Here is a 56,533-nt window from a genome sequence, read left to right on the forward strand (position 1 = left end):
TCGCTGATCCTGCTGTTGAGCGCGCTCGCCTATAACAGGCTGGTCGGACGCCGCTATCCGCATCGCGCCCGGCCGACTTTGCCGCCGGAGCCGCCCGGCTTTGCCGACCGCGCCGCCTTTCAGCGCCAAGACCTCGAAGACGTGCTGAAGGACAATGATGCCTTTCTCGACATCGACCGCGACGATCTCGAAGACATTCTGCGCCGCACCGAGTTGCGCGCCTATCGCCGCCGCTCGAGCCACGCAACATGCGGCCAGATCATGGTACCCGGCATAACAGCGCTATCGCCCGATACCAGCCTCAGCGAAGCACTGCACCGGCTGCGTCAAAGCCGGGTGAAGGCATTACCCGTCACCGCCGAAGACGCGACCATTCTCGGCATCGTCACCCAGACGGATCTGATCGACAAGGCAAGCTGGATGCGCGGCAAGCCGACAATCGGCTTTGGCCGCCGCCTGGCACTTGCCCTGCAAGGAGCGAGTGCGCCAAATGGCACCGTCAAGGATATCATGACCACGCCGGTCAAATCGGTGACACCGGACGCTCCGCTTGCCGATGCGATCGTCACCTTCGCCGAGGCCGGTTTGCATCACCTGCCGGTCATCAACGCCCAGCACAAACTGGTCGGCATGATTGCCCAGACAGATGTGTTGGTGGCTATGGTTCACGCAGCGGATCAGAAAGTGTAAAGCGCTTTCTGGGATATCCGCTGCGCAAAACAAAGCCAGCGGATCAGAAAGTGTGAAACGGGCTGTGGCGTCAGGGCCGTAGCAGCAGCGTCACGGTCCAGATGACAAAGGCCACCACCGCAAGCTTCCAGAAATCACGGCGCCTGCGCAGACCGGGCAGACCGAGCGGCCGGATCAGTTGCACGAGCATGACCAGCATCAGAAAGGCGGAAATGGCTTTGCTCATGGTGTATCGCTCGGTTGGTGGCAGGTCTCTTCCAAGGCATTTCGGCGGTCTGTAGGATGGTTGAGCGAGAAAGCAAAGCCCACTTCCGACGCCGCACATCCCATCTCGGCAAAACAGCCTTGGAAATCGCCAGGAAATCCTATTCTGTAACGTCGCAGTAACGGCAGCGTGAGAAAATCCATAAATCGACCCCATTCGCGAAAATAATGAGGCACGTTACCGCCTTCCGCCCAGTCCGGCCCCTGTCCGCTCCATCTCGAAGTGATTGCGCATGACCCGAAATCTCTTTCCCGTTCTCTCGCTGCTGCTCGGTACGCTGTTTCTGTTTCTCGGCAACGGGCTGCACGGCCTGCTTCTGCCGGTGCGCGGCTCGGCGGAGGGCTATTCCAACGAAGTGCTTGGCCTGCTCGGCACCGCCTGGGCCAGCGGCTTCGTTCTCGGCTGTTTCTTCGCACCGAAGCTGGTCATGCGGGTTGGCCATGTCAGGGCCTTTTCCAGCTTTATCGCGGTCATCGCCATCATCTCCTTGATAACAGGCCTGGTAGTCGAAGAATATTCCTGGGTGGGATTGCGAGCGCTGACCGGCTTCTGCACCGCCGGCACCTCGATGATCATCGAAAGCTGGCTGAATGAGCGGGCCAGCAACGAGAGCCGCGGCTCGATCTTCTCCTTCTATATTTCAGTGACCCTGCTTGGCGTTGTCGGCGGCCAGATGATGGTTGCTTTCGGCAATGTCCACACCACGACGCTGTTCATGATCTGCGGCATTCTCTATTGCCTGGCCATGCTGCCCACCACCATGTCCAACGCCGCCTCGCCGCAGCCGCTGAAATCGGTGAAGCTCGACCTGCCGAAACTGTATCGCAATTCGCCGGTCTCCTTCGTCGGCATTCTGCTGATCGGTATCGCCAATGGCGCCTATGGCACGCTGGTGGCGGTATTTGGCGCCCGCGTCGGCCTGCCCGACGCAATGATCGCCACCATGCTCAGCATCACCATCTTCTCCGGCGCCGCCGCGCAGTTTCCGGCCGGGCGCCTGTCCGATCACACCGACCGTCGCTATGTTCTGGCCGGCATTGCCTGCGTGGCGCTGTTTGCAGCCCTGCTGCTGCTGGTGCTGCGACCGCAGACGGCACTGTTCCTGATCCCGCTCGTCGCCCTCTACGGCGCGGCCGCCAATGCGCTCTATCCGATCGCCGTCGCCCATGCCAACGACTTTGCCGACAGCGGCGATTTCGTCAAAGTCTCCGGCGGCCTTCTGCTGCTGTTTGGCATCGGCACAATCATCGGCCCAACGATCGGTGGCCCGGTGATGACCTGGTTCGGTCCCCATGCGCTGTTTGCAGTTACCGCTACCGCCCATGGCCTGCTCGTTGCCTATGCCATCATTCGCAGCCGGGCGCGGCCGACCTTGAAGACTGAAGATAAGGAAACCTTCTCCGGCACCGGACCGGTCTCTACCTTGATGGCCACCCCGCAATCGGTCACCCTTGACCCCAGGGCCGAACGGGACGAAATCAATGCGGAGGACACCGCAACCAAGGAGATCGAGCCATGATCGAAGACCCGGATCGCCCGCGCAAACCGGCAGAACACGAGATCGGTTGCGACCTTTCGCTGCTCTCCGCAGGCGAAATCGACGCGCGAATCACCCTTCTGAAACAAGAAATTAACCGTCTCGAATCGGCAAAAGAAGGCAAGCTCGCCGGCAAAATGGCGGCGGAATCGCTGTTTCGCACTTCAAAGTAGCACGCTTTGGATCAAAATATTACAGGTGTCGCGGGAGGTAACAGGTCACCAATGACCAGGCCCAGACCATCGAAACCAAGGCAGAACTGATCTATCCCGATGCAGTATTAAGCAAATATTAAGCATTTTATGCGAATGTAAAACCTGTCCGGTTCTTCTGGATTCAGACAGTTTCACCTGATGGCGATTTGGTCTGATTTTTCTCCCTGTTTTACCTTGAGAGCCGCTTTTGCGGCTCTTTTTTTGCGCTTGTCGACTTTACCTAAAACTGTGGGAATTAACCCTTTCTTAAGAAACGGCTTGCGCATTTCGGGTATTGGTAGCATCGTTCACCCATGGAATTGGCGCTGGACTTCGTTAACCGCCGCGCTATCTCAAAAAGTGATGCGTAAGACAGGGAAAATGTCGATGTCGGAACTTGGATTGAATACGGTCAGCTTTGCCGGGCGCGCTGCTTCGTCGTCGCAGTTCAAGGCTACCTACGCTGAAGGCATGGGACTGGTCGAAGAAACAGCAGCCTATCTGGATGGACCTGGCCGGTCTGCCGCAAAGGTGCTGCCGCGCATGGCTTCCGTGCTTTATGCTGCCGAGTCGATGCGTCTCACCACCCGTCTGATGCAGATGGCATCCTGGCTGCTTCTGCAGCGCGCCGTGAACAATGGCGAAATGTCGCGCGATCAGGTTATCTCGGAAAAGAGCAAGGTTCGCCTCGACGGCTTCAACGTCGACCGCAATGCGCCCGGCTGGAACGATCTGCCGGAATCCTTCCGCGATCTGATCGAGCGTTCGCTGCGCCTGCAGAACCGTATCGCCCTGCTCGACCGCGAAATCTACCGTCCGAACGACACCTCGATGGTGCCGGACAATGAAAACAGCGTCCAGGCTCAGCTCAACCTGCTGCGCACGGCCTTCAACGCCAACTGAGCACTGTCAAAGTTTCAGCGTCAATGACGCAAGCAAGATGCAGAAAAGGCGGGTTTAACCCGCCTTTTTCTATTTTCGGGCATTTTCTGAAAATCTATCAGCGGCAATTGAGGCAAAGTTTTCGCGGCTTCGCCCCCTCATCCGCCCATTTCTATACTAAAAGAGGGCGCTACCTTCTCCCCGCTGGGGAGAACAGGTATGAAGCAGCGTCATGCGCCTGATTTACTGCATAGTCCCTTCAATCGGGATGACCTTCAGGTCGATCGCCTTGCTCTCTTCTCCCCAGCGGGGAGAAGTCCCCGGCAGGGGGATGAGGGGGTGCGAAGCCACCAAACCGATAGATAGTTGTCCTACCTGCCCCTGCGCTTCACGATTGGCAGCATGCGGTGCAACGTGGCATCCCTGCGCACAGCGTGATGCCAGAATGCCGCCGTCACATGCAGCAGCACCAGGCCCGCAGCCGTATAGGCCAGCGTCGCATGCACTTCAGTCCAGAAGGCCTCGGCCTGATCGGATATTGTCATCGGCAAGCCGGGGATGACGACGAGATCAAACACATAGCTCGGGATCTGCAACGGTGACGTCGAGGCGACGGCCCAGCCGGCCAGCGGCACCGCCACAGTCAGCAACAACAGTGCGAGATGCGCGCCACGGCCTGCAAACCGTTCCAGCCGGCTGCCGCCGATCGGCTTCGGCCTTGTGCCGACCAGCGACCAGACGACGCGGGGAACGGCAAGCGCCAACACGGTAAAGCCAAAGGACTTGTGCCACTGGAACAGGTTGAATTGCAGCGCTGGATCGATATCGGGACGCGACATCAGATAGCCGAGGACGATCTGTCCGATGAACAGCAGCGCAATCGTCCAGTGGAAGGCAATGGAAAGCCAGCCATAGGTCTGCCGCGCCGGATCCGGCGCCGGCTCGGCAGCGAAACGCAAGGGGTCTTCCATGGCCATGATCAGCTCAACTGTTTGTAGCTTGCATTGGCAAGCACCTGCATGCGGTCCTTCGGCAGATCGCCGATCAGCGCGCAGCGGATGGTCTCATCATTCCAGAACAGCGCCTGCAGCCCGCCTGCCCCAGCCTTCATGCTTGTCCAACGGATCGCGGTTTCCTGTTCATCGCGGGAGGGGACGATATAGAGCGTCACCCGCTGGCCGCTTTCATCCTGATACATCAACTGCGCCGCAGGGCCATCGGTGCTCGGCAGCAGCCGGCCGCCGACCAGCGAAAAGCCCTCGGCCGTGAGATCGGGAATGGCAAGCGGCCGGTCGAGCCGCTTCGACAGCCATGTCTTCAGCTGCGGTGCCTCTCCGGCCCGGACTTCGACGGGATGAATGACTTCGCTGGCATAGAGACGATGCGCCTGGGTCGCTTCCGCCACCAGCGGATCGGGGGCAGCAGGACCCGATATCAACAAACCCCGGCCAAACCAGCCGCCTGTGATACCGACCGCGAGGATCACCACGGCGGCGGCGGCAAAATTGCGCCAGGCCGTCCGCTCCTCGCGAAGGCGGCGGTCGATGGCGTGCACGTCGAGGCGGGTCGGCAGCGGCTCCTTGGGGACCGCGCCATAAAGCGCCTGCAGGGCAGCATTCTGCTGGCGCCATAGCTCCACCTTCTGCGCCTCGTCAGGATGGGCGGCAAGATAATCGGCCACGGCCTTGTGTTCGGCATCGCCGAGCCGTCCGTCGGCAAAGGCGATGAGGTCGCTTTCTGTCATGCCTGGCTCGCCATGTCTCATTTGATCACCCTCAACTTCGGCTCGTCGCCCTCGGTCAGCCGGCTCAAGGCGGCACGCGCCCGGCCAAGCCGCGACATCAGCGTACCCAGGGGAATGCCGAGCACATCGGCCGCCTCGCTGTAGCTCATGCCCTCGACGACGACGAGAAGCAGCGCTTCCCGCTGCTCCGGCGATAGCTGGTCGATTGCCCGTGCCATCTCGGCCAAGGCCAGCCGGCCGCCTTGAGCGGCGGGCACCGACAATTCACCTGCCACATCCTCGATCGGCACGGCAACAGGCCGGCGGCGGCGATCGCGCAGATTGTTGCGATAGATGTTAAGCAGCACCCGGGTGAGCCAGGGCCGCAGCGGTCCTTGCGGACGCCACAGCCCCTTCTTGCGGATCGCCCGCTCAAGGCAGTCCTGAACGAGATCGTCGGCCACGTCGCGGTCATGCGTCAAGGCATGGGCATAGCGCCGAAGCCCCGGAACACAGCCTGCGATTTCGTCCAGAAAGTCGGGCATATCTGAGCCTATTCCTTGGCGGTGTGCCAGACGCCGCCGACACCGTCGCCGGTCATGTCGCCAGCCTTCTTGTCCATCTGCCAGCGGTAGAGCGGCTTGCCGTCATGCGACCACTGCATCGTGCCGTCCTTGCGGGTGATCGGCTTGTAATCGCCCTCGGCCTTGTCACCCTTCTTGGCTTCAAGCGGCGGCCATTTCTTGGCGCAGTCGTCGTAGCAGGCCGATGCACTGCTGCTGTCCTTGTCGAAAGTGTAGAGCGTCATGCCCTTGGCATCCGTCAGGATCGTGCCCTTGGCGGTTTTCGTCTCAACGACGGCGCCGCCGGCATAGGGCTCGGCAAAGGCTGCCGCCCCCGAGATAGCAAGGATAACGCCAGTCAGAAGCAGGTGATGTGGGCGCATGATATCGTCCTTTTCAAAGTAGGATACGAGGAAGAGGTGAACGGTTCGGACATCTTGCCCGATATGTGAGAAACACCTGGGCAGAGCGTTTAATCCCGGTCGCCCATTGTTTTTTTGAAACCCGCCTCAGCGAATGCCCTTCAGATCCATGTCGAAGGCAACGGTGTTGGAATAGAGCGGCACGCCGATGCCCATGCCGTAGGGCACACGGAAGATATTGCCGGTGACATGGAAGGTAACCGTTCCCGCTTGCTGCTCGACGAAGGTCGCGTGAAAGGTCTCGGGCCTTGATACACCTTTGGCCGTCAAAGTGCCCTCGACCAAGGCGCTACGCGGTCCATCCTGCACCACGCGGCTGGAGCGGAAGGTGATCTGCGGATAGTCGGCGACACCGAAAACGGCGCTGGAGCGCAGGAAGTTTTCGACCCGCTCCTGCCCGGTCTTGACGCTGGCGGGATTGAGCGTGATTTCCACATAGGACTGCGCCGGGTGATCCGCATCGATATCAAACCGGCCGGATATGCCGGGAAACGTGCCGTTAATGCCAGGACCCGCGACCTGGGCAATGGAAAAGCCGATCCGGGAGGCCGGATCGATGCGGTAGCGGCCGGCGGCCGACGAAAATTGCGCCGCCGATGCAGCACCCGACCCCAAGGCCAGAGTTGAGGCCAGGGTTGAGGCGACGGCCGAGACGAGCGCGAGGCGCCCAAGCGAAAGACGATGGTTCAAGACGCATTCTCCTCTTATTAGGACGATGATGGTCCTGAGGAGAAGAACACCGCGACACGCGGTTTAATCCCGGCGCGCAAAAAGAAAAGTCACGGGATAACAAAGTCGCTTAGCCAACAAAAAAGCCCGATCTCACGACCGGGCTTTTTCGAAGACATATGCAAGCGAAGATTAGAGGCCGAGGCCGCCGAAACGCTTGTTGAACTTGGAGAGACGGCCGCCACGGTCCATGAGCTGCTGGTTGCCGCCGGTCCAGGCCGGGTGCGACTTGGAATCGATTTCCAGGTTCATGACCTGACCTTCCGAACCCCAGGTCGAAAAGGTTTCGTATTCGGTGCCGTCAGTCATGACGACCTTGATCTTGTGGTACTCGGGATGAATGTTAGCCTTCATGACGGTCTTCCTGCTTGCCGGGGGGTCTTTTTGCCGCAATTGCATCGGCGGACCCAATTCAATACATGAAGCCGGAGACAGGTTGTGTCACGGCTTCCCAATTTGATGGGCTGCCTATACATGAAGGTCGCAAGGATAACAAGGCCCCCGGCGCTTGAAGCTGGATGGTCGGGGTGGAGAGTGAACGGTGTCGGAAAATCAAGAGCAAAAGGCCAAATCGAGCCGCAGTCTGAAACCGCTGGCACGATTGAACCCCTATCTGATGCGCTATCGCCGCATGGCGCTTGCCGCCCTGCTTTTCCTGGCGCTGGCTGCGGTCACCACGCTCGCCCTGCCGCTTGCCGTGCGCCGGATGATCGACCACGGCATGGCGTCTGCCGATGCCGGCTTCATCAACAAGTATTTCGCCATGCTGATCGTGCTGGCGGCCATCATGGCAATCTCGAGCGCGCTGCGCTATTACTACGTCATTACCATCGGCGAGCGGATCGTCTCAGATATCCGCCGCGAGGTGTTCGACCATGTCAGCCGGCTGTCGCCCGCCTTTTTCGACGTCAACCAGTCGGGTGAAATCGTCTCGCGGCTGACAGCTGATGCCACCCAGATCAAGTCGGCCGTCGGCGCCAGTGCCTCGGTGGCCCTGCGCAACATCATCATGTGTTTCGGCGCCATGGGCATGATGATCTATACCAGCCCGAAACTCTCGGTGATGGTGCTTGCCGCCATTCCCGTCATCGTCTTCCCGTTGATCGGCTTTGGCCGCTCGGTGCGCCGCCGCTCGCGCGCTGCCCAAGACAAGTTGGCCGAAGCCGCCGCCTTTGCCGGCGAGAGCATCGGTGCTGCCCGCACCGTTCAGGCCTTCAATGGCGAGCCGGCGGCCAGCGCCCGCTATGGCGCGGCTGTGGAGCAGGCCTTCGACGCCGCACGCGTCGCCACGCGCGCCCGCGCCATCCTGACCGGCGTCGCCATCACGCTGGTGTTCGGCAGCATTGTCGGCGTGCTCTGGTATGGCGCGCAAAGCGTGCTGGCCGGCACGCTGTCGGCGGGCACGCTCGGCCAGTTCCTGCTCTATTCCGTGATCGCCGCCTCCTCGCTCGGGCAATTGTCGGAGGTCTGGGGCGAGCTGATGCAGGCCGGCGGTGCCGCTGAACGGCTGACGGAGCTACTGGCCGAAATCTCCGCCGTCCGCTCGCCAGACCACCCGAAGCCACTGCCCGCACCGGTGCGTGGCGAAGTCTGGTTCGAGGGCGTGGAATTTGCCTATCCCAGCCGCCTGGAGCGCACGGCCTTGAAAGGCCTCAGCTTTGCGGTGGATGCCGGCGAGACGGTCGCCATCGTCGGCCCATCAGGCGCTGGCAAGAGCACGATCTTTTCGCTGATCCTGCGCTTCTACGATCCTACCTCCGGCCGCATCTGTCTTGATGGCACCGACCTGCGCGATGTGGCGCTGGAGGGCCTGCGCGAGCAGATCGCCATCGTGCCGCAGGACGTGACGATCTTTTCCGGCACGATCCACGACAACATCGCTTTCAGCCGCCCGGGCGCCAGCCGCGAGGCGGTCATTTCAGCCGCCCGCGCCGCCCAGGCCGCCGAATTCATCGACCGGCTGGAGCACGGCTATGACACCCAGGTTGGCGAGCGCGGCATCACGCTATCAGGCGGCCAGCGCCAGCGCGTGGCCATTGCCCGCGCCATCCTGAAGGATGCGCCGGTGCTGTTGCTCGACGAAGCGACCTCGGCGCTCGATGCAGAAAGCGAAACGCTGGTGCAGAAGGCCCTGGACGAGTTGATGAAATCGCGCACGACAATCGTCATCGCCCACCGCCTCGCCACCGTGCTGAAGGCCGACCGCATCCTCGTGGTCGACGATGGCAAGGTGGTTGAACAAGGCACCCACCAGAGCCTGATCCAGCAGGGCGGCATCTACGCCCGCCTCGCCCGCTTGCAATTCCAAACCGGCGCCCAGGATTTTCTAGCCGAGGCGAAGTAGAGTTTTGCGCATTTAACGACTGTGTAGACAGCGCAAACGGCTGTCGGCTCCGCCCCCCTCATCCGCCTGCCGGCACCTTCTCCCCGATGGGGAGAAGAGATATGCGGCAAGCTTTCCGGCCTAATCTCTTCTTCCGACATTGAACGGAGGCAAGGCGCTATCGTCCTTGCCTCTTCTCCCCGGCGGGGAGAAGTACCCGGCAGGGTGATGAGGGGGGGCGAAGCCGAAAGGAAAATGGTGTGGTAGCCGTGATTTCACGGAAACATAACCGACACTAGAACCCGTCAACCCGACCGCTACGCCAGCACGTTGCGCCCCGCCACCCGGCCGGAAAACAGGCAGCCGCCGAGAAACGTACCTTCCAGCGCCTTATAGCCATGCATGCCGCCACCGCCAAAGCCGCTGGCTTCGCCTGCCGCATAAAGGCCCGGCACCGGTTCGCCGGATAGTTCCAGCACCCGGCCTTGCAGATCGGTCTGCAAGCCGCCCAGCGTCTTGCGGGTCAGAATATGCAGGCGCACGGCGATCAGCGGGCCCTTGGCGGGATCGAGCAGCTGATGCGGCGCGGCGGTGCGCATCAGCTTGTCGCCGAGATAGTGACGCGCGCCCCTGATCGCGGTGACCTGCGCATCCTTGCTGAAGCGATTGTCGATTTCCCGGTCACGGGCCTCGATCTGCTGGCGAATGCGGAGCGGGTCGAGCCGGCCTTCGCCGCTGATCGCATTCATCTTCTCGACGAGATTTTCGAGATCGGTGCTGACGGCAAAATCCTCGCCGCGCTCCATGAAGGCCAGAACCGGGCCGGTCGGCCGCTTGCCGAGCCGTTTCAAGAGCAGCCGGATATTGCGGCCGGTCAGATCAGGGTTCTGCTCCGAGCCTGACAGCGCGAATTCCTTCTTGATGATCGCTTCCGTCAGAATGAACCAGCTGTAATCGCTACCCCGGTGCCGCAGGATCTTTAGGGTTTCCAGCGTGTCGAAACCGGGCATGGCTGGCATGGGCAGCCGATTACCATCGGCATCGCACCAGAAGGATGACGGCCCGGGAAGAATGCGAATGCCATGACCGGGCCAGATCGGATCGTGATTCTTCACCCCCTCGGTATAATGCCACATGCGGTCGCGATTGATGACGCTGCCGCCCGCCTGCTCGGTAATGCCGATCATCCGCCCATCGACATGGGCGGGCACGCCGCAGACCATGTTTGCCGGCGGCGTGCCCAGCCGCTCCACCGGCCAGTTCTTACGCACCAGTTCGTGATTGCCGCCAATGCCGCCGGAAGCAACGATGACAGCGCCCGCCGCAATCGAAAAATCGCCGATCGCATCGCGATTGCTGCTTTCGCCACGAAGCGCTGAGTCTGCAGCCAGAACCACGCCGGATATACCCGTCACCCGCCCATTCTGCCGCTCCAGCGCATCGACGCGATGGCGAAACAGGAAGGTGATGCGCCCGGCCTCTTCCAGCGCCTTGGCTGCCTTTAAGAAAGGCTCCAGCACGCCAGGTCCGGTGCCCCAGGTGACGTGAAAGCGCGGCACGGAATTGCCGTGGCCATCGGCCAGCTGCCCACCGCGCTCGGCCCAGCCAACCACCGGAAACCAGCGCATGCCCATCTGGTGCAGCCAGGCCCGTTTTTCGCCGGCGGCAAAGTCGAGATAGGCCTTGGCCCACAGCCGCGGCCAGTAATCTTCAGGCCGATCAAAACCGGCAGAACCAAACCAGTCCTGCTCGGCCAGCGCCAGGCTATCGCGCACCCGCATCCGCCGCTGCTCCGGACTATCGATAAAGAACAAACCACCCAGCGACCAGAAGGCCTGCCCGCCGAAATTCTGCTCGCCTTCCTGATCCACGACGCAGACCCTCAGCCCCCGTCCCGCCGCCTCTGTCGCCGCCACCAGCCCAGCCAGACCGGCACCGACCACGATCACGTCGAATTCCTGCATGCTTCCCCTCCTCGTGTCCCACCCTGCTTCGGCAGACCAGCCAACCGCCTACACACCCTCCAGATGCTGATATTACTTTTACGAGAACGTCAAAGTTTGGCAAGCACGAAGCCGCGTGCAGTTTTCATTGCCAAACCGCGAAACGTGTAATTCTGCCGCTGCTCAAAAACGGGGATCGGGAGCAGAAGCCGCAAGCGCCGAACCAACTGGAGCGTCAGGGAAGATGAGTCACGCTGACAATGGCGATAGGCTTTGCTCTCGAACAGGATGGCACGGACGGGATATTCCTATCACAATCATGCTTCAAATAAAGAAAACCCGCACGGGCTGGACAGCAACGTGCGGGTTCAACTTTTTACCTAAGCGAAAGCCCCTCTGGCAGTGACAGCCGTCAGATGAGCTCCTCGAATATACACCGTCATTACAGACGCCGGACATTCCGCCGCCTCACCGCTCCGTCAGCTTCAATTCGATCCGCCGGTTCTGGGCGCGGGCTTCCAGCGTGTCGCCGGGGGCGATCGGCTGGAACTCACCGAAACCGGCGGCGGCCAGACGGTCGGCGGGGACGCCCTTGGAGATCAGGAACTTGACCACGGAGACGGCACGGGCTGCCGAGAGCGACCAGTTGTCGGGATAGCGGCCATTGCCGGACAGTTGCACATTGTCGGTATGACCGTCGACGCGCAGCACCCAATTGATGTCGGGCGGAATTTCCTTGGCGAGATCGATCAGCGCCAGCGCGAGCTTGGCCATTTCATCCTGACCCGCCGGGTTCATGTCGGCGCCACCTGATGGGAACAGCACTTCCGACTGGAACACGAAGCGGTCGCCGACGATGCGGATATTCTGCCGGTCGGACAGGATTTCGCGTAAACGACCGAAGAAATCGGAGCGATAGCGGTTAAGTTCCTGAACCTTCTGGGCCAGCGCCACATTCAGGCGGCGACCGAGATCGGCAATCTTTGCCTGCGAGGATTGGTCCTTGGCTTCCGAGGCCTGCAAGGCCTGTTCGACGGCGGCGATCTGGGCGCGCAGCGCGGCGATCTGCTGGTTGAGCAGGTCGATCTGGCTCATGGCGCGGGCGCTGACCTGCTGCTGCTCGTCAAGCTTGCCGGAGAGTTCGCCAATCTTGGCCTGGGCCTGAGCGGAACTGCCGGAGCCGGCATCGAGCAGCGATTGCAGCCGGCTGCGCTCCTTCTCGGACGTATCCAGCGAGGATTGGAGATTGGCGAGAGCATCTTCCAGATCGGCCTTGCCGCCCTTTTCCAAGGCCAGCATCTGCGTCAGTTCGGCAATCTGGTTGTTCAGCCGGTTCAGCACCTCGTCCTTGCCTGATATTTCGCGGCTGAGCACGAATTGCGCAACCACGAATACCGTCAGCAGAAACATGATGGCGATCAGCAGGGTCGAGAGCGCATCGACGAAGCCCGGCCAGTAATCGGCACCGCGTTCCCGTCGGCGATTGCGCGCGAGAGCCATGGCTTACTTGCTCCCGAGCTTATCGTTCAGCCGCTCCAGCGCCTTGCGCATTGCGCGAGCATCTTCCTGCTGGGCTTCGATCCAGTCGCGCAGCATCTGCTGCTCGTTGCGCATGTTCTTGACCAGCCCCTGGATGCCTTCCGACAAGCCGCTGAGCGCTGCGGTAGACTTATCAGAGGCGCCTGACGGTTGTTGAGCAATCTTCTTCATCTGCTCCAGCAAGCGGTCGATATCCTCGCTGGAAATGCCTGATGCAACCGGGTGATCGGCGCCGATATCGGTGACCGAAGACAGCCAGTTTTCAAGCTCCGTGTAAAAGCGGTTCTGGGCGCGGCCGGCCTGCAGGTCGAGAAAGCCGAGGATCAGCGAGCCGGAAAGGCCGAGCAGTGATGAGGAAAACGCGGTGCCCATGCCAGCGAGCGGCGCCGAAAGGCCGTTTTTCAGGGTTTGCAGCACATCGCTGCCCTGCCCGCCGGACCCGGCATCCAGCGTCTGGATAACATTGCTGATCGAGCCGATCGTGCCGATCAAGCCCCAGAAGGTGCCGAGCAGACCGAGAAACACCAGAAGGCCGATGAGATAGCGCGAGGTATCGCGCGACTCGTCCAGCCGCGTGGCGATGGAATCGAGGATGGAGCGCAGCAGCGTCGCCGACAGCGCCACGGAGCGGCGATTGCCCAAAAGCGAGCGCATTGGCGCCAGAAGCTTCGGGTCCCTGCCAAGCTTGCTGGCATCGCCCATCATCTGGAAATGGTTGAACCAGCGCACTTCCGAAATCAGCCCGATCAGATGGGCAAAGATAAGGATAATGCCGACGGCGAGCACACCGAGGATCAGGCCGTTCAGACCCGGATTGGTATAAAAGGCCTGCTCTGCCTGACGAAACAGGATCGCCGCAATGAAACCGACGAGGATCAGAAAGATCAGCATCGTCAGAATAATGGGCGCCGGGCTCGACAGTTTCGAACTGTAACGGGCCAGTTCGGCGTCCGGGGCGTCCACATCCACATCCGTCATTGGCAGCAGGTCTCCATTACAATCGAAACAGGGCGGTGCGTGTTAACGCGAACATAGGCGGAAGCGTTGCAGCCGGTGTTGAAAAAGCTAAAACAGTCCAACGTTTTTCACGCCTTCGGCCAACGGGCCGGAGGCTAGTTCAAAATCATGACGAATTGAAGCGAAAACCCGTGCTTTTTCAAAAGTGCTGAAAAACGGCGGCAGGAGATCAGGCCTTCGGCAGCGGCCGATTGACCACTTCCAACAGGGCCTTCTGGATATATTCGTTGCCGGCAACGATATCACCACGGGTGAGGCTGTCATTGCCGCCAGACATGTCGCTGACGAAACCGCCAGCCTCGCGGATCAAGAGCAGGCCGGCCGCGATGTCCCAGGCGTTGAGCCCGGTTTCCCAGAAGCCGTCGAAGCGGCCGCAGGCGACATAGGCGAGGTCCAGGGCCGCAGCTCCCATGCGGCGCAGGCCGACCACTTCGCCCATGACGTGGCGCAGCTCGATCAGTGCCTTGCCGTGGTTTCCGCGGCCCAAATGCGGCACGGCGCAGGCAATCACGCAATCGGACAGCACCTTGCGGGCCGCGACCCGAATGCGGCGGTCGTTGAGGAAGGCGCCGCCGCCCTTTTCGGTCGTGTAAAGCTCGTCGGTGGCCGGATTGAAAATCACGCCGGCGACGATCTCGCCATTGCGCTCGAGCGCGATGGAGACTGCAAACTGCGGAATGCCGTGCAGAAAATTGGTGGTGCCATCGAGCGGATCGACGATCCAGCGATGCGCGCCGTCGGTGCCCTTGATCTCTTCGCCTTCCTCACCCAGGAAACCATAAGTCGGCCGCGCCTTCAGCAAGTCCTCGCGCACCAGCTTTTCGGCCTTCATATCCGCCTGAGAGACGAAATCGCCCGGTCCCTTGACCGAGACCTGCAGGTTCTGCACTTCGCCGAAGTCGCGCGACAGAGACTTACCGGCCTTGACGGCCGCCTGAACCATGACATTGAGAAGGGCTGAGCGAGCCATAGCGATTTCCTTAAACTTGATAACTGAGCGTCCGGACCATGCCATCGCGCGATGACATCCGGGCAAGGCCGTGTGGCGGCTTGCAGAGAGTTGAGCGGTTCAAGACCACAAAAACGGCCGCAATTCAAGGGGCCGCAGCCAGCGGATGCGTCGCATCACCCTCAGGCAACGATTCAGCAAGCGGCGCACTGAAGGGTTAGGTCGTCAATCGACCCTCCGTCAGCCCGGATCCTCGTCGTCGCCCTGCGGTGCCTGCGGCTGAGCGCCAGGTGGTGGCACAGTCACACCGGGAAGCGCGGTCGGATCGGCCGGAGGTTCGTCTGGCTTGGCCACGATCTTTTGTTCACCGCCAGCACCAGTCTGCTCGGCTGCCCCGCCGACTGGCGCCGGCTTGCCGCCATTGCCGACCCGTGGCGGGGAGCGGCCGAGCTTGCGCTGACCGGTCCGGTATTTGTTCGCCGCATCAATCGCCTGCTTCTGCTGGCTGTCGGGCAGGCCGAGGTAGAAATCCTCGAGCGCCGGATCGGTAAGGCCGGCGCGGCGCGACAGCACATACCATTTCGCCGCCTCGACGGGGTCGGGTCTGGTGCCGAGTGCACCGACATAGGCGTGAGAAAGCCGGTTCTGCGCGGCGACATTGCCGCGATTGGCAGCAATCCGCAGCCACTTGAAGCCTTGTTCCAGATCCTGTGGTCCAGCGATGCCGTTGATCAGCCAGATGCCGATATCGAGTTGCGCCGTATCGAAGCCAGCGCGGGCCGCCCGCACAAGATATTCGCGCGCCAGCTGCCGCTTTTCGGCCGGCACGTCAGCCACTTTGCGATAGATCTGCGCCACGGCATATTGCGCATCGGCGATGCCCTGGTCGGCCGATCGCTCGTAGAAGGGCAGCGCCAGCAGCAGGCCTTTCTTGCCGGGATTTTCCGAGACCAGCAATTGCGCCCAATTGAACTCGGCAGACGCATTGCCCGCTTCAGCGGCACGGCGCATGTAATCGTCGGCAAGCTTGCGGTCCGGCGTCACGTAACGGCCTTCGAGCAGCATCAACCCGTATTTGAACATCGCGGCCGGATCACCACCGGCTGCAGCCTTTGCATACCAGAAGGCCGCACCTTTGAGATCGCGCTTGACCGCTAGGCCTCGGGTCATCAGTTCGGCGATCAGCGTCTGCGAGGCCGGATCGCCTTTTTCCGCCTTGGGCAAGGCATAATCGAAGGCCGTGCCAAACAGGCCGCGCTGGAAGGCGCCATAGGCAGGGTCGACTTTGCCGTTATAAGGCTTTTCCGGCGGAAGATCCGGCAGCGGAATGCCCATCCGCTCCATCAGCGTAATACCACCTGCCGGACTGGCGTCCTTTACCCCGGGCCGCTGCATCTTGCCGGCATCCTCGCCAGAGACCGGACCGGAGATGGGACCCGGCGCGGAGTCGGGCTGGGGCTTGGTCTCAGGAGTGGCCTGCGGGGGAGATTGCGGATTGGTTTGCAGGCTTCCTTGCGCAGCCGAGCCAGGGGCCGGCGATGCATCTAAATTGCTGAAGCCATCGGGCTGGTTCGCAGCGCCTGCACTGCCCGGCTTCTCAGCCGGCGCACCCGCTGCGCCATCTGCCTGGCCTTCGCTGGAGCCATCTGTGTTAGCGTCGGTGCCCGGCTTGCCGCCACGCGCCCCCTCGCCGGATTTTTCCGCCGGTTTTGCCCCATCAGCCGCAGCAGGCGCAACAGCATTGCTGTCCTGCGCAAAGGCTTTACCGCCCGAGATCAACGGAGCCGCCAGAGCGATTGCTACCAAACCAGCGGCAGCCAAACCAGCGTCAGGCCAAGGCAAGCGACCGAAAGCCGTCGCGCCCCGTAAAAAACGGAGCGAGTTCGGGATCAGCGACAAGGAGCGGGGCGGCGAAGCGGTCATTGAGGCGTTCAACCCTCAAACCGTGGCGCTTTTTCGTCAAGAAGAGCATTTACCTGCGCCACCACGGTGGCCGCTGCTGCCGGGTCATCAAACACGGCCCGAGACAGGGCGACGAATTCCGCACCGGTCTCCGCGCCAGCCAGTGCCGACTGCGGATCATTGCCTGCCATGACGATGCAGGGAATCTCGATCATAGACGACCACCACTCGGCAAGATCAAGATTCTTCGAATGCGCCTCGGGCTTGATGTCGCCATCGAAACGACCGAAGAACATGTAGTCGGGATCGGCATCGCCGGCTTCCAGCGCCTGATGGCGATCCTTGGCCCCGCCGCAACCAACGATCATCTTCGGGGTGAATTTTTCCACCGCTTCGGCCAGCGCATCGACATTGCCTGTTACATGCAGGCCATCGGCCTTGGCCCGGCCGGCGACGCGGCTGTTGTCGGCGACGATGGCAGCGGCCCCTGCGGCCTGCACCAGCGGCACCACCGCCTCGGCCTGCGCCTGGAACGCATCGTCATCAAAACCGTATTGCGGTATGATGACCGAGGCGACATCGCCGCCCTTCAGGGCATCGCCAACTACGGTGGCGAGCGTTGCCGCATCGGCGATCTGCGGCGTGATCAGCACCAGCCGGCAGCGATTTTCTGGCTTAGTCATGGCAAATTCCGTCTTCTTCCTGGCGAGATCGGGTTGACCCGTTGCACTACGACATCCTGCATCTATCAACGCACGACGCTGTAGTACTTTAAATTTGCTGCATAATTTACGCCTTGGATCGATTCCGATTTAAGGCTTACGCAGTAGCGTCCGTTCGGGAAAACCGGGGCCCGCTTTTCCCTCGGCAAACTCTATATGGTAAACGCGAGGCGCTGTAGCACATTTTGCTGAACGCATTCACCTCTATAAATCGATTTCGCCTTAAGGAACTGTGCAACGCATGTTGAATCTGCGCCGACCGCGGCATCGCGGCAGGTGGTTCGATAGAGCGGACCTTACAGCAGCAGCAGCTGGCGGAGCAAAAAACATCGACTGAAACGATTCCGGTCCGGTGATTTATGCGCTAGCTTGGGTATAGAGCATCCCCTGCTCAGGACCACGCACCATCATTCCCGCCACCCTCCGGACATCGCCATGCTGCCAGACCTGACCTTTCTGCTTGCCGCCATTCCCGCCGTCGCGCTCGTCGGGCTCTCGAAGGGCGGCCTTGGCGGCGCGTTCAGCCTGCTTGGCGTGCCGATCCTGGCGCTGGTCGTGCCGCCGATGGCGGCGGCAGCGATCTTCCTGCCGATTCTGCTGGTCTCGGATCTGGTCGCCCTCTATGCATGGCGCGGCCATGGCGACTGGCGCACGTTTTTAGCTCTCCTGCCCGGCGCTCTTGCTGGCATCGTTTTTGGCTGGGCCACCTCGGCACTGGTTCCCGCCGATGCAATGCGGCTGGTGCTGGGCACGATCACCGTGCTCTTTGCGGGGCGGTATTTTGTGCGACGGCTACGCGGAGAACGAGAAGGCAGCCGCCCGGCCCGGGCGCAGAACACCATCGCCGCCACCGCCTGGGGCGGCCTCGCCGGCTATGGCAGCTTCATCGCCCATGCCGGCGGCCCACCATTTGAAATTTATGCCCTGCCGCTGAAACTCGACCCCCGCACCTATACCGGCACCAGCGTGCGGTTCTTCGCGTGTCTCAATGCCATCAAGGTCATTCCCTATGTGGCACTCGGCCAGCTCGACGTCAGCAATCTCACGCTGTCGCTGACGCTGTTACCCGTGGTTTTGGTATCGACGATGGCTGGCGCATGGGTCGTCCGGCGTATGCGCGCCGAGACCTTTTATCCCCTGATCTACGGCATGACGCTGATAGCGGGAATGAAACTGCTTTGGGACGGGCTGTCGGTGATATAATGCCTTTTGCGCCAATAAGTTGTCGCAAAATTGATATCCGTCGAAATCCCGAAAAAATTGTATTTTCGCGTCGCACAATTGCGCTTGCCGGGAGCGTTTCTGTGTCATAGCGTGCAGATATGACAACCATCGACCCGTTCTCGGCGATCGCCGACCCAAACCGACGCTACCTGCTTGAAGAGCTGCGCCGCGCACCGCGCACGGTCAATGATTTGGCCCAGGGCCTGCCGATCAGCCGGCCAGCCGTGTCGCAGCATTTGAAGGCGCTCCTGGACTGCAACCTGGTCACCGTCACCAGCCAGGGCACCAAGCGCATCTACTCCGTCAACAATCCGGGCTTCGTCAGGCTCAATCTCTGGCTGGACCAGTTTTGGAACTGACGGAACGGCTTGAGCCGGCGCGTTCGCAGTGATTTTCACAGCTCCAGAAACAGAAGGCCCCGAAGGCGAAGAGCGCTCCGGGGCCATTATTTACTGTGCAAGTCCATTCGTCTTGCAGAAACTGTATCGGCCTTAGAAACGCGTTACGCAATCGGGGCCGGTGAGCGAAACCTGGTCAATGTCTAGTCGACTTCAGGCGCTCCATTTCATCCTTGAGGCGCAGTTTGAGGCGCTTGAGTTCCAGAATTTCTTTGTCGTCGGTCGAGGGTGAGGAAAGGGCGGCATGTAGTTTCTCCTCCAAAACTCCATGCTTCTTGGCAAGCGATTCAAGATGAGCCTGAATGGTCATTTGATTCTATCCTTCCTTTTCAACCTCCAGCTTCCATCGCTGGAGCTTTTTTGGTTTACGACAGGAGTGTGACACGATCTTTTCCCGATGTCTAAGGCGAAAAACTGATTTATCTGCGACAATTTCGTGGTGGCACAGGTGACGTTTTTCACCTCGCGTCACCCCATTGCCGTAGGTCACTCATATGGTGGAAGAATTTCAGAAATACCCGAGGGGGTTGGCGAGATGAAAAATATGCAGAAGGGCTAACTTCCCGTTACCGACGTTTGGTGATAGGAGCTTGCGCCATTCCACCATGCATCAGAAATAGATACAGACATCGACAGAATGGGGACTTAGGATGCCGGATCAGGACCACGCGGATACAAGGCTTCAGCTCGCAAGGCTTCGTCAGGAACACGAGGATTACGACGCCGCGATCAACGCCATGGTTCAGGTCGGGTGCGATGCCTTGCGGATCCAGCGCATGAAGAAGAAGAAGCTTGCCATCAAGGACAGGCTCACCAAGCTGGAAGACCAGTTGATCCCCGACATCATCGCCTGAGAAAGGGTGCCGCCGATGCAGGACGAAAGACCGCCCGTTGCCATCATCATGGGTAGCCAGTCCGACTGGGAAACCATGAAGAATGCCGCCGATACCCTGGACGCGCTTGGCGTCAGCTACGAGGCGCGCATCGTCTCGGCCCACCGCACACCCGATCGTATGGTCGCCTTCGCCAAGGGCGCGCGCGACGAAGGCTTCCAGGTGATCATCGCCGGTGCCGGCGGTGCTGCCCACCTGCCAGGCATGGTCGCATCGCTGACGCCGCTGCCGGTCTTTGGCGTGCCGGTGCAGTCGAAAACCATGTCCGGGCTCGACAGCCTCTATTCCATCGTGCAGATGCCGGCCGGCATTCCCGTGGGTACGCTTGCCATCGGCCGCGCCGGCGCTGTCAATGCCGCCCTGCTCGCCTCCCGCGTGCTGGCCCTGCAGGACGGCGACCTCGCCGACCGGCTGGACGACTGGATCGACAACCAGTCCGCCGCCGTCGCCGATTATCCCACCGACGAAGCCCCTTGAGATCGGCGACCAGGACTGGCCGCAAAGACCAATAATCGTGAACGGATCACCAGCGTGAAGACCATTGGTATTATCGGCGGCGGCCAGCTTGGCCGCATGCTCTGCATGGCTGCAGCCCGGCTGGGCTATAACACCGTCGTACTCGAACCCCAGGAAGGCTGTCCGGCCGCCCAGGTCGCCGTCAGGCAGATCGTGGCCGATTATGCCGATCCGAAAGCGCTCGCGGAACTCGCGGCCCTCTGCGATGTCGTGACCTACGAATTCGAAAACGTGCCTGTTTCGGCTGCCGAGGCCCTGCAGCAAAGCGTGCCGGTCTATCCGCCGGCGCGCGCGCTTGCCGTCTCGCAGGACCGGCTCAGCGAAAAGCGCTTCTTGAACGACAGTGGCATTGCCACCGCCCCCTTCCGCGCCGTCGACAGCCAGGAGGATCTGGAGCGGGCGCTCAACGAATTCGGCGGCGAAGGCGTGCTGAAGACCCGCCGCTTCGGCTATGATGGCAAGGGCCAGCGCGTTTACCGCAAGGGCGACGATGCAAGCGGCGGCTACGAGGCACTGGGCGCCGTGCCGCTGATTCTCGAGGGCTTCGTGGCCTTCGAGCGCGAAATCTCGATCATCGCCGCCCGCGGCATCGACGGCGCGATCGCCTGTTACGACCCCGCCGAAAACATCCACCGTGACGGTATCCTGCATACCTCGACCGTTCCGGCCTCGATCTCACCCGAGACGGCTGAGGCCGCCCGATCGGCGGCGGAAAAGCTCCTGACAGGCCTCGACTATGTCGGCGTGGTCGGGCTTGAACTGTTCCTGATGGCCGATGGCAGCCTGATTGCCAATGAAATGGCGCCACGCGTGCACAATTCCGGCCACTGGACAGAAGCCGCCTGCCTGATCTCGCAATTCGAGCAGCATATCCGCGCCGTTGCCGGCCTGCCGCTCGGCTCGACTGCCCGCCACAGCGACTGCGTGATGACCAACCTGATCGGCGACGACATCGACGCCCTGCCCGCCTGGCTGGGACAAAAGAACGTGCTGGTGCATATGTATGGCAAGGCCGACGCACGGCCCGGCCGCAAGATGGGCCATGTCACCGCGCTGACGTCAGCGCGCTCCTGAACTGGCTCCTGAACCGGGAATAACCTGCCGGATCGGGGGAAAATGCCCGGTTTTGCGGTTGACAGGCCGGGTTCTCACGGGGTATGTGCCTGCAACCCTGAAACAGCGCGCCCCGCGGTGCGTTTTTCTTTGATATTACATCCCGGTGGAACCGCTTGGTTCCCTGGCAACCATGCGGATCTAAAAATGAAGATCAAGAATTCGCTGAAAGCGCTCAAGGCACGTCACCGCGACAACCGTCTGGTTCGCCGCAAGGGCCGCGTTTACATCATCAACAAGCAGAACCCGCGTTTCAAGGCCCGTCAGGGCTGATCGACTTCGGTCGGTCGCCTCGCCTCCCCAGGGGGCGGCATCACCCCGGCGTGATGCGCCCTTTATGATAGGGTGAGGCCAGCATAAATGCAGAATTCGGTTTGAAACAAAGCGCATGCGCGATAGATTATCGGCATGCGCTTTGTTCGTTTGTCCCTTCGTTCGATTCTTCTCACCTGCTTGACAGCCACTGTCGGTAGCATGGTGCCGGCCTTTCAGGCCGCCCAGGCGCATCCCCTTGCCGATCTCGTGGCAAACGGAGCGCCCACCAAGCCGGATCAAGGGCCGTCAGCTTCGCCCTTCATGCCGCAGGACAAGACACCGCTCCAGCCGCCAGCGCAAAGCATGCCGCCCGCCCTGCCCTTCACCCCCGATGACAAAAACGGCCCGCCGCTTGCCGATCAGCAGGACGAACCCGGCCAGAACGGCCCGGGAAAACCAGGGCAAGATCAAAACCAGTCGGATAAGGGCCTGAACGACGACAACGACCAAGGCAAGAAGAAGAACGACCAGCAGCAATCCGCCCCAGTCGAACGCCTGGAAGACCGCAGCAGCACGCTAGCGCTTGCCGGCAAGCCCGCCGATGAATTGCTGACCCAGTTGAAGCGCGAGCGTCAGCCCGAGGCAGCGAAAGCCATTGCCGCAGCCATCATGGCAGACTGGTCCGATTCCGGCAGCCCGACCGTCAATCTACTGATGCAATGGGCGGACAAGGCCATCAAGGACAAGAAGAACGCGGCCGCCTTCGATTTTCTCGATCAGGCCGTGGTACTGAAGCCTGACTATGCCAATGGCTGGGGCCGGCGCGCCAGCCTGCATTACGAGATGGGCAATTACCGCAAGGCGATGTCCGATCTCAATCATGTGCTGGCCCTGGAGCCACGCCATTTCGGCGCGCTCGAAATGCTCGGCAATATCCTCGGCGAAACCGGCAGCGACGCCAAGGCGCTTGAAACGTGGCAGCGCTATCTGGACATTTATCCTGCCGACCGCGCGGCCCAGAAGACCGTCACGGATCTCTCGGAAAAACTGGCGGGCGCACGCACATAGCATGATCCGCTTCAGCCCGCCCAAGAGCAATGGAAACCGCCCCTTCACAACCCGCCGGCCTACCAATCCTGAGAGGACGCGCGCATGCTGACGGCTGCCCTGACAATCGTTGCCGCTCTTGCCTTACTCTTGGTTGTGCTCCTAGTGTTTTCCACAGTCAAAATAGCACAGATCACTGAAACCCATCCAAATTTAGGGCAACTAATCCCTATAAGGGACGGCCATCTCAATCTTTTGCACCTTCCGCCCGGACCAGATGCCGACCTGCCGCCGCTGGTGTTCATTCACGGCGCGAGCGGCAATCTGCGCGATCAGGCGGAGGCGTTTCGGCCCGCTCTCGAAGGCCGTGCCGAGCTTGTTTTTGTCGACCGTCCCGGCCATGGCTATTCTCCGCGCGGTGGATCGCGCAACGACACGCCTGATGGCCAGGCAGACGCCATTGTCGAAGCGCTGGATGCACTTGGTATTAGCAGCGCCATCATCATTGGCCATTCCTTCGGTGGCGCCATTGTCGCAAGCCTTGCCCTGCGGCATCCCGGCAAGGTGGCGGGGCTTCTTTTCCTCGCTCCTGCCACGCATCCCTGGCCGGGCGGGGTCGACTGGCATTATAACCTGACGGCAATGCCGATCATCGGCCCTCTCTTTGCCCGCACGATTGCACCACTGGCCGGTCTCGCGCGAATGGACGCAGCAACCCGCGGCGTTTTTGCGCCCAATGCAAGACCTGAGGGCTATGTCGAGCGGACCGGGCCGAGCCTGGTGCTACGGCCACGCACCTTCCGCAGCAACGCTATCGATGTGAGCGGGCTTCACGCCTATGTCACCCGCACGGCGCCCCGCTACCGGGAGATCAAGGCACCGACCGTGATCATCACCGGCGACAGCGACCCGATCGTGCTCGCACACATCCATTCGGACGGCCTCGCCCGCGACATCGACGGTGCCAGATTGCTTTGGGTGAGAAACCTCGGCCACAAGCCCGATTACTGCGCCACCGACCTTGCGGTCGCCGCTATAGAGACGCTTGCCGGACGTAATCACGATTTAGAGAGCTTGGCCGAGATGCGAAGCCGCGCTTTGGAATTGTCAACAAACTGATAACTAAGCGCGTTATTTAATAGGCCAGTAACCAGTGGCCGACAGCGCAACACAACCATTGGTTAGATGGAATTGACAGCACAATCATATTTTGCAAAACTCAATTCATAAGAACTAAGCAGTTCCTACATTAATTTTATCAAAGACGAAATTAAATTACTCTAATATACAAACAAAAAATACATTAAACATGAGTAATAAAGCCGCCCCTCCCAGGCGGCTTTATTATGTTGAGCGGCACACAAAACCTGTGACGGCGTCCCCCAGTTACACGTTTATTTGGAAGCGGCACGGTCGACCGCACTGCCAGCAAAACCATCGCTACAAGCCACGCCACCTTCGTTACTGGACGTCCACAAACGAAAACGCCGCCCATCCTGGCGGAGGGCGGCGCAGAAAAATAGGATCAACAAAGATCACATCGGCGCTGGTAGGCGCCGAAGGTTTCAGACCATCAAACGCCGGAGAGACCGTCCGGGCCGATATAGGCAATGCGCAGCATGTTCGTGGCGCCGGGGGTGCCGAGCGGCACGCCAGCCGAGATGATGACGCGGTCGCCAGGCTTGCCAAACTCTTCCGAGACGACAATACGGCATGCACGGTTGACCATGTCGTCCAGGTCGGTCGGCTCTTCCGAGACGACGCAGTGCAGGCCCCAGACCACCGACAGGCGGCGAGCCGTCTGGATGACCGGCGACAGCGCCAGGATCGGCACTTCCGGCCGCTCACGCGACGCGCGCAGGCCGGTATTGCCCGAAGATGTGTAGCAGACGATCGCGGTCAGCTTCAGCGTTTCGGCGATCTGGCGGGCTGCGAGCGAAATCGCATCGGCGCCAGTTGCTTCCGGCTGCGGGCGCTGCGCATAGATGATGCCGGGATAGTGCGGGTCAAGCTCGACCGTGTGAGCAATCGAGGCCATGGTTGCGACCGCTTCAACCGGATACTGGCCGGACGCCGATTCGGCAGACAGCATGATCGCATCGGCGCCTTCGAACACGGCGGTTGCCACGTCGGACACTTCGGCGCGGGTCGGGACCGGCGCGGAAATCATTGATTCCAGCATCTGGGTGGCGACGACAACAGGCTTGCCTTCGCGGCGGCAGGCGCGGATCAACTGCTTCTGGATACCGGGAACCGCTTCAAGCGGCATTTCGACACCGAGGTCGCCACGGGCCACCATCAGCGCGTCGGACAATTCAATGATTTCGTCGATGCGTTCGATGGCCTGCGGCTTTTCAATCTTCGACATCAGGCCGACGCGGCCACGGGCGATCTTGCGCACTTCGGCCAGATCTTCCGGACGCTGGATGAAGGACAATGCCACCCAGTCGACATCGTTGGTGGCGAGAACCGCATCCAGGTCGGCGCGGTCCTTGTCGGTCAGCACGCCGGTGGCGAGAATGGTATCGGGCAGGCTAACGCCCTTGCGGTCGGAAATCTTGGTGCCAGAGACGACCGTACAGACAATGGTCTTGCCGTCGCACTTTTCGGCACGCAGATGCAGCTTGCCGTCATCGATCAGCAGGCGATGGCCAACCTTGACCGCTTCCAGGATTTCCGGATGCGGCAGATAGACCCGGTGCTCGTCGCCAGGGGCTTCGTTGCTGTCGAGGGTAAAGGTCTGGCCGGGCTTCAGCTCGACGGTCGTATTGGCAAATTTGCCGACGCGCAGCTTCGGACCCTGCAAGTCGGCGAGAATGCCGATCGGGCGACCGCAGGCGGCCTCCACGTTACGGATGCGCTGGATCAGCGTGCGCATCACATCGTGGCTGGCATGGCTCATATTGATTCGGAAAAGATCGGCGCCAGCCTCATGCAGCTTGCGGATCATGGCTTCGTCCTGCGAAGCCGGTCCGAGCGTTGCGAGAATCTTGACTTTGCGGTTGCGCTTCATTGCTTCTGGCCTTCCTGAGTCCCTGGCGTATCGGACAGCTGAACCATCCAGCTCCCCTGGCGGCCCGTGTCATATTCCTTGAATCCCATCTGCTGGTAACCGCGCTTGAAACAATCCCCGACCCCGACGATCTTGAACTCGTTTTCCGCCACGCACATGTTCACATTACCGGTCCAGCGACCGCCGCGCGCGGCGTCTTCGGCATAGAGGTAATAGTAGCGCGACTTCAGCTCACCTTCGATCAGTGTGGCGCAGGTGGAGGCAGGCACCTGCCACCAGCCCTCGCTAATCCAGCCTTCCGCCGCCCGGTAACCGATGGCGACGCCGACGAGATTGGCCGAACCGTTGCAGACGCGAAAATCGGCACGCGCCGCCGTGGCAAAGGCAAAAGGTGAAAAAACGATGCTCAATAACAGGCTGAGGCGCCAGAGGCGGCCCGGTCCTGTTACGAAAGAGAGTGTGTTGGAATGAGGCACGGCTTCCGACGAAACTCCATATTTCTGTGTTGCCTTCTTGCGATTATGGACCAAGAAAGTCAACGCAACTCTAATCGATTGTATTCCCCATGCAGATGATGAGGGGTGAGTTTGACTGAATGGTGACAAGGCGCGCCTCCTGTGCCTGCATGGGAGCAGAGCCAACGAGTTTGCCGCGCCATGATGCGAAGCGAGACCTGCTTCTATCATAAGACCGGCGACAAGAGGTTAAACCGGTTCACCCATCCTGTACTATCGGAACGGGCGGAAAAGCTGGTGATAATTGCAGGCACACGGCGTTCCGCCTCGTAAACGTTGTGACCAGGTGGCATCTCCATTGCAGCCCCGAGTCTGTGAATCAACATTATTCGACCTGTGATAAAAAATGGGTGTAAAGATGTAATTGCCTGTGAAAACTCTTGAAACACCAGAGTTTTTAACCGGCATCGTCACTGATTTAACCCGGATGCCGTAGCCGATCGACATTTTATCGACTATTTGTCGCAATTCGACCCAGGAGGCAATTTATGCCGACGGGAGGGCTGCAGGGGTTGCTGCCGCCCATCAGGGCCTCCCAATCACATAAATGTGTCAGTCATGAATGCGTTCAATCCCTTCGAGATCATCTCCGGCGATACCAGCCGAGGCTTGGTGCTGCTTGCCGACCACGCCATGAACCGGCTGCCGCCGGACTATGGCCGGCTCGGCCTGCCCGACAGCGCCTTCGAGCGGCACATTGCCTATGACATCGGCGTGGAGGGACTGACCCGCCACCTCGCCGCGCGGCTTGGCGTGCCGGCCGCAATGACCTGCTTTTCACGGCTGCTGATCGACCCCAACAGAGGCGAGGACGATCCGACGCTGATCATGAAGATTTCCGATGGCGCAATCGTGCCCGGCAATCACCCGATCACGGCGGAGCAGTGGCAGCATCGCATCGAGACCTTCCACCGCCCCTACCACCAGGCGGTCTCGCAGCTGCTGGCCGATGTTGCCGCTGAGAGCGGCAAGGCACCGCTGGTGCTTTCACTTCATTCCTATACGCCAGCCTGGAAGGGCGTGCCCAGGCCCTGGCACGCCGCTGTGCTCTGGGACACCGATCACCGCGCCGTGTATCCGCTGATCGAGGCTCTGCGCGCGCCCGGCGACATCCTTGTCGGCGACAACGAACCCTATGACGGGGCCTTGAAAGGCGATACAATGTATCGCCATTGCATGATAACGGGTATGCCGCATGCGCTGCTTGAGGTGCGCCAGGACCTGATCGGCGACGAGGCCGGCATCCTCGCCTGGGCGGACCGGCTAGAGCCGATCTTCAGCACCCTCAACGCCAACCCTGCCCTGCATGAATGGCAACAATTTCCCTCCCGCACCGGACCCTATCCGGTCGCAACGGCGTGACCGGAGATCAAGTGATGAGCAAGATGACCAGGGAACAGCAGACAGAACTGGAAGCGACGGCGTTCCGCAGGCTTCTCCAGCATCTGCGCGAGCGCGACGACGTGCAGAATATCGACCTGATGAACCTCGCCGGCTTTTGCCGCAATTGCCTGTCCAACTGGTATCAGGACGCCGCCGATGCCAAGGGTCTGGAGATCACCCGCGACGAGGCCCGCCATCACGTCTATGGCATGCCCTACGAGCAGTGGAAGGCGCAGCATCAGAAGGAAGCGAGCGAGGCCCAGAAGGCCGCCTTCGAAGAGTCGCGCCCGAAAGACGAGACCGATTGAGACACAACCAAGAGCCGTCTCGGCTGCGGCACCCACCCCATTCACCGACCTGCCAGCCAAGACATTCACGCTGAAATGCGTGAAATGGCTTGACGTAACGCCCCGTTCACGGCAGGTCACGCCCACCTGATTGAACATCCCCAGCAAGGAGATCCCCATGTCTGATGCTCATGGCGTCGCCCGTGACCAACTTCGCGCCTTTGTCGAGCGCATCGAACGTCTGGAAGAAGAAAAGAAGACCATCGCCGACGACATCAAGGATGTCTACGGCGAGGCCAAGGGCATGGGCTTCGACACCAAGATCCTGAAAAAAGTCATCGCGCTTCGCAAGAAGGATGAGCAGGAACGCATGGAAGAAGATCTGATCCTCGACACATACCTGCACGCGCTCGGCATGATCGAAAACCCGCCGGAAGGCTAAAGTCTGCCGGGAAAATTGAAAACCAGTTTTCCCGAAGACGAAGCATCTTGTGGTCTGTCTCGTTCAATCTGAACCTGTCAGGCTATAAGGCTCCTAAGCACCAAGGCTCCAGCAAACACGAAAAAACCCGCCGAGGCGGGTTTTTTTATGCCGTTTTTAAACTTGATCAGTCTGTGTTCGCGGCACCATCCACGAAATCTTATCGCACAGCTCCGAAGCGACCGGGATCGATCGCCTGGGCGCCAGGCGTGAAACCGGACTGAGCCGCCTCGACCGGAGTGGTGATCGCCTTGGTGACGACACGGCCACCGCGGCCAGCTTTGCCAGGAACCGGCCCTGCAACCGGGTTGGAGCCGGGCTCAAGCTTGTTCTTGTTCATGGCCCATTGCGAAATCATCGTCCGCGTCAGCTCGGTGCCACCGCTCAGACCACGGCTCGCAGCATCGGCTTCACTTGGACCGGGCCTCGCGCCCTTGACTGGCAGCGCCGGCTCTCCGGCATGGGCCGTTGCCTTGGGCTGGTCGAAGACATCGCCGAACTGGCCAGCGCTAGGCTTGACCCGCGATGGCGGCGTGAGGGCGGCAACCTGCTGAGCCTGACGATCAGGCTTAGCCTGCACCGGAGCCTGGGCCTGCACCGGAGCCTGGCTTGGCAACGGACCCTGGGTCAATACGGCAACCCCTCTTGGCTCTGGCGCGGCAGACTGCGGACGCTCGGCCGGGGCCACTGGCCGGATCTCAGCCGTGGTTGTCTCAGGCCGGTCACGCGGGATAACGACGGTCTTCATCGGCGCGCCGTCCTGGCTCTGCTGCAGCGCTTCTGCAGCAGCAGGCGAGAGCATGGCTTCCTCTACGGTCTTCGGCTCGTCATTATCCTGCGAGGCCATCTGCGGACGTTGCTGCGGCAAGGTCGCGGCCATCGCATCGGCCAATGCCGGACGTGCGGCAGGAACCGGAATATGCGCGTCGGACGAACCATCGTCGGTGGCGTTAAGCGACGCGGTCATCAACGGCTCGGCATCACCCTTCATGCCGCGCTGACCAAGCAAGGTCGGCACCGGAATCTTGTAGGAGCCGAGATCCTCGAAGCCATTTTGCTGCTGAGGGTTAGGGTTACTTCCAGGCGAGTTGCTGGCAACCTTCTGCAGGGCATCCTCGGCGGCATTGCGGCCACCCGGCGAATAAAGCGCAACGGCAAGGCTTTCATCACCCGGACGGAACGACGGACGCGACTGCGGCACGGGCGCTGCGATATCAGGTGCGGCGGAGGCCACGGCAACAGGTGTCGGGCTGGTCGGCGTCGGGTTGGTCAGCTCAGCTGGCCTTTGAGTGGCAGGAGGCGCGGATGCGCGAACCGGTGCGGCTGGCGCCGAATCTTCGTCGCCCTCGTCTTCGTCACCGCCACCAAACAGCATCGCCATCAGGTTTCGAGGTCGCCCTCGCGATGAAGGTTTGGCATCCGCCATTAATATCTGCTCGGACCCCAGTCGTTGTTTATATTCCGCGAGCGCCAATTGGTATCCGGGCAACGGTTTGCCATCGGCTGGTATGTGCAAGGTCTTGCCGTCAGGGAACATGCGCACCAATTCGTCGCGCGGAACACGCGGCCAGGAGCGTACACCCGCAACGTCCATATGCACGAAAGGCGACCCGGAATTGGGGTAGTAGCCAACGCCGCCCGCCTGGAATTTCATGCCGATATCACGCAGGTTCTTCAGCGGCACGCCGGGAATGAAGAAGTCCATGGCCGTGCCATGCATATGCTGGCTTTCCTTGGCGACGCCTGAGGAGCGCGAGCGCAGCATGGCATTGGTGGCCGGCGAGCGATAACCGGAGACGACATAGATATAGCCGCTGGCTCCAGCCTTCTGATAGACCGACCAGACCAGATCGAACAGGCGCGGATCCATCTTGGTGGCTTCGTTACGCCGCCAGTCGCGCAGAATATTGTTGAGCTGCTGCAGACCCTTGGGATCGTAGCGTCCATTGCGCTTGAAGGTGATTTCCTGCTTTTCGCCGGTGTGAACGAACAGGATTTTCAGCGAACGGGTTTCGGCGGCAGCGGAACTTGCCGTTGCCGAAAGCGCTGAGAAGGCGACCATCATAAATACGAGAGCCGTCAGGACCAGCTTGGATATGTTCGCCCAAAGCGTGGCCGCGCGGTCAAACCGCCCGGGCCCACAGGGCGATACAAATACACCAGAAATCCGCAAAATCCGTCCCCGTCAGAAGTCTATTCGCACCTTTATCACATGACTGTGAAATACGGTATCTACATGGCAAATTTGCCACATCGGTCGGATTGATTCATATATGGTGAACCAAATGATAACAACCCATTGACAACCAGTAATCAATCATCCTTACCCGGGGGTTAACACTTAAACGTCCGATGGACGATTTGTTAGCTTCCGAGCACGAACCAATTCAGCCTTTTTTGGCTAAAACCCAGCTCCTTATAGCCCCAAATGGCAACGCCGCCCACCCTTTCGGGTGCGCGGCGCATTCACATTTTCAGTCTTTAACAGGAACCTGCGACGTCAAGCCGCGTGCTTCTGCGGATTGTCAGGATCGATGCCGTAATCCTTGAGCTTGCGATAGAGCGTGGAGCGGCCGATGCCGAGCTTGCGCGCCACCTGGCTCATCTGCCCCCGGTAAAATTTCAGGGCAAACCGAATCAGCTCTTCCTCGATCTCGGCCAATTGGCGGACATTGCCGGTCTCGTCGATGCTGACGATGACATTGTCGAGCGCCACCGGCCTCGGCTCGTCGGCCCGCGGGGCGGGCAGACGGTCGATGAAGGCCAGTTCCGGCCGATCGGTATTGCGCGCCGCCGACTGGTCGATCAGGCTTTCACCACCCACGGCACCCGCCAGGAACTTGTCCTGCGACAGGCCGCCGGGGATCTGTGCCACGATCTGCGGGAAATCGGCTTCGGTCAGGTCAGTGCCTTCAGCCAGGATCACTGCCCGGTAGATGGCGTTTTCCAGCTGGCGGATATTGCCCGGCCAGTCGAAGGCCGTCAGCAGGGCAAGTGCGCCAGCGCTGAGTGTCAGAGTGCGCGCCAACCGCTGTTCAGCCGAGAAGCGCTCGGTAAAGGCACGCGCCAGGAACGGAATGTCTTCCTTGCGCCGGCGCAGAGCTGGAATGGTGATCGGGAAGACATTGAGGCGATAGTAGAGATCTTCACGGAATCGGCCAGCCTTGACCTCTTCGATCAGGTCCTTGTTGGTCGCAGAGATCAGCCGCACATTGACCTTCTGGGTCTGGCGGGCGCCGATCACTTCGATCTCGCCTTCCTGCACGGCGCGCAGCAGCTTGACCTGGGTGTCGAGCGGCAATTCACCGATCTCATCCAGGAACAACGTACCGCCGTCAGCCTCGGCGAACTTGCCGATGTGCCGTTCAGCAGCACCGGGGAAGGATCCCTTTTCATGGCCGAACAGGATGCTTTCGACCATGTTCGGCGGAATAGCGGCGCAGTTGACGGTGACGAACGGCCGCGAGGCGCGATCGCTGCCTGCTTGAATGGCCCTGGCGACCATTTCCTTGCCGACGCCCGATTCACCTTCGAGTACGACAGGAATATTCGACTGGGCGGCACGGCGCGACAGGTCGATAACCCGCGTCATGGCCGGGCTTGCCGAAATGATATCCGAGAAATGCACGGCACCGGTGCGTGAACGGCGCGCAGGACGGGCCTTGGCGTCACGCTGCTCGACACGCAGTGCATTGGCGATAGCGGACGCGATACGCTCTGGCGAAACCGGCTTGACGACGAAATCGAAGGCACCGGCCCGCATGGCATGCACGACAGTGTCGATGCCGCCCTGCCCGGTCTGGACGATCACGGGCACATCGGCCTCCTGTCCGCCGATGGCGACCAGGAAATCGAGACCGGAGACGCCGGGCATCATCAGATCGAGAAGAACGACGGAAATTTCAGACTTATGTTGACGGAAATAGGCAAGGCCTGCTTCTCCGTCTTCGGCCAGATGAGCAACATGCCCCTGGCTTTCCACTGCAGCCTTCAACAACCGGCGTTGAACCGGATCGTCATCGACAACGAGAATATGAGCGGTCAATTTAAGCTCCCCGAGTCATTATGGCGTCTGGCGCCTGTTGAAACTTTGGACCACGTCCGCACGAGGCAAAACCGCCGGAGACAATCTCCGTCTGCGATCCTGCCTTGGGACACGGTCCAGAATGCTGATCGAATGCTGTTCAATCCCGTTTCCGGCAGCAATCGGCGCAAGCCCAGCCGTCTTGCAAGCAAAAAGCTCTTTTTGAAGCAAAGACTTCATCGCAAGCAATGGCTGTAACCGTCGTCCCTACCCGCAAAGTGCCATGGAGACTTGAAAAACCGGTTCCAACTTTCGCTAGGATTTTAGCTATAGCCCGCCAATCTGTCCGCTTCGATACAATGTCCATCAAAAAAGACTGGAAAACGCCGGAAATTCCCGGCCTTCGGCACAGTCCAAGCCGCCCGCACCGAATTTTTGTCGGATATCGGTACAAAGCTTCGTTAACTAATTTGCCAGATGGACGGGGCAGATGGCAAGCGCTGAAATGCGTCTCGGACACCATATCCTGTTGCCGCGCGCATTTGCCGTGCTAAGACTGGACATCGTTTTAGCCGCACGCCGCACGCGGCGCCCTTGCCAAACAGTGGCGAAGGCGCAAAAGGCGGTGCAAAAGCCCTGACCAGACCGTCAAAAGTGACAAGACCCTCAAAAGGGAGAGATCATGCCGTTCACCTCGCTCCACACCCGCTTCATGGCCCCACAGTCCCCATCAGATGCCTCAGCATCCGCTGGCGGCGCCGGTCCTGGCCTTGGCACCTTGCCGGAATGGCGGTTGAGCGATCTTTACCCCGCCCCGGACTCGGATGTTTTCAAGGCCGATCTCGCCAAGGCGAGCGAAATGAGCCTCGCCTTCGAGACCAAGTGGAAGGGACGGCTGGAAGATGCCGCCGGCAAGGACGGCGATCACGGCCTGGGCGCAGCCTTGAAGGATTTCGAGGCGCTGGAGGATCTGCTCGGCAAGATCGGCTCCTATGCCGGACTTTATTATTATAGCGAGATGACCAAGCCTGAGAACGGCAAGTTCTTCGGCGATGTGCAGGCAAAGCTCACCGACCTCTCCGCCCATCTTCTGTTCTTCACGCTGGAGCTGAACCGGTTGGAAGATGCCGTGATCGATGCGGCCATCGCCCGCGATCCCGCCACCGCCCATTATAAACCCTGGCTGATCGACCTGCGCCAGGACAAGCCCTACCAGCTGGACGACAAGCTGGAACAGCTATTCCTGGAGAAGTCACAGACCGGGGCCGCCGCCTTCAACCGGCTGTTCGACGAGACGCTGGCCAGCCTGCGTTTTGACGTCGATGGCACCGAGTTGACGCTGGAACCGGTGCTGACCATGCTGCAGGAGGCCGATCCGGCCTTGCGCGAAAAGGCGGCGAAGGCGCTGTCGAAAACCTTCAAGGACAATATCCGCATTTTCGTGCTGGTCACCAACACGTTGGCCAAGGACAAGGAAATTTCCGACCGCTGGCGCGGCTTTGTCGATATCGCCGACAGCAGGCATCTGTCGAACCGGGTCGAGCGCCCCGTGGTCGATGCGCTGGCGGCGGCTGTGCGTGATGCCTATCCGCGCCTGTCGCACCGCTATTATAAGATGAAGGCCAAGTGGCTGGGCATGGACCAGATGAATTTCTGGGACCGTAATGCGCCGCTGCCCGAGAGCATCGACCGGGTCATCCCCTGGGATGAGGCCCGCGACACGGTTCTGTCGGCGTATGGCGGCTTTGCCCCCGACATGGCCGCGATCGCTGCCCGCTTTTTCGATGGCGGTTGGATCGATGCGCCGGCCCGCCCCGGCAAGGCGCCGGGCGCCTTTGCCCATCCGACCGTGCCCTCGGCCCATCCTTACGTGCTGGTCAATTATCTCGGCAAGCCGCGCGATGTCATGACCCTTGCCCATGAACTCGGCCATGGCGTGCATCAGGTTCTGGCCGGCGGCCAGGGCGCGCTGATGTGCCAGACACCTTTGACGCTTGCCGAAACGGCCTCCGTCTTCGGCGAAATGCTGACCTTCCGCGCCCTTCTCGAAAAGGCAAGCGATGCGCGCGAGCGCAAGGCGATGCTGGCCCAGAAGGTCGAGGACATGATCAACACGGTCGTGCGCCAGATCGCTTTCTACGAATTCGAGCGCAAGCTGCACACCGCCCGCAAGGAGGGCGAGCTGACGGCAGAGCGGATCGGCGAACTTTGGCTGTCGGTGCAGGAAGAGAGCCTTGGACCGGCGATCAAAATTTCCGAGGGCTATGAAACCTGGTGGGCCTATATCCCCCACTTCATCCACTCGCCCTTCTATGTCTATGCCTATGCCTTCGGCGATTGCCTGGTGAATTCGCTCTATGCGGTCTACCAGAATGCGGACCAGGGCTTTCAGCAGAAATATTTCGACCTGTTGAAGGCCGGTGGCAGCAAGCACCATTCGGAGCTTCTCGCACCCTTCGGCCTCGATGCGACCGACCCATCGTTTTGGGCCAAGGGCCTGTCGATGATCGAAGGGTTGATCGACGAGTTGGAAGCGCTTGATGCTGCTCAGTAAGTGAAGAGGCGGCACCGATATGGCCGAGGCCGGGATGTCGTCTCCCTTCATTCTGTTTCGCAATGACAAGAGCGGCGAGACACTTGTTTTCGCCGATCCGGTAGAGATCGTCACGGCAACCAGCGGCGACGAGATCCAGCCGGCGCTGGCCCGGCTGGAACAGGCACGGCAGGCCGGCTACTGGCTTGCCGGCGCATTGTCCTATGAGGCCGGCTTCGTCTTTGAAGACAAGCTGAAACCACTTATTCCAAACGGTCGGCCAACGCCGCTCGTGCAATTCGGCATTTTTGCGGCCCCTGCCGGGCCGGACCATCGGCTTGCCCAGCCCCTGCAGGAGACCAGCCTGCCAACGCAGCTGGAAGACCCACGCGCGACCTGGGATGTCGATGCCTATCGCCAGCGTTTCGAGATCCTGCACCAGCATCTGCGCCAGGGCGATTGCTATCAGGCCAATCTGACCATGCCTGTCGAGGCGAGCTATCGCGGCAACGCCTGCACCCTGTTCTGGTCGCTGATCGAGCGCCAGCCGGTGTCTTACGGTGCGCTGGTCTCCCTTGGCGGGCAAGCCATCGTCTCACGTTCGCCGGAACTGTTCTTCAAGGTGGATGAGGCCGGCTTCATCGAAACTCATCCGATGAAGGGCACCGCGGCGCGCGGTCGCGACGCCGCCGAAGACGAGGCGATAAAGGCGGCAATGCTGGCCGATGAAAAGACCCAGGCCGAAAACCGGATGATCGTCGACCTCCTGCGCAACGACCTGTCGCGGATCATCGAGACCGGCAGCCTCAGCGTACCGAAACTATTTGCCATAGAAACCTATCCGACCCTGCATCAGCTGGTCAGCCACGTGCGCGGCAAGCTCTTGCCCGGCATTGGCCTGCCCGCCATTCTCGAAGCACTGTTTCCCTGCGGCTCGATTACCGGCGCACCGAAGCTCGCCGCCATGCAGATCCTGCACAAGCTGGAGGCCGGGCCACGCGATGTCTATTGCGGTGCCATCGGTTTTTGCGATCCGGCCGGCCCAATGCGATTTTCCGTTGCTATCAGAACCCTGACTTTATTTGGTCAAGAAGGTACATCGGAACATAACTGTGAAGCAGAGGGGCTTTCCAAAAGTGTTCGCGCAGTTTTCAATGTCGGTGGCGGCATTGTATTTGATTCGCAGCCCGGCCCCGAATTTGAGGAATGTCTGCTCAAGGCGCGCTTTGCGGTAGGTGATCGATGGATTTCACGTTGATTGAGACGCTCCGCTGGGAGCCGGACCAGGGCTTCATCAGGCTCGACCAGCATCTGCGGCGCCTGTCGCGCTCGGCCGATGCGCTCGGCTTTCGCCAGCCGGTCAAGCCCGAGGCGGCGCTGAAGGAAGTGGTGAGCGGCGAAAAGCCTTTGCGGGCGCGGCTGGCGATGAATTTCCGTGGCAAGCTCGAGGCGACCGCTGCCCCTTTCGAGCCGATTGGCGAAAACACCATCTGGCGCATCCGCATCGCCGAAAAGACCCGGCTGAATTCGCAGGACACGCTCTATCGCCACAAGACATCGCGACGCGATCCCTATGACGCCGCCCGCGCCGAATTTTCCACCGATGAGGCAGAGGAAGTCCTGCTCCTCAACGAGCGCGGCGAAATCTGCGAGGGCAGCTTCACCAGCGTCTTCGTCCAAGGGCTGGACGGCATGCTGATCACCCCGCCGCTTTCCTGCGGCCTGATCCCCGGCATTCTGCGCGCCGACCTGATCCGCGAGCGCAAGGCCCGCGCCGAGGTGCTGAAACCCGAAAGCCTGCACGGCCGCGCCATCTTCGTCGGCAACAGCCTGCGGGGCCTGATCCGCGCCGAACTGGTGGAAGACCAGCAACGGGCCGTGGCGTAACCGGTCCTGACGCGTTTGCGCGGTATCGGCTCCACAAAACAGTGCGGGCACACCGCAAGGCTAGGCGCGCGTCTTTATTCTGTCGTTGAATTATGATCTAGGAGCAGTGAGCGAACCGGCCAGACTATGGCCGGGTCCAAAAATCAGTGCGCCTACCGCCACGCCTTCCAAGGAGATAATGTATGACCACCCAGACCTATCCGGTTTACGGCGAGATCACCGGTCCGATCGTGATGATCGGCTTTGGTTCGATCGGCCGTGGCACGCTGCCGCTGATCGAACGCCATTTCAAGTTCGACAAGAGCCGGATGGTGGTCATCGACCCGCGCAATGACGAAGCCGAACTGCTGGCCAAGCATGGCATCAAGCACATCCAGGCGCATGTCACCAAGGAAAACTACAAGGACCTGCTGAAACCCTTGCTGACCGAAGGCGAAGGCCAGGGCTTCTGCGTCAACCTGTCGGTCGATACCGGCTCGCTCGACCTGATGAAGCTCTGCCGCAAGCTCGACGTTCTCTATATCGACACGGTTGTCGAGCCCTGGCTCGGCTTCTATTTCGACAAGAACATGAAGAATTCCGAGCGCACCAACTATGCGCTGCGCGAAACCGTGCGCCAGGAAAAGAAGAAGAGCCCGGGCGGCACGACGGCTGTCTCCACCTGCGGGGCCAATCCGGGCATGGTTTCCTGGTTCGTCAAGCAGGCGCTGGTCAACGTCGCCAACGAAATCGGCCTGAAATTCGAAGAGCCTTCGGTCAATGACCGCGAAGGCTGGGCCAAGCTGATGAAGAAGGTCGGCGTCAAGGGCATTCACATTGCCGAGCGCGACACCCAGCTGGCCAAGAACCCGAAGCCGCTCAACGTGTTCTGGAACACCTGGTCGGTCGAAGGCTTCATCTCGGAAGGCCTACAGCCCGCAGAACTCGGCTGGGGCACGCACGAGACCTGGATGCCGAAGAACGCCAAGAAGCACAAGAAGGGCTGCAAGGCCGCGATCTATCTGGAGCAGCCGGGCGCCAATACCCGCGTACGCACCTGGTGCCCGACCCCCGGCCCGCAATACGGCTTCCTCGTCACCCACAACGAATCGATTTCGATTGCCGATTACTTCACGGTGGAGAAGGATGGCGAAGTCGCTTATCGCCCGACCTGCCATTACGCCTATCATCCGGCCAATGACGCTGTCCTGTCGCTGCATGAAATGTTCGGCAATGGCGGCACCGCCCAGCCGGTTCTGCATGTTCTCGACGAGCACGAACTGGTCGACGGTATCGATGAGCTCGGCGTGCTGCTCTACGGCCACGACAAGAACGCCTACTGGTACGGTTCGCGCCTGTCACTCGAAGAAACCCGCCGCATCGCACCTTACCAGAACGCAACCGGCCTGCAGGTGACTTCAGCGGTTCTGGCCGGCATGGTCTGGGCCATCGAAAACCCCAAGGCCGGCATCGTCGAAGCCGATGAGATCGATTACAAGCGCTGCCTCGAAGTGCAGTCGCCCTATCTCGGCCCGGTCGAAGGCCATTACACCGACTGGACCCCGCTTGACGGCCGCCCGGGCCTGTTCCCGGAAGAGCTGGACGAGAAGGATCCCTGGCAGTTCAAGAATATCCTGGTGCGCTAACACCAGTTAAGCCGCTCTAGACGGAACGGCTGAGAGAAGAAACGAAACGCCTGCCGGCCCCTTGGGTTCGGCAGGCGTTTTTGCACGACAACATCGTGCGCCATATATGGCGCCCAAAGGTTGGCTGTAGCACTTCATATCTGCTGCATAATTCCTTAAGTCGATGCCGATTTAAGGAATTATGCAGGAGCGGTGGAACAACAAACGCATGTCTGTGTTCAACGCCCGGCAACAAGGCGCCAAGCCTTGCTTTCACCTAATCTTCGCGGCATGGTCGCTTCGGGATTGAAGATATCGACGGCGGTACCAGCCGGATGGAGACTGTCATGAAGGTCAAAAGCTTAGCCACCCTGCTCATCGCGAGTTTTGCCGTATCCTCCTGCATGAGTACGCAGCAGCCACGCCAGGTTGCCTACAATGCGCCGCCACCGGCTGGCGTCGATGGCGCCTGGGTCGATCCGAACGGCATCGTCTCTACCTTCCAGGGCGGCACTTTTGCCACCCGCTCCAGCGATACAAATGCGCTGCTGGCCTCCGGCACCTATACCAACACATCGCCGAGCCTGGTCGAGATCAACATGACCTCGCTGGTGCGCAAGACCCAGTCACGCGTCAACTGCGCGCTCGTCGCCGCCGACCAGCTGAACTGCACGACCGACTCCGGCTCGAATTTCTCGCTGCGCCGCAAGATCTGAGCGTTCGAGACCCCTGTGAATTTGCAGAGCCGGCCGGCATCGGTCGGCTTTTTGCTTATTTAGGCTCTTTTTACTTGCCGTGGGATGCATCGGATGGAAACATGCAACTGCTCGCAGCAACCCGAAAAAACCGTCACAGAACAAGGGTAGTGAAAAAGGGCATTTACGAAAATCAGGAGATACGGATGTTAAAGAGATTTAGATTTGGCCTGCTCAGCGCCTCGGTTCTGGTCCTGTCGTCGAGCGCCGCCTTTGCCGATTTCGAACTGAACATCCTGCATATCAACGATTTCCACTCCCGCATCGAGTCGATCAATAAATACGACGCTACCTGCTCGACGGATGAAGAAAGCAAGAACCAATGCTTCGGCGGCGCTGCCCGCCTTAAAACGGCACTGGACCAGACCCGGGCTGCCCTTGCCGGCAAGAACATCCTGTCGCTGAACGCCGGCGACAATTTCCAGGGTTCGCTGTTCTACACGACCTATAAGGGCGCAGCCGAACTTGAAGTGATGAACACCCTGAAGTTCGACGCCATGACGCTTGGCAACCACGAATTCGACGACGGTGAAACCGCCATTGCCCCCTTCCTCGACAAGGTGAAGTTCCCGGTCGTGGTCGCCAATATGGAGGTCAATGCCAGCTCCAAGCTGAAGGACAAGTTCAAGCCATCTACCGTCATCGAGATCGGTGGGCAGAAGATCGGCATCGTTGGCGCCATTACACCTGAGACGGTGGAACTTGCCTCGCCCGGCCCGACCGTGAAATTTTCCGACGATGTCGCCGCCATCACAACAGAAGTGCAGAAGCTGAAGGCTGAGGGCGTCAACAAGATTATCGCGCTCACCCATGTCGGCTATCACCGCGATATGGAGATAGCCAAGATCCCCGATGTCGACGTGGTTGTGGGCGGCCATTCCCATACGCTGCTGTCGAACACGGATCCGAAGGCCGAAGGACCCTACCCGACCATGGTCGACAACCCCGGCGGCTATAAAGTGCCAGTCGTCACCGCCGCCTCCTACAGCAAGTATCTCGGCGATCTCGACGTGGTCTTCGATGACAATGGCGTGGTGAAGAGCGCCAAGGGCGACCCGATCCTGATCGATTCAAAATTCAAGCCCGACGAGGCCATGGCCGAGAAGGTGAAGGAACTGGCCGGTCCGATCCAGGCGCTGCGCCAGAAGGAAATCGGCGAAAGCGACGGCCCGATCGACGGCGCCTCGACCACCTGCCGCGTCAAGGAATGCGCCATGGGCAACCTTGTTGCCGAAGCCATGCTGGACCACGCGCGCGGTCAGGGCATCAGCATCGCCATCCAGAATGGCGGCGGGCTGCGCGCCTCGATCGGCGGCGGCAAGGTCACCATGGGCTCCGTTATCACGGTCCTGCCTTTCCAGAACACGCTTGCCACCTTCCAGCTCAAGGGCTCGGATGTCGTGACAGCACTTGAAAACGGCGTCAGCCAGGTGGATGACGGCGCCGGACGCTTCCCGCAGGTCGCCGGTCTGAAATACAGCTTCGACCGCTCCAAGCCCGCCGGCAGCCGCATCGTCGATGTGCAGGTCAAGGACGGTGACGGCTTCGTGCCGCTCGACAAGACCAAGCTCTACGGCGTCGTCACCAACAATTACATGCGCTCGGGCGGTGACGGCTACAAGATCTTCTCGACCGCCGGCCAGAATGCCTATGACTTCGGCCCTGATCTTGCCGACGTCACCGCCGATTTCCTGACCAAGCACTCGCCATATAAGCCGTTTACCGATGGGCGTGTCAGCGAGGTGACCCCGGCCGGCTATGTTGCGCCCGCCGCCCAGCCGAAGACCGCAACCGGCGCGCAGGCCACAGCGCCCGCACCCGCGCCTGCCACAACCACACCTGCCGCCCCTTCCCCTGCTCCAGCCGCGCCTGCAACTCCAGCACCTGCAACTCCGGCGCCTGCAGCACCCGCCCCGGCAGCTCCGGCCGTCTCGGCACCTCCGGCCGCCGCCCAGCCGACCAAATATACCGTCGTAAAGGGTGACAGCCTCTGGAAGATTGCCGAGGCTACGTATGGCAATGGCGAGGACTGGACAAAGATCGCCGGTGCCAACAAGCTGAGGCACCCGAACCATATCGAGATCGGCGACATGCTGACGCTGCCCGCGAAATAACCGGGAATTGTAGCGGATCGCGACTACTCGTTTTGGAATCTTGCGGCCCGGACTGTTCCGGGCCGCTTTTTCATTCTGGACAGTGATCTTTTCTCGGTCCAAAAGCGTAACGTGAGCATCGAATTCTTGAGCAGGGTAGTCAAAATATGAGCGCGACCGTGAACCATCTCCCCGCCGAACATCCCAAGGTCAATTTCGGCAAGGTCGGCGTGCTGCTCGTCAATCTCGGCACGCCCGATGGCACCGATTACACCTCGATGCGCCGGTATCTGCGGGAATTCCTCAGCGACAAACGGGTGATCGAGTGGTCGCGTCTGTTCTGGTATCCGATCCTCTACGGCATCGTGCTCAACACCCGCCCGGGCAAGGTGGGCAAGGCCTATGCCGAAATCTGGAACAATGATCTGAACGAAAGCTACCTGAGGACCTATACTCGCAACCAGGCAGAGAAAATGGCCGCCTCTCTCGGCGACCTGCCGAATGTGGTGGTCGACTGGGCGATGCGCTATGGCCAGCCCTCGATCAAGTCACGCATGGACGCGCTGCAAAAAGCCGGCTGTGAGAAGATCCTGCTCTTCCCGCTCTATCCGCAATATGCCGCCGCCACGACAGCCACCGTCAATGACGAAGCCTTCAAGGCACTGCTGAAGATGCGCTGGCAGCCGGCGCTGCGCACCGTGCCGCAATATAGCGACGACCCCGTCTATATCGACGCGCTCGCCAACTCCATCGAGGCGCATCTGGCTAGCCTCGATTGGGAACCGGAACTGGTGCTGACCTCGTTCCACGGCATTCCAAAGTCATATTTCATGAAGGGCGATCCCTATCACTGCCAATGCTACAAGACAGCACGCCTGCTGCGCGACCGGCTGGGCTGGCCGAAGGAAAAGCTGATGGTGACCTTCCAGTCCCGCTTCGGGCCGGAGGAATGGCTGCAGCCCTATACCGACAAGACGGTCGAGAAACTGGCGAAAGACGGCGTCAAACGCATCTGCGTCATCAACCCCGGCTTCGTTTCCGATTGCCTTGAAACGCTCGAGGAAATTGCGGGGGAAGCCGGCGAGATCTTCCACCACGCCGGCGGCGAGAAATTCAGCCATATCCCCTGCCTGAACGACAGCCCTGACGGCATGCGGGTTCTCGAAAATGTCGTGCGGCGCGAATTGCAGGGCTGGGTCTGACAGCGTGTCGCCGCCGCCTACCCGTCGCGGCCTATTGAAAGCCTCTACCGGCTGGATGGCGTGCCTTGCCGCGCTATATGCCATGCCGGAAGGTTTCGCCAACGCGGCGACAAAGGCGGAGAGGCGAGCGATGTTCGAAACGATCGACGAGGCGCGGCGCAGATTGCAAGACGTGTTCGACCCGGCGCAGGTCGAAACCATAATCACGGCTCTGCAACCCTGTCTGGGCTTCGCACCAAGCGGTGCCAAGTCCGCGCCGGGACAGACCCGGATCGGCGGCCAACCGGATCTTGGTCCTGGCATCGAATGGCCGATTCGTGAGGTGCCGGCCAATCTTGACGAGATTGCCAAGCGGGGCGGCTTCAACCACGGCGACAGGATATTGCGTGACCTCAGCCAGCCGCGTGCCTATGAATTTCTCCTACAGATAAGTCTGGAAGAAGCAGCTGCGGTTAGCCCCCTCGCCGCAGAATTGCTGCCGTCAGAGGGGCGACTGCTGTTTTTCTACGATGGCAGCAGCGGACCCTGGCGCAGCGATGCCGCTGCCTGCCGGGTAATCTGGGATCGGAGCGCACCTGACGGTCTCAAGGAAATGCCCCTGCCGCAATCCCTGATCGTGCAGCGCGACGCCTTTGTTGCGGAGTGGAATGAAGCGGCTGCGGGCCGCGGCACTCTCCCGCCTTATCCTCTGGACAAAAGCCCGTTTTGGGGGCCGAAAAGACCGATGCGGCTGGCCAGCCGTCTCGGGCTGCCAAACTTCTTGTCCCTGGAAGCACAGTCCAATGCGGGCCTGCTCAAGCTCCTCGAGAATGATGAGACGCGGGAGGACTATGACAGCTTCTTTGCGCAAGCATGGGAAGGAACAGGACAGCTGCGTCAACAATTTCTCGGTGCGCCGCTGCCGGAACAGGACGACCCGCGCTATGACGCCGTTGTCGAGATAGAGTATCCGCAAGGGCCACCAAGGGGCGAGGCATGGAAGGCGGCGTTCCCGAGGATCGAGGCAGCCGCCGCCGACTGGCTACTGCTGATGCAGGTCAGCCAATCGGACTATTTGCAGGACCGCTCGGTCGAAGGCACCGTCTATTTTGTGATCCGCAAGGACCATCTGGCGGCAAGGGCCTTCGACAAGGTATTGCCGATCTATCAGCAGACCTGACCTTTTATACCAAGGCGCGAAGATGCTGACGCATCCTCGCCTTGAAAGAATTTCGAATATCTCAGATGCATCAGCGGCTTGAGATATTCGAAAATGGAATACGAAGAGCCGTCTTCAACGACTCTTCGTATTACGCCTCACGCCGGGTTCCAAATACCGGCGCGGCGGTCAGACGGGCGCCGAGTTGGATGCCCGGTTTTTCGATCAGCCGGTAGGTAAGTCGTGCAAGACCGTAGCTCGCAACGACTGTGACAATCGGCACGGCGATCTGGAGCACGGTGCTGGAGACGCCTAGCCGGGTCAGAACCATGATCGACACATAGAGCGGGATCATATGGACGAGATAGATGGAATAGGAAATCTCGCCCAAATGCGCTGGTAGCCGCTTGCCGAGCAGCCTTGCTGGCAGATGCATGACGCTATGCGCAGGTGCCGCAGCCGACATCAAAACCATGGCCCAGAGCGAGAGTGGCAGAAGCTGGGTTATGCCTTCGCGGGCGATGCCGATTGCGGCAAAACCAAGCGCTGCCGCAGCCCAGCCGCGCCATTCATGGCGGCGATCGAAAGCCAGATAACTGCAGATGCCGACGCCGAAACGCGCGATCTTGTAGCCGATAAAGCCGCCTGGAAGCAGATCCGTCATCAGGATCAGCGCCAGGAAGGTCGCAATACCGATCAGCCAGCGCTGGCGCTTCGCCAGGCACCAGAGAAAGAACGGCGCGAGCAGATAGAATTGCCATTCCATCGAGATGCTCCAGGCCTGACCGACGATTGTGTAGGGCGCGCTATCAAGCACCTGCCCCGGGATAACCCCCTGCAGCAGCGGCACATGCACGAGCAGCTGCTGGCCGAGGGAATCCAATCCCTGCTGGGCTAGGTAAAGCCGGTTGGCATTGGCTGGCGTATCGAAGGGAATATCCTGCCAGGCGGCGACCTGCACACCAAGCAGCAGGGTCGAAACCGCCAGCACCACCAAATACAGCGGAAACAGCCGGAACCCGCGCCGGACGATATAGATGCCGAGCGGCTCCGCCTTGCGGTCGATCAGCCGTGCGATAACGAACCCAGACAGAATGATAAAGACGTCCACGGCGAGCGTATTGCGATCGATGATCGGTATATGCCAACCGAAGGATAGAGAAATATGACCTGCCACCACCCACCAGGCCATGAAACCACGAAGCCCCTCAAGAGACTTTATCTTGAAACTTTCCGACGATTTATTTTGCATCATCCCGCACAATACTCATGCCGCTCCCATTATATGTCCCATAATTGGACGAAAGCGGACCCCCTACCTAAAGTTATCTTAGACTCTCTTGCACTGGCTTTAAAAGCCCGCCCGGAACCTGTCTATCTTCAATTGAGATGCCCCCAAAAAAGCATGGTTACGTCGCTCCCCTCAAACCGGATCACCCGCTGGGCGATTATTAGCCATTACAGATCTCGCGCAAAAGCAAACATTAATGATTAAGCGCTAAATTGGTTCCATCGGGAGTGATCCGCGGCGTGCGGAGGGAGTAATTATGCGCATTAATGCCAAAATTTATTTGCTGGTTTTCGTTCTTGGGCTTGCTGCCACGATTATCGGCGCTATGGGCATTTTCGTAACGGTTCGATACGACACCAAGACCGTTCAGATTGACAACCTCTCGGAGCGCGCCTTCCAGGGCGAGCATCTCAACCGATTGATCACGACAGTCGTCATGGAATCGCGTGGTATCTATGCCGCGAAATCCAAGGAAGACACGGAGAAGTTCGCCAAGGGCCTGCTGGCGGCTCTCGACGATATCGATGCCACAACAAAATTCTGGAAAAGCCTTGTTCCCGAAACCCAGATGCCGGCTTTCCAGGCCATGGTCGACAAGACCGTCGAGTTCCGAAAATTCCGCATGGAAACTGTGCGGCTTGGCAAGGAAGTCGGCCCACCGGCAGCAAACGAGCAGGGCAATAACGAAGGCAATCGAGCCAATCGCAAGGCATTGCAGACTCAGGTCGATGCGGTCGTCAACGCCGACAAGGCGGAATTGCAGGAGGTTACCGATTCGCTTGCAGGCTTCCAGAAGACGATGATGGTGCTGATCTCTTCGGTTACCGTAGTTGCGGTTTTGGCCGGGCTCGGCCTTGGCATCTATATCGGGGTCAAGCAGTTGAGCCGCCCGATCGTGCAACTGACCGGCGCGATCAAGCGCGTGGCCGACGGCGATTTCGACGCAGAGGTGCCTGGCGCCGATGGCAAGGACGAAATCGGCGACATGGCCCGCGCGGTCGAAACGTTCAAGCGCAATGGCCAGGAAGTGGCCAGGATGAATGCCCAGGAAAGCGCACTGCGCGCTAAAAGCGATGACCTGCAGTCGAGCATGGCCGTCGTCGTCGCCTCGGCCGCAGATGGCGATTTCGCCAAGCGGATCGATAAGCGCTATGACGACCCGAATCTCGACCTTTTCGCCGCAAATATCAACGAATTGATTGCCAGCGTCGACCGCGGCGTCGGCGAAACCCGCCGGGTCATCGCCAATCTGGCAAATGGCGATCTCAGCCAGGAAATGCAGGGCCAGTTCCGTGGCGCCTTCGGTGAGCTTCAGATCAATGTTAACGCTACCTTCGCCCGGCTGCGCGAGACGATCTCCGGCATTCGCGCCAAGACCGATACGATCAGTGGCAGCACCGAACAGCTCAGCAGTGCTTCGAACGATCTGTCGATGCGCACCGAACGTCAGGCAGCAGCCCTCGAGGAAACGTCAGCCGCTCTCGACCAGATCACTGTCGTGGTCCGCGGCTCTTCGGAACGCGCCCAGGAAGCCAGCCGGATCGTATCCGAAGCCAAGGACAATGCCGAGCAGTCGGCCGAAGTCGTGCGGCAGGCGGTTGAGGCCATGGGCCGGATCGAAAACGCCTCACGCGAAATCTCCACCATTATCGGCGTGATCGACGAGATCGCCTTCCAGACCAATCTTCTCGCGCTGAACGCGGGCGTTGAAGCCGCCCGCGCCGGCGAAGCCGGCAAGGGCTTCGCAGTCGTTGCCCAGGAAGTGCGCGAACTCGCGCAGCGGTCGGCCAATGCCGCAAAGGACATCAAGACGCTGATCGCCAAATCTGGCCAGGAAGTCAAAGGCGGCGTCAAGCTGGTGCAGAAAACCGGCGAGGCCCTGACCAAGATCGAAAGCCGGGTCCTGATGATCAACGACCATATCCATTCGATCGCCAGCGCCGCGAAGGAACAGGCAACCGGCCTGCACGAGATCAACTCGGCACTGAACCAGATGGACCAGACCACCCAGCAGAACGCTGCCATGGTCGAGGAAACCTCTGCCTCGACCCACACCCTGTCCGACGAAGCCAAAAATCTCGTCACACTGCTCAGCCATTTCAAGACCGGCAATGCATCCGCCGCCGCCTTTTCCGAGCCAAGGCGCGCCCAGCAGCAACCGGTTCAGCACCAGGCCATGCAGCATCAGGCAGCCCAACGCCAGGCAGGACCAAAGCCGGCGTCCTCCGCCAGCCACGCGCCGGCCAGTTCGCCAGCCAGGGCACGGGTTCAGGCTGTCGCCAAAGCCTTCGGCGGCGGATCACAGTCCGCGGCACGGGACGAGTGGGAAGAGTTCTGAGCCCAGTCCTTTGAAAGAGCCTCCCCGATGTCTGCCAGGCAGGCCTCGGGGAGGCATGGTCCGTAGCGTCTCGACCCTTCCGCCCCTTGCCGAAGCTGAGGCACGGGCGCTTTCAAACGCCGCGCTTGTTACCCCAGAGCAGCACATGCAGCTGCGGCAATACGCGGGCGGCAAACCAGCGATCCTCCACCACCCGGTCCACCAGCCAATGCATGCGGGTCATGATACCCTCCATGTCGATGCGGGCATCGTCGTCTTCAGGCGGCGGCGGAGTGTGGTTTCCGGGCTGGAGATAAACCGATACCTGCGGATGGCGAGCGGCGGCGGCCTTCGCATAGGCATAATCCGCCTCATCAAAGACGATGAATTTCAGCACGATCTGCGGGCCGTCGCCGGCTGCGGCAAGACAGTCCGCCAGCGCTGCCCAATCAGTCTCCATACCGCTTGATGGTGGTTTGGGAGACAGGACCAGCACGTCGAGATCGGCAAACCAATCGCGGGCGATCGACCCTTGCGTTTCCAGCGCAAAGCGATAGCCGCGCCGATGGCCATGGGCGATCAGTGGGCCAAGCGGCTGGATCGCCGGATTGCCACCCGACAGCGACACCATCAGCGGCTCACCGCCCGACAGCTGCTCGACGTCAGCCCAGATCGCCTCGACGCCCATGGCCTGCCAATCATGGCGAAACCGGGTTTCGACTGCGTGTAGACTGTCGCACCAGGAACAGCGGTAATCGCAGCCGCCGGTGCGCACGAACACCGTGGGCTGGCCGATCAGCACGCCCTCCCCCTGGATGGTCGGCCCGAAGATTTCGCTGATCCGGATCGCCGTTTCCGATGCAAGATTAGGACCGCTCACGGCCGATACTCCGCCCAGGTCTTTTGTGTCTCGCTGACCCGGACGGCGGAGGTCTCAGTAAAGCGCTGCTTGCACCAATCGTAGAAGTGCCTTGCCAGACATTCCGCCGTCGTCTTGTCGTGGCCCAGCACCTCGTTCAAATGCCGATGGTCAAAGCATTCGTCGATATAGGTCTTCAGCACCTTGAGCTCGTGATAGTCGCGCAGGAAGCCGTGTTCGTTGAGCTCTTCGCCAGACAGCTCGACCTCCACCACGTAATTATGCCCATGCAGCCGGGCGCATTGGTGATCGGCCGGCAGGCCCTTCAATTGATGCGAGGCGGAGAAGTGGAATTCCTTGGTGATCCGATACATCCGCCTCAGGCCTCCGTCGCCTTGAAGCCCGACGTTGCGGCCTTCCAGAAATCGGGATCTTCATACTCGGTCGGGTCCTCGACACCGGCGAGATGAAAGGCTTCGCGCCGCTCGACGCAGGTGCCACAGCGGCCGCAATGCTTCTCGCCGCCCTTGTAGCAGGACCAGGTTTCAGCAAAGGGCGTGCCGTATTTCACGCCTTCGGTAACGATATCAGCCTTCGATATCGTCACAAAGGGAGCGAGCAGTTTGACATCGGCGTAGCCGTCCAGCGCCTGCATCTGCATGGCCTGGAAGGCGTCGATAAAGCCCGGCCGGCAATCGGGATAGATGAAATGGTCGCCGCCATGCACGGCAAGCGCCACGGCATCGGCCTTTTTGGCTGCCGCAACCCCGAAGGCAATGGCCAGCATGATGGCATTGCGGTTCGGTACGACAGTGATCTTCATGGTCTCTTCGGCATAATGGCCGTCGGGTACGTCGAGATCGTCGGTCAGCGCCGAACCGGTCAGGCTGGCGCCGATATTGGTCATGTCGATGACCTGATGCGGCACGCCGAGCCGCTTTGCCGCGCGCGCGGCGAAATCCAGCTCTTTCTTATGGCGCTGGCCGTAGTCGAAAGAGATCAGGCCGATCAACTGCTGCTGCGCCGCAATCTTATCGGCAAGCGAAACGGAATCGAGTCCGCCGGAGCAGACGACGAGTGTCTTCATAGTTCTAGTCCTTGTTTTGTGACCGGGTAGGCTGCGACCGGTGGTGAAAAAACCGCGATCCTGTTAGCGCAGAAGCCACGCCTTGCCTACCCGCCCGGACGGGTAAATCACCTGACCGACCCTAAATGGCTGCGCTTGGAGGGCGTTCCACTGGTAAGAAGTCGGCACTCTGCCTACATTACCGGCAGGAATTCACTGTGGGGAACCAGAATGTCCGGCTTCGATATCGTCGTTATCGCCCTTGTGGGCTTCGTCATCCTTGTGCTGATTGCCGGCATCAAGACCGTGCCGCAGGGCTACCGCTATACGGTGGAGCGCTTCGGGCGCTATACTCGCACACTGGAGCCGGGCCTGAACATCATCACTCCGTTCATCGAGACCATCGGCGCCAAGATGAATGTGATGGAGCAGGTGCTGGCCGTTCCGACCCAGGAAGTGATCACTAAGGACAATGCCAGCGTTTCTGCCGACGCTGTCACCTTCTATCAGGTGCTGAACGCCGCCGAGGCCGCTTATCAGGTTGCCAATCTTGAAAACGCTATCCTCAACCTGACCATGACCAATATTCGTTCGGTCATGGGCTCGATGGATCTCGACGAACTGTTGTCCAATCGCGAAGTGATCAATGATCGGCTGCTGCGGGTGGTGGATGAGGCCGTGCGCCCTTGGGGTATCAAGGTCACTCGTGTCGAGATCAAGGACATCCAGCCACCCAAGGACCTCGTCGATGCCATGGGCCGACAGATGAAGGCCGAGCGCGAAAAGCGCGCCCTGGTGCTGGAGGCTGAAGGTTTCCGCAACGCCCAGATCCTCAGAGCCGAAGGCGCCAAGCAATCGGCCATTCTCCAGGCCGAGGGCCAGCGTGAAGCCGCTTATCGCGAGGCCGAAGCCCGCGAGCGTCTCGCTCAGGCCGAAGCCAAGGCGACGGCACTGGTCTCGGAAGCGATTGCCGCCGGCGATGTCCAGGCCATCAACTACTTCGTGGCCCAGAAATATACCGAGGCCATGACTGCCATCGGCAGCGCCTCGAATTCGAAGATCGTACTGATGCCTATGGAAGCCTCCTCGCTGATCGGCTCGCTTGGCGGCATCGGCGCTATCGCCCGTGAAGTGTTTGGCGGCGACGCCCCGCAGCAGGTGGCCAGCAGCGCCCGTGCCGGTGGCTCGACCAGAAGCGTGCCGAGAACCTCTGCGGCAGCACCTGTCAATCCTTTCGCAAAACCCGAGGAATGACCCGTCATGTTCGTCGCGCTGATCGATCAATGGGGTCTGTGGAGTTGGTTCGTACTGGGGCTGGCGTTACTGGCGCTCGAACTGGTCATGCCGGGCATGTTCATGGTCTGGATCGGGCTCGGCGCCATCGCAACCGGGCTTCTGTCGCTGGCTTTCTGGAGTGACGCCTTCTGGCCCTGGCAGGTGCAGGCCCTATCATTCGCAGCGCTTTCAGTCGTGGCGATCCTGCTCGGCCGCCGGTTTCTGCGCTCTGACGCCAGCCGTTCCGACGAGCCGCTCCTCAACCAGCGCACCGCCAGCCTGATCGGCCGCACCGCGACCCTGCAGGAGCCGATCCGCGAAGGCCGCGGCCGCATCAGGCTCGACGATACATTCTGGAGCGTCTCCGGCCCGGACCTCTCCACCGGCACCCGCGTCATCGTCGTCTCCGCACGGGGCGGCGAACTGACGGTGGATGCGGCCTGATCTCTGCTTTTCAGACACAAAAAAGGGGCGAAAATCGCCCCTTATGTCCTTGCAACAAACTAGTCCTCAGGCCACGCCGATCCGCAACAGGTCGTGGAAGTGGATGATACCGCTTGGAGCGCCGTCTTCGTCGGTGACAAAAAGGGCGGAAATGTTGTGCTGGTTCAGGATCGCCATGGCTGTTGTGGCCAGGGTTTCCGTATGCACCGTCTTCGGGTGGCGGGTCATGACCTCTTCCACCATCCGCTCACCGAGATTGCGGTTGAGGTTACGGGCAATGTCGCCATCGGTGATGATACCGACGAGGCGGCTCTCAGCATCGGTCACGCCAACGCAGCCGAAACGCTTCTGCGACAGCATAATGATTGCTTCCGGCACCGAAGTGCCAACCGGCACCAGCGGCACTTCATCGCCAACATGCATCATGTCGCCGACATGGGTCAGCATGGCGCCGAGCTTGCCTCCCGGATGGAAGGTCTTGAAGTCGTTGGGGCCGAAGCCGCGGGCTTCCAAGAGCGCCAGCGCCAGGGCATCACCCATCGCCATCTGCATCATCGTCGACGTCGTCGGTGCGAGACCATGCGGGCACGCTTCCTGCACCTTCGGCATCAGCAGCACGATGTCGGCTTCGCGCGCCAGCGTCGACTGTTCGCCAGCAGTAATCGCGATCAGCGGGATCGAGAAGCGGCGGGTAAACGACAGGATGCCATGAAGTTCAGAGCTTTCACCGCCCCAGGAGAGCGCGATGACCACATCGTCGCGGGCAATCATGCCGAGATCGCCGTGATTGGCTTCAGCCGGATGGATAAAGAACGCCGGCGTGCCGGTCGAGGCGAAAGTGGCGGCGATCTTGCCGCCGATATGGCCGCTCTTGCCGACGCCGGAGACAATAACCCGACCTGAGCTTTTGCCGATCACGTCGATCGCGTTGCAAAATGGCCCGGCAAGATATCCTGCCAGAGCCTCTTCCAGGGCCGCCAAGCCGCTTTGTTCGGTAGCGACGACGCGCAATGCAACCTTGATGGCGCTTGCCTCAACGAGTTTTACAGCCAGCTTGTTCATGCGTTTTCCATAGCGCTAACGGACTTAACTGTCCATTCACCCTTGCCTACAGAGTGTAAGAAAACACGACTGATCCGGATTTTCACACCCCTTGGGCGTTCGCATGGTTGATCGAAACGATTAATTAACCATGGGAATTTACCTTTCGGTAACGGCAGCACCGCCGCGCAAGTGATTTCCAGCAGGCCGCAATGACCGACACCAACACCGACAGCGCCGATCGGCAGCCTGGCCGAGGCCTTCGCCCCGCCCGGCCGATCCGCGCGCTGGTCGTGACACTGCTGTCGGGCAGTCTCCTGTCCGCTCTCACCTACCTTGCGACAGAACAAGCGCTGGCGCAGCAGATCGTTTCCGGCTCCGCCCAGAGCCCGGCGCTCGCCCGGCTGCGTGGCGCAAGCGACAGCTCCAGCGGGACCGACACGGGGGCAGACACGTCTTCCAGTGGCACGTCCTCCAATGGCACGTCCTCCGATGGCACGGCGGCAACCGGCACGGCGAACGGCAAAACCAAGACAGCGACGACCACAGACAGCGACACGCCCGAGATCGACACCAACAGCTTCCGCCGCATCACGAATGATGCGCTTGACGCGAACCGCATCAACCTGCGGGAATCTCCGGTCGACGAGCGCCGCACGATCAGGAAACCCGCTGATGACGGAACCGGCGTGCATATCGGCACTTTCATCCTCAAGCCGGAACTGTCGGAGGGCATCAGCACCGAGCGCAAGACCACGGGCAGCGAAAAGGAAAGCACCACCTATTGGGACAATGGTCTCAAGGGTACGCTGACCTCCGACTGGTCGCGCCATCAGCTGACCGTAACGGGCGAAGGCAAATGGCGGCAGAAGATCGCCGGCGATGAAGAGAGTGATCCGTCCGGCCGGGTCGATGCGGCGCTCAGGCTCGATCTTGCCAATGACATGGCCGCCCGGCTGACGGCTGGCTACGGCTTCAGCCGTGAAAGCACAACGGATCCCAATGCCGTGCGCAATGCCACGGTGCAATCGGGTGTCAGCCAGTATAGCGCCGGCGCGGTGCTGGAGCGGCAGGTCGGCCCGCTGAAAGGATCGCTCGGTCTGGATTTCGAGCGTTGGACTTACGGCGATGCCACCCTGTCCGACGGCAGCCGCCTGTCCAATTCCGACCGAAACCGCAATGCCGTGACGCTCTCCTCGCGGCTGGGCTACGAGATTTCGCCAGCGCTGACGCCCTTTGTCGAAGTGTCCGCCGGCAAGACCGCTTATGACCAGACAAGAGACAGTTCCGGCTATCGCCGCTCTGGCAATATTTACGGCGCCAAGGCCGGGATCAGCTCAGACATGGGCGAAAAGCTGCGCGGCGAAATCGCTGTGGGCTACAAGCAGGCAAGCTTTGACGACAGCCGTCTCGACGATCTCGGCGCCTTCACCGTCGACAGCACGGTTGCATGGTCGCCGATGCGCGGCACCAATGTCGATCTTGGCCTTGGCACTTCAATTGAACCGTCGACCTCGGCTGGCGTCAGCGGCGATGTCGCCTATGCGCTGACCGCCGCCGTCACCCGGGAATTGCGTGAGAACCTCGTTGCCAAGCTGACTGGTGGCACCACCTGGCGCAACTATCGCGGCGGCAACCAGGCGACAGGTATGTATTACACCGCCGGCGCGGGCCTCACCTATAGCATCAACCGCTGGCTCGACCTGACTGCCGATCTCACCTGGGAAAAATCGACCAGCGATAACAGCTCGGACGAAAAGACGCTGACAGCCGGCGTCGGGCTGAAGCTGCGGCGATAAGATTTCAAGGAAACAATAAAGCCCAGACAAAAACGCCGCGCGGAATCCGCACGGCGCTCTAAGGCTTTAAATTCGCTGCATAACTTTCTCCTTAAATCGATCCTGATTTAGGGAATTATGCAGTCACTCGCGTTGGTCCGCGAACTTACTTCAAGGCTGCCAGCAGCGCCTTCATCGGTTCTTCGACAAGGCCACGCAGTTCGGGGCGCGACAAGGCGAAGGCAACGTTGGCCATGATGAAGCCGTCCTTTGCGCCGGTGTCGAAGGTTTCACCCTTGAAGTGATAGCCGGCGAACTGCTGGCTCTTGGCCAGTTTCAGCATGCCGTCAGTCAGCTGGATCTCGTTGCCGGCACCCCGTTCCTGGGTTTCCAGGATCGAGAAGATTTCCGGCTGCAGGATGTAGCGGCCGTTGATGAAGAAGTTCGACGGCGCCGTGCCCTTGGCTGGCTTTTCGACCATCTGGGTGATCTTGAAGCCGCCATCCAGCGTCTCGCCGACGCCGACGATGCCGTATTTATGAGCCTGATCAGGCGCACATTCTTCAACGGCCAGGATATTACCGCCAGCCTTGTTGTAGAGGTCGACCATGCCCTTCATGCATGCGGTTTCGCCGCGCATGATCATGTCGGGCAGAAGAACTGCAAAGGGCTCGTCGCCGACGATTTCGCGTGCACTCCACACGGCATGGCCGAGGCCGAGCGGCTCCTGCTGGCGGGTAAAGCTGGTTGCGCCGGCCTTGGGGAGGATTTCCGACAGCAGTGTCAGCTCTGCATTCTTGTTGCGGGACTTGAGCGTCTGCTCAAGTTCAAACTGGATATCGAAATAGTCTTCGATCACGCCTTTGCCGCGACCGGTGACGAAAACAAAATGTTCGATGCCGGCCTCAACGGCTTCATCCACCACATACTGGATGACCGGCTTGTCGACAACGGTCAGCATTTCCTTCGGAACAGCCTTGGTGGCTGGCAGGAAACGGGTTCCAAGACCGGCAACCGGAAATACGGCTTTACGAATTTTTTTCAGTTGTCCCACGCATCCCTCCTGGAGGATTTTTCACATATGCATTCAATCGCACAAACGCCGATTACTAAAGAATTGCAACGGATTTGCAAATCGGTTTGCAAATTTGGTAAATTGGTAAAGATTTTGTTGAGACTATGGTCATACACTAATCCGACGCGTCCAAGCTAGCACAACCCCTGAAAAACCAGGGAGTTCCCCATGGACGTGCCAGATAAGAAGCCTGTCACTGACGGAAATGGACCCAAAAATTGTCTCATGGAACGAGCCGGGAGACATGCACCGGACACGTTCAGAGAAACGCCTGAAGGAATGAGAAAGCCGATGACCAGAGAACGCGCTTCGCGACAGGTTCGCGCGCTAGCCTTTTCCATCATGGCAAGCCTTGCGCCGCTGAGCGCTGCGCATGCCGATGCCGGTTTCCAGAAATGGATCCGCGATTTCTATCCGACAGCAGCGGCATCCGGCATCAGCGCCCAGACCTATAACCGCGCCTTTGCCGGCATCAAGGACCCCGATCCCGATGTGCTGCGCAAGGCCGCTTACCAGCCGGAATTCAAGACCGACATCTGGGATTACGTCGATAGCCGCGTCAATCCCTACACTGTCAAGGTCGGCCGGGAAATGCTGGCCAAGCATGGCCGCACGCTGGCATCGCTGGAAAAATATTTCGGCGTAGATCGCCATATCCTGCTCGCCATCTGGTCGATGGAAAGCAATTATGGAGCGGTGCTTGCCAAGGACGACCGGCTGCATTACGTGCCGCAGGCTCTGGCAACCCTTGGCTATGCCGATCCCAAGCGCGCAGGCTTTGCCCGCAAGCAATTGGTCGCGGCCCTCAAGATCCTGCAGAATGGCGATGTCAGCCCGAAGGAAATGACCGGCTCCTGGGCCGGCGCCATGGGCCACACCCAGTTCATTCCAACCAGCTACCTGCTCTATGCCGTCGATGCCGATGGCAATGGCCATAAAGACATCTGGAACTCGATCCCCGATGCCTTGGCGACGTCGGCCAATCTTCTGGCCAAAAACGGCTGGACCACCGGCCAGACATGGGGCTACGAAACCGTGGTTCCCGCAGGCGGCGCCCGCTATGCTGGCAAGACCCTGACGCTGGCGCAATGGCAGAAGCTCGGCTTTGCCCGGCCGTCAGGCAAGGCCTTCCGCAATTCGGGTGAACGGGCACAGCTGAAGCTTCCGGCCGGTGCCAACGGTCCCGGCTTTCTGATGACCTCGAATTTCTTCACCATCAAGAAATACAATGCCGCTGACAGCTACGCGCTCGCTGTCGGTCTTCTTGCCGACGAAATCGCCGGCTATGGCGGCGTGCAGCAGAAATGGCCACGCCCGGACGGCACGCTCGACATCAAGGAAAAATTCGAGTTGCAGACCCGAATGAAGGCCATGGGCTATTACAATGGCGAGGTCGACGGCAATTTCGGTTCCGGCTCCAAGGCGGCAATTGCCGCCATCCAGGAACGAATGGGTATGCAGGGCGACGGCGAACCGTCAAAGCCGCTTTTGGAAATGCTGAGGCGGCATTGACCGGCTATTCTGCTGAAGAACACAACCGGTCATGACGACCGCGAGGACAAGACGGATCATGGTGCCCACAGCGTTTTCAGGGAAAGTGGAAACCGGTGTTCCATCCGGAAATGC

At 60.4% G+C, this 56,533-nt stretch carries 51 protein-coding genes and 2 pseudogenes (1 of these 53 cut by a window edge); 29 read left to right on the top strand and 24 right to left on the bottom strand.

Annotated features, from left to right (window positions below; all coding sequences use genetic code 11):
• Positions 1–690 carry the 3' portion of an HPP family protein gene (locus tag BJF91_RS15640; RefSeq protein ID WP_083943356.1) on the top strand. It extends 477 nt beyond the left edge of the window, so 690 of the gene's 1,167 nt are visible here — the last part of the coding sequence; its start codon lies beyond the left edge, outside the window; its stop codon occupies positions 688–690.
• A 70-nt stretch (positions 691–760) separates the two neighbouring features.
• Here BJF91_RS15640 and BJF91_RS25040 read toward each other — a convergent pair whose 3' ends face one another.
• Positions 761–916 carry a hypothetical protein gene (locus BJF91_RS25040; protein WP_162843874.1) on the bottom strand — a complete coding sequence of 52 codons (156 nt, stop codon included), beginning with the start codon at positions 914–916 and terminating at the stop codon, positions 761–763.
• A 271-nt stretch (positions 917–1,187) separates the two neighbouring features.
• Here BJF91_RS25040 and BJF91_RS15645 point away from each other — a divergent pair, with 271 nt between their 5' ends.
• The 3 genes from BJF91_RS15645 to rcdA all read left to right on the top strand — a co-directional run bounded on the left by BJF91_RS15645 (position 1,188) and on the right by rcdA (position 3,589).
• Positions 1,188–2,474, top strand: coding sequence for an MFS transporter (locus BJF91_RS15645; RefSeq protein ID WP_075615369.1), 1,287 nt, complete (start codon positions 1,188–1,190; stop codon positions 2,472–2,474).
• Positions 2,471–2,665, top strand: a complete 195-nt coding sequence (locus tag BJF91_RS15650; protein WP_075615370.1) for a DUF1192 domain-containing protein — start codon at positions 2,471–2,473, stop codon at positions 2,663–2,665. The genes BJF91_RS15645 and BJF91_RS15650 overlap by 4 nt, the downstream gene beginning before the upstream one ends.
• Before the next feature lie 408 nt (positions 2,666–3,073).
• Positions 3,074–3,589: a protease adaptor protein RcdA gene (gene rcdA / locus BJF91_RS15655; protein ID WP_075615371.1), complete on the top strand. Its 516-nt coding sequence runs from the start codon at positions 3,074–3,076 to the stop codon at positions 3,587–3,589.
• A gap of 350 nt (positions 3,590–3,939) precedes the next feature.
• Here the strand turns inward: rcdA and BJF91_RS15660 are convergent, their stop codons facing one another.
• The 6 genes from BJF91_RS15660 to rpmE form a co-directional block, all read right to left on the bottom strand.
• The gene (locus BJF91_RS15660; protein ID WP_407639892.1) at positions 3,940–4,539 is read right to left on the bottom strand and encodes a cytochrome b; all 600 of its coding nucleotides are present in this window, start codon (positions 4,537–4,539) and stop codon (positions 3,940–3,942) included.
• Between the two features lie 8 nt (positions 4,540–4,547).
• Positions 4,548–5,312 carry an anti-sigma factor family protein gene (locus BJF91_RS15665; RefSeq protein ID WP_234801634.1) on the bottom strand — a complete coding sequence of 255 codons (765 nt, stop codon included), beginning with the start codon at positions 5,310–5,312 and terminating at the stop codon, positions 4,548–4,550.
• A gap of 17 nt (positions 5,313–5,329) precedes the next feature.
• Positions 5,330–5,836 (bottom strand): sigma-70 family RNA polymerase sigma factor, encoded by a 507-nt coding sequence (locus tag BJF91_RS15670; RefSeq protein ID WP_075615374.1) that lies wholly within the window; start codon positions 5,834–5,836, stop codon positions 5,330–5,332.
• A gap of 8 nt (positions 5,837–5,844) precedes the next feature.
• The gene (locus BJF91_RS15675) at positions 5,845–6,237 is read right to left on the bottom strand and encodes a COG4315 family predicted lipoprotein (RefSeq protein WP_075615375.1); all 393 of its coding nucleotides are present in this window, start codon (positions 6,235–6,237) and stop codon (positions 5,845–5,847) included.
• 126 nt (positions 6,238–6,363) lie between these two features.
• Positions 6,364–6,909, bottom strand: coding sequence for a YceI family protein (locus tag BJF91_RS15680; RefSeq protein ID WP_075615690.1), 546 nt, complete (start codon positions 6,907–6,909; stop codon positions 6,364–6,366).
• A 228-nt stretch (positions 6,910–7,137) separates the two neighbouring features.
• Positions 7,138–7,359: a 50S ribosomal protein L31 gene (gene rpmE, locus BJF91_RS15685; protein WP_075615376.1), complete on the bottom strand. Its 222-nt coding sequence runs from the start codon at positions 7,357–7,359 to the stop codon at positions 7,138–7,140.
• A 187-nt stretch (positions 7,360–7,546) separates the two neighbouring features.
• Between rpmE and BJF91_RS15690 the strand changes: the two genes are divergently transcribed.
• Positions 7,547–9,349, top strand: a complete 1,803-nt coding sequence (locus BJF91_RS15690) for an ABC transporter transmembrane domain-containing protein (protein ID WP_075615377.1) — start codon at positions 7,547–7,549, stop codon at positions 9,347–9,349.
• Positions 9,350–9,645: 296 nt separating this feature from the next.
• On the opposite strand, the gene BJF91_RS15695 is transcribed toward BJF91_RS15690, so the two are convergent.
• From BJF91_RS15695 to BJF91_RS15720, 6 genes and pseudogenes are all read right to left on the bottom strand, one after another.
• Positions 9,646–11,292 (bottom strand): FAD-binding dehydrogenase, encoded by a 1,647-nt coding sequence (locus BJF91_RS15695; RefSeq protein WP_075615378.1) that lies wholly within the window; start codon positions 11,290–11,292, stop codon positions 9,646–9,648.
• 447 nt (positions 11,293–11,739) lie between these two features.
• Entirely contained in the window at positions 11,740–12,771 is a 1,032-nt protein-coding gene (locus tag BJF91_RS15700) for a peptidoglycan -binding protein (RefSeq protein WP_075615379.1), read from the bottom strand.
• 3 nt (positions 12,772–12,774) lie between these two features.
• Positions 12,775–13,788 (bottom strand): flagellar motor protein MotA, encoded by a 1,014-nt coding sequence (locus BJF91_RS15705; protein ID WP_075615380.1) that lies wholly within the window; start codon positions 13,786–13,788, stop codon positions 12,775–12,777.
• A gap of 208 nt (positions 13,789–13,996) precedes the next feature.
• A complete protein-coding gene (locus BJF91_RS15710) occupies positions 13,997–14,797 on the bottom strand; it encodes an inositol monophosphatase family protein (RefSeq protein WP_075615381.1) in 801 nt (266 codons plus the stop codon).
• A 444-nt stretch (positions 14,798–15,241) separates the two neighbouring features.
• Positions 15,242–16,282 (bottom strand): annotated as a pseudogene (locus BJF91_RS15715) (tetratricopeptide repeat protein); the annotation flags it as partial.
• Positions 16,283–16,707: 425 nt separating this feature from the next.
• Positions 16,708–17,361: a thiamine phosphate synthase gene (locus tag BJF91_RS15720; protein WP_075615382.1), complete on the bottom strand. Its 654-nt coding sequence runs from the start codon at positions 17,359–17,361 to the stop codon at positions 16,708–16,710.
• Positions 17,362–17,835: 474 nt separating this feature from the next.
• On the opposite strand from BJF91_RS15720, the gene BJF91_RS15725 reads away from it, so the two are divergent.
• Both BJF91_RS15725 and BJF91_RS15730 read left to right on the top strand, forming a co-directional pair.
• A complete protein-coding gene (locus BJF91_RS15725) occupies positions 17,836–18,603 on the top strand; it encodes a sulfite exporter TauE/SafE family protein (RefSeq protein ID WP_075615383.1) in 768 nt (255 codons plus the stop codon).
• Positions 18,604–18,722: 119 nt separating this feature from the next.
• The gene (locus BJF91_RS15730) at positions 18,723–18,983 is read left to right on the top strand and encodes an ArsR/SmtB family transcription factor (RefSeq protein WP_075615384.1); all 261 of its coding nucleotides are present in this window, start codon (positions 18,723–18,725) and stop codon (positions 18,981–18,983) included.
• Between the two features lie 175 nt (positions 18,984–19,158).
• Here BJF91_RS15730 and BJF91_RS15735 read toward each other — a convergent pair whose 3' ends face one another.
• Positions 19,159–19,332, bottom strand: a complete 174-nt coding sequence (locus BJF91_RS15735) for a YdcH family protein (protein ID WP_075615385.1) — start codon at positions 19,330–19,332, stop codon at positions 19,159–19,161.
• A gap of 340 nt (positions 19,333–19,672) precedes the next feature.
• Here BJF91_RS15735 and BJF91_RS15740 point away from each other — a divergent pair, with 340 nt between their 5' ends.
• The 6 genes and pseudogenes from BJF91_RS15740 to BJF91_RS15765 all read left to right on the top strand — a co-directional run bounded on the left by BJF91_RS15740 (position 19,673) and on the right by BJF91_RS15765 (position 23,965).
• Complete coding sequence (locus tag BJF91_RS15740) at positions 19,673–19,876, top strand: YdcH family protein (RefSeq protein ID WP_041697050.1); 204 nt, start codon at positions 19,673–19,675, stop codon at positions 19,874–19,876.
• Positions 19,877–19,891: 15 nt separating this feature from the next.
• A complete protein-coding gene (gene purE, locus BJF91_RS15745) occupies positions 19,892–20,392 on the top strand; it encodes a 5-(carboxyamino)imidazole ribonucleotide mutase (protein ID WP_075615386.1) in 501 nt (166 codons plus the stop codon).
• A 45-nt stretch (positions 20,393–20,437) separates the two neighbouring features.
• Positions 20,438–21,505: a 5-(carboxyamino)imidazole ribonucleotide synthase gene (locus tag BJF91_RS15750; protein ID WP_075615387.1), complete on the top strand. Its 1,068-nt coding sequence runs from the start codon at positions 20,438–20,440 to the stop codon at positions 21,503–21,505.
• A gap of 186 nt (positions 21,506–21,691) precedes the next feature.
• Complete coding sequence (gene ykgO, locus BJF91_RS15755) at positions 21,692–21,817, top strand: type B 50S ribosomal protein L36 (protein ID WP_003497670.1); 126 nt, start codon at positions 21,692–21,694, stop codon at positions 21,815–21,817.
• Between the two features lie 582 nt (positions 21,818–22,399).
• Positions 22,400–22,867, top strand: a pseudogene (locus tag BJF91_RS15760) (tetratricopeptide repeat protein); the annotation flags it as partial.
• A gap of 84 nt (positions 22,868–22,951) precedes the next feature.
• Positions 22,952–23,965, top strand: coding sequence for an alpha/beta fold hydrolase (locus tag BJF91_RS15765; protein WP_075615389.1), 1,014 nt, complete (start codon positions 22,952–22,954; stop codon positions 23,963–23,965).
• 454 nt (positions 23,966–24,419) lie between these two features.
• Here BJF91_RS15765 and pyk read toward each other — a convergent pair whose 3' ends face one another.
• Complete coding sequence (gene pyk, locus BJF91_RS15770; protein WP_075615390.1) at positions 24,420–25,859, bottom strand: pyruvate kinase; 1,440 nt, start codon at positions 25,857–25,859, stop codon at positions 24,420–24,422.
• On the bottom strand, positions 25,856–26,335 hold the full coding sequence (locus BJF91_RS15775) for a DUF1036 domain-containing protein (protein WP_075615691.1): 480 nt from the start codon (positions 26,333–26,335) through the stop codon (positions 25,856–25,858). The genes pyk and BJF91_RS15775 overlap by 4 nt, the downstream gene beginning before the upstream one ends.
• A 597-nt stretch (positions 26,336–26,932) precedes the next feature.
• Here BJF91_RS15775 and BJF91_RS15780 point away from each other — a divergent pair.
• The 3 genes from BJF91_RS15780 to BJF91_RS15790 all read left to right on the top strand — a co-directional run bounded on the left by BJF91_RS15780 (position 26,933) and on the right by BJF91_RS15790 (position 28,486).
• Entirely contained in the window at positions 26,933–27,736 is an 804-nt protein-coding gene (locus tag BJF91_RS15780) for an N-formylglutamate amidohydrolase (RefSeq protein ID WP_075615391.1), read from the top strand.
• A gap of 14 nt (positions 27,737–27,750) precedes the next feature.
• Positions 27,751–28,065, top strand: coding sequence for a DUF1244 domain-containing protein (locus BJF91_RS15785; protein WP_075615392.1), 315 nt, complete (start codon positions 27,751–27,753; stop codon positions 28,063–28,065).
• Between the two features lie 157 nt (positions 28,066–28,222).
• Positions 28,223–28,486, top strand: coding sequence for a DUF2312 domain-containing protein (locus BJF91_RS15790; protein ID WP_015917069.1), 264 nt, complete (start codon positions 28,223–28,225; stop codon positions 28,484–28,486).
• A gap of 199 nt (positions 28,487–28,685) precedes the next feature.
• Here the strand turns inward: BJF91_RS15790 and BJF91_RS15795 are convergent, their stop codons facing one another.
• Positions 28,686–30,590: a DUF882 domain-containing protein gene (locus tag BJF91_RS15795; RefSeq protein WP_075615393.1), complete on the bottom strand. Its 1,905-nt coding sequence runs from the start codon at positions 30,588–30,590 to the stop codon at positions 28,686–28,688.
• A gap of 435 nt (positions 30,591–31,025) precedes the next feature.
• Positions 31,026–32,570, bottom strand: coding sequence for a sigma-54-dependent transcriptional regulator (locus tag BJF91_RS15800; protein ID WP_075615394.1), 1,545 nt, complete (start codon positions 32,568–32,570; stop codon positions 31,026–31,028).
• A gap of 691 nt (positions 32,571–33,261) precedes the next feature.
• Here BJF91_RS15800 and BJF91_RS15805 point away from each other — a divergent pair.
• The 8 genes from BJF91_RS15805 to BJF91_RS15840 all read left to right on the top strand — a co-directional run bounded on the left by BJF91_RS15805 (position 33,262) and on the right by BJF91_RS15840 (position 43,782).
• Positions 33,262–35,103 carry a M3 family oligoendopeptidase gene (locus BJF91_RS15805; RefSeq protein WP_075615692.1) on the top strand — a complete coding sequence of 614 codons (1,842 nt, stop codon included), beginning with the start codon at positions 33,262–33,264 and terminating at the stop codon, positions 35,101–35,103.
• A 19-nt stretch (positions 35,104–35,122) separates the two neighbouring features.
• Positions 35,123–36,340, top strand: coding sequence for an aminodeoxychorismate synthase component I (locus BJF91_RS15810; RefSeq protein WP_075615395.1), 1,218 nt, complete (start codon positions 35,123–35,125; stop codon positions 36,338–36,340).
• Positions 36,325–36,969, top strand: a complete 645-nt coding sequence (locus tag BJF91_RS15815) for an aminotransferase class IV family protein (RefSeq protein ID WP_075615396.1) — start codon at positions 36,325–36,327, stop codon at positions 36,967–36,969. Before BJF91_RS15810 ends, BJF91_RS15815 begins: the two co-directional genes overlap by 16 nt.
• 182 nt (positions 36,970–37,151) lie before the next feature.
• Positions 37,152–38,594 carry a homospermidine synthase gene (locus tag BJF91_RS15820; protein ID WP_075615397.1) on the top strand — a complete coding sequence of 481 codons (1,443 nt, stop codon included), beginning with the start codon at positions 37,152–37,154 and terminating at the stop codon, positions 38,592–38,594.
• 326 nt (positions 38,595–38,920) lie between these two features.
• The gene (omp10, locus tag BJF91_RS15825) at positions 38,921–39,289 is read left to right on the top strand and encodes an outer membrane lipoprotein Omp10 (RefSeq protein ID WP_075615693.1); all 369 of its coding nucleotides are present in this window, start codon (positions 38,921–38,923) and stop codon (positions 39,287–39,289) included.
• Between the two features lie 185 nt (positions 39,290–39,474).
• Positions 39,475–41,442 carry a 5'-nucleotidase C-terminal domain-containing protein gene (locus tag BJF91_RS15830; protein WP_075615398.1) on the top strand — a complete coding sequence of 656 codons (1,968 nt, stop codon included), beginning with the start codon at positions 39,475–39,477 and terminating at the stop codon, positions 41,440–41,442.
• 146 nt (positions 41,443–41,588) lie between these two features.
• Positions 41,589–42,623: a ferrochelatase gene (gene hemH / locus BJF91_RS15835; protein ID WP_075615399.1), complete on the top strand. Its 1,035-nt coding sequence runs from the start codon at positions 41,589–41,591 to the stop codon at positions 42,621–42,623.
• 130 nt (positions 42,624–42,753) lie between these two features.
• Positions 42,754–43,782, top strand: coding sequence for a DUF1963 domain-containing protein (locus tag BJF91_RS15840; RefSeq protein WP_075615694.1), 1,029 nt, complete (start codon positions 42,754–42,756; stop codon positions 43,780–43,782).
• A gap of 130 nt (positions 43,783–43,912) precedes the next feature.
• Here BJF91_RS15840 and BJF91_RS15845 read toward each other — a convergent pair whose 3' ends face one another.
• Positions 43,913–45,016 (bottom strand): acyltransferase family protein, encoded by a 1,104-nt coding sequence (locus BJF91_RS15845; protein ID WP_083943326.1) that lies wholly within the window; start codon positions 45,014–45,016, stop codon positions 43,913–43,915.
• A 292-nt stretch (positions 45,017–45,308) separates the two neighbouring features.
• On the opposite strand from BJF91_RS15845, the gene BJF91_RS15850 reads away from it, so the two are divergent.
• The gene (locus tag BJF91_RS15850; protein WP_075615401.1) at positions 45,309–47,390 is read left to right on the top strand and encodes a methyl-accepting chemotaxis protein; all 2,082 of its coding nucleotides are present in this window, start codon (positions 45,309–45,311) and stop codon (positions 47,388–47,390) included.
• Positions 47,391–47,502: 112 nt separating this feature from the next.
• On the opposite strand, the gene queE is transcribed toward BJF91_RS15850, so the two are convergent.
• From queE to queC, 3 genes are read right to left on the bottom strand one after another with little or no spacing between them, the layout of a single operon-like run.
• Positions 47,503–48,249, bottom strand: a complete 747-nt coding sequence (queE, locus tag BJF91_RS15855; protein WP_075615402.1) for a 7-carboxy-7-deazaguanine synthase QueE — start codon at positions 48,247–48,249, stop codon at positions 47,503–47,505.
• Entirely contained in the window at positions 48,246–48,602 is a 357-nt protein-coding gene (queD, locus tag BJF91_RS15860; protein WP_075615403.1) for a 6-carboxytetrahydropterin synthase QueD, read from the bottom strand. Before queD ends, queE begins: the two co-directional genes overlap by 4 nt.
• Before the next feature lie 5 nt (positions 48,603–48,607).
• Positions 48,608–49,315, bottom strand: coding sequence for a 7-cyano-7-deazaguanine synthase QueC (queC, locus tag BJF91_RS15865; RefSeq protein WP_075615404.1), 708 nt, complete (start codon positions 49,313–49,315; stop codon positions 48,608–48,610).
• Positions 49,316–49,525: 210 nt separating this feature from the next.
• On the opposite strand from queC, the gene BJF91_RS15870 reads away from it, so the two are divergent.
• On the top strand, positions 49,526–50,548 hold the full coding sequence (locus BJF91_RS15870) for an SPFH domain-containing protein (RefSeq protein WP_075615405.1): 1,023 nt from the start codon (positions 49,526–49,528) through the stop codon (positions 50,546–50,548).
• A 6-nt stretch (positions 50,549–50,554) separates the two neighbouring features.
• The gene (locus tag BJF91_RS15875; protein ID WP_075615406.1) at positions 50,555–51,013 is read left to right on the top strand and encodes an NfeD family protein; all 459 of its coding nucleotides are present in this window, start codon (positions 50,555–50,557) and stop codon (positions 51,011–51,013) included.
• Between the two features lie 66 nt (positions 51,014–51,079).
• Here the strand turns inward: BJF91_RS15875 and BJF91_RS15880 are convergent, their stop codons facing one another.
• Positions 51,080–52,075: a KpsF/GutQ family sugar-phosphate isomerase gene (locus BJF91_RS15880; RefSeq protein ID WP_075615407.1), complete on the bottom strand. Its 996-nt coding sequence runs from the start codon at positions 52,073–52,075 to the stop codon at positions 51,080–51,082.
• 191 nt (positions 52,076–52,266) lie between these two features.
• On the opposite strand from BJF91_RS15880, the gene BJF91_RS15885 reads away from it, so the two are divergent.
• Positions 52,267–53,853, top strand: coding sequence for an outer membrane beta-barrel protein (locus BJF91_RS15885; RefSeq protein WP_083943327.1), 1,587 nt, complete (start codon positions 52,267–52,269; stop codon positions 53,851–53,853).
• A 145-nt stretch (positions 53,854–53,998) separates the two neighbouring features.
• Here BJF91_RS15885 and galU read toward each other — a convergent pair whose 3' ends face one another.
• On the bottom strand, positions 53,999–54,886 hold the full coding sequence (galU, locus tag BJF91_RS15890) for a UTP--glucose-1-phosphate uridylyltransferase GalU (RefSeq protein ID WP_075615408.1): 888 nt from the start codon (positions 54,884–54,886) through the stop codon (positions 53,999–54,001).
• 363 nt (positions 54,887–55,249) lie between these two features.
• Here galU and BJF91_RS15895 point away from each other — a divergent pair, with 363 nt between their 5' ends.
• A complete protein-coding gene (locus BJF91_RS15895) occupies positions 55,250–56,419 on the top strand; it encodes a lytic murein transglycosylase (protein WP_407639893.1) in 1,170 nt (389 codons plus the stop codon).
• Positions 56,420–56,533: the final 114 nt, after the last annotated feature.

Source organism: Gillisella taibaishanensis (genome assembly GCF_001938985.1).
Taxonomy (GTDB): Bacteria; Pseudomonadota; Alphaproteobacteria; order Rhizobiales; family Rhizobiaceae; genus Allorhizobium; species Allorhizobium taibaishanense.

What these genes read in the sequence shown, in the direction of transcription:
- BJF91_RS25040 (WP_162843874.1), bottom strand. Translation starts at nt 916, where the DNA reads ATGAGCAAAGCCATTTCCGCCTTTCTGATGCTGGTCATGCTCGTGCAA.
- BJF91_RS15645 (WP_075615369.1), top strand. Translation starts at nt 1,188, where the DNA reads ATGACCCGAAATCTCTTTCCCGTTCTCTCGCTGCTGCTCGGTACGCTG.
- BJF91_RS15650 (WP_075615370.1), top strand. Translation starts at nt 2,471, where the DNA reads ATGATCGAAGACCCGGATCGCCCGCGCAAACCGGCAGAACACGAGATC.
- rcdA (WP_075615371.1), top strand. Translation starts at nt 3,074, where the DNA reads ATGTCGGAACTTGGATTGAATACGGTCAGCTTTGCCGGGCGCGCTGCT.
- BJF91_RS15660 (WP_407639892.1), bottom strand. Translation starts at nt 4,539, where the DNA reads ATGGAAGACCCCTTGCGTTTCGCTGCCGAGCCGGCGCCGGATCCGGCG.
- BJF91_RS15665 (WP_234801634.1), bottom strand. Translation starts at nt 5,312, where the DNA reads ATGACAGAAAGCGACCTCATCGCCTTTGCCGACGGACGGCTCGGCGAT.
- BJF91_RS15670 (WP_075615374.1), bottom strand. Translation starts at nt 5,836, where the DNA reads ATGCCCGACTTTCTGGACGAAATCGCAGGCTGTGTTCCGGGGCTTCGG.
- BJF91_RS15675 (WP_075615375.1), bottom strand. Translation starts at nt 6,237, where the DNA reads ATGCGCCCACATCACCTGCTTCTGACTGGCGTTATCCTTGCTATCTCG.
- rpmE (WP_075615376.1), bottom strand. Translation starts at nt 7,359, where the DNA reads ATGAAGGCTAACATTCATCCCGAGTACCACAAGATCAAGGTCGTCATG.
- BJF91_RS15695 (WP_075615378.1), bottom strand. Translation starts at nt 11,292, where the DNA reads ATGCAGGAATTCGACGTGATCGTGGTCGGTGCCGGTCTGGCTGGGCTG.
- BJF91_RS15700 (WP_075615379.1), bottom strand. Translation starts at nt 12,771, where the DNA reads ATGGCTCTCGCGCGCAATCGCCGACGGGAACGCGGTGCCGATTACTGG.
- BJF91_RS15705 (WP_075615380.1), bottom strand. Translation starts at nt 13,788, where the DNA reads ATGACGGATGTGGATGTGGACGCCCCGGACGCCGAACTGGCCCGTTAC.
- BJF91_RS15710 (WP_075615381.1), bottom strand. Translation starts at nt 14,797, where the DNA reads ATGGCTCGCTCAGCCCTTCTCAATGTCATGGTTCAGGCGGCCGTCAAG.
- BJF91_RS15720 (WP_075615382.1), bottom strand. Translation starts at nt 17,361, where the DNA reads ATGACTAAGCCAGAAAATCGCTGCCGGCTGGTGCTGATCACGCCGCAG.
- BJF91_RS15725 (WP_075615383.1), top strand. Translation starts at nt 17,836, where the DNA reads ATGCTGCCAGACCTGACCTTTCTGCTTGCCGCCATTCCCGCCGTCGCG.
- BJF91_RS15730 (WP_075615384.1), top strand. Translation starts at nt 18,723, where the DNA reads ATGACAACCATCGACCCGTTCTCGGCGATCGCCGACCCAAACCGACGC.
- BJF91_RS15735 (WP_075615385.1), bottom strand. Translation starts at nt 19,332, where the DNA reads ATGACCATTCAGGCTCATCTTGAATCGCTTGCCAAGAAGCATGGAGTT.
- BJF91_RS15740 (WP_041697050.1), top strand. Translation starts at nt 19,673, where the DNA reads ATGCCGGATCAGGACCACGCGGATACAAGGCTTCAGCTCGCAAGGCTT.
- purE (WP_075615386.1), top strand. Translation starts at nt 19,892, where the DNA reads ATGCAGGACGAAAGACCGCCCGTTGCCATCATCATGGGTAGCCAGTCC.
- ykgO (WP_003497670.1), top strand. Translation starts at nt 21,692, where the DNA reads ATGAAGATCAAGAATTCGCTGAAAGCGCTCAAGGCACGTCACCGCGAC.
- BJF91_RS15765 (WP_075615389.1), top strand. Translation starts at nt 22,952, where the DNA reads ATGCTGACGGCTGCCCTGACAATCGTTGCCGCTCTTGCCTTACTCTTG.
- pyk (WP_075615390.1), bottom strand. Translation starts at nt 25,859, where the DNA reads ATGAAGCGCAACCGCAAAGTCAAGATTCTCGCAACGCTCGGACCGGCT.
- BJF91_RS15780 (WP_075615391.1), top strand. Translation starts at nt 26,933, where the DNA reads ATGAATGCGTTCAATCCCTTCGAGATCATCTCCGGCGATACCAGCCGA.
- BJF91_RS15785 (WP_075615392.1), top strand. Translation starts at nt 27,751, where the DNA reads ATGAGCAAGATGACCAGGGAACAGCAGACAGAACTGGAAGCGACGGCG.
- BJF91_RS15790 (WP_015917069.1), top strand. Translation starts at nt 28,223, where the DNA reads ATGTCTGATGCTCATGGCGTCGCCCGTGACCAACTTCGCGCCTTTGTC.
- BJF91_RS15795 (WP_075615393.1), bottom strand. Translation starts at nt 30,590, where the DNA reads ATGATGGTCGCCTTCTCAGCGCTTTCGGCAACGGCAAGTTCCGCTGCC.
- BJF91_RS15805 (WP_075615692.1), top strand. Translation starts at nt 33,262, where the DNA reads ATGGCCCCACAGTCCCCATCAGATGCCTCAGCATCCGCTGGCGGCGCC.
- BJF91_RS15810 (WP_075615395.1), top strand. Translation starts at nt 35,123, where the DNA reads ATGGCCGAGGCCGGGATGTCGTCTCCCTTCATTCTGTTTCGCAATGAC.
- BJF91_RS15815 (WP_075615396.1), top strand. Translation starts at nt 36,325, where the DNA reads ATGGATTTCACGTTGATTGAGACGCTCCGCTGGGAGCCGGACCAGGGC.
- BJF91_RS15820 (WP_075615397.1), top strand. Translation starts at nt 37,152, where the DNA reads ATGACCACCCAGACCTATCCGGTTTACGGCGAGATCACCGGTCCGATC.
- omp10 (WP_075615693.1), top strand. Translation starts at nt 38,921, where the DNA reads ATGAAGGTCAAAAGCTTAGCCACCCTGCTCATCGCGAGTTTTGCCGTA.
- BJF91_RS15830 (WP_075615398.1), top strand. Translation starts at nt 39,475, where the DNA reads ATGTTAAAGAGATTTAGATTTGGCCTGCTCAGCGCCTCGGTTCTGGTC.
- hemH (WP_075615399.1), top strand. Translation starts at nt 41,589, where the DNA reads ATGAGCGCGACCGTGAACCATCTCCCCGCCGAACATCCCAAGGTCAAT.
- BJF91_RS15840 (WP_075615694.1), top strand. Translation starts at nt 42,754, where the DNA reads ATGTTCGAAACGATCGACGAGGCGCGGCGCAGATTGCAAGACGTGTTC.
- BJF91_RS15845 (WP_083943326.1), bottom strand. Translation starts at nt 45,016, where the DNA reads ATGATGCAAAATAAATCGTCGGAAAGTTTCAAGATAAAGTCTCTTGAG.
- BJF91_RS15850 (WP_075615401.1), top strand. Translation starts at nt 45,309, where the DNA reads ATGCGCATTAATGCCAAAATTTATTTGCTGGTTTTCGTTCTTGGGCTT.
- queD (WP_075615403.1), bottom strand. Translation starts at nt 48,602, where the DNA reads ATGTATCGGATCACCAAGGAATTCCACTTCTCCGCCTCGCATCAATTG.
- queC (WP_075615404.1), bottom strand. Translation starts at nt 49,315, where the DNA reads ATGAAGACACTCGTCGTCTGCTCCGGCGGACTCGATTCCGTTTCGCTT.
- BJF91_RS15870 (WP_075615405.1), top strand. Translation starts at nt 49,526, where the DNA reads ATGTCCGGCTTCGATATCGTCGTTATCGCCCTTGTGGGCTTCGTCATC.
- BJF91_RS15875 (WP_075615406.1), top strand. Translation starts at nt 50,555, where the DNA reads ATGTTCGTCGCGCTGATCGATCAATGGGGTCTGTGGAGTTGGTTCGTA.
- BJF91_RS15880 (WP_075615407.1), bottom strand. Translation starts at nt 52,075, where the DNA reads ATGAACAAGCTGGCTGTAAAACTCGTTGAGGCAAGCGCCATCAAGGTT.
- BJF91_RS15885 (WP_083943327.1), top strand. Translation starts at nt 52,267, where the DNA reads ATGACCGACACCAACACCGACAGCGCCGATCGGCAGCCTGGCCGAGGC.
- BJF91_RS15895 (WP_407639893.1), top strand. Translation starts at nt 55,250, where the DNA reads ATGGCAAGCCTTGCGCCGCTGAGCGCTGCGCATGCCGATGCCGGTTTC.